Source organism: Streptomyces sp. NPDC040718 (assembly GCF_055593565.1).
In genome coordinates this window covers 1-57,671 of the sequence record NZ_JBVIXO010000011.1, presented here as the reverse complement: position 1 = coordinate 57,671, position 57,671 = coordinate 1, and the positions used below count along the sequence as shown (strand labels likewise).

Here is a 57,671-nt window from a genome sequence, read left to right as displayed (position 1 = left end):
GGCCGCCGGCGAGCCCGGCGCGGCCGGCTGGACCGCCGGGCCGGCCACCGCCCGCCCCGGCTCCGCGCGCCCGTACTTCTACCTCGCGGGCCCCGCCGGCACCGTCCTGGAGGACCGCCTCACCCTCGACAACCCCGGCGACCGCGAGCACACCGTCACCCTGCGCGGGGCCGACGCCTACAACACCCCGGACGGCGCCCTCGCCGTGCGCCCCGCCGCGCCGGGGGCCTCCGGCGCGGGCTCCTGGATCAGCTTCGGCGGCTCCGCCACCGTGAAGCTCCCGCCCCGCACCCGCGCGGTGGTCCCCTTCACCGTCACCGTGCCGCCCGCCGCCCCGCCCGGGGACCACCCGGCCGCCGTCGTCGCGAACGGGGACGGCCGCGAGGCGGGCGTACGGATCCACCTGCGCGTCGGGGGCCCGGCCGTGGCCGCCCTCACCGTCGAGGACGTCTCCGTACGCGGCCACGGCGCGGCCGCCGTCGTGGACTACACCCTCGTCAACCGGGGCAACGTGGCCCTCAGCCCCGAGCTCGCCCTCAGCGCCGAGGGCACCCTCCGCGAGGTCCCGGGCCGGCCCGCCCGCGCCCTGTCCGTCGAGCTGCTGCCCGGCCAGCGGGCCCGGCTGAGCGAACCCTGGCCCGGCGCGCCCGCCCTCGACCGGGTCGCCCTCACCCTCACGGCCACCGCCCCCGGCGCAGCCCCGGCCACCGCCGCCGCCCGGGCCTGGCTGGCCCCCGGCGGCACCGCCGGCCTGGCCGCCGGGGCCCTGCTCGCCCTCGCCGGGACCGCACTGGCCGCGCTGCTCCTCGTACGGGCCCGGCGCACCCGGCGCACCCGGCGCGAGGAGGCGCCGGGGGGCCCGGGGAGCCCGCCGGCCGGGGCACCGGCCCGCGAGGACGTCGAAGCGCACGAGCACGAGCTGACGGGAGCACCCAGGTGAGCCGCACGGCCGGCCCGAAGGCCGCATCCCCCCTCGGCGCGGCCCTGGCGGCACTCGCCCTGGCGCTGCTCCCGCTGCTCCCGGCGGCCGCCCCGGCCGCGGCGGCGGAGGGCAAGCCCACCGCGACGCTCTCCCTCCAGGAGGCGGCCAAGGGCACCGAGATCACGGTCACCGGCACCGGCTGGCCGACGAAGACCCTCGTCATGCTGCTGGTCTGCGGCCAGAACATGATCGGCGGTACCAACAGCTGCGCCAACGCCGACGGAACGGCCGTCTCCGTCACCGACGACGGCCGTTTCACCGCCAGGCTGCCCGTGGCGGAGCCGCCCAAGCCCTGCCCCTGCGTGGTCAACGTGACCTCCGTCAACGGCGACCAGTCCACCGTGGCCGCGCCGATCAGGATCACCGGCCATCCGGTGGCCGACCTGCCCCCCGAGTCCGGCACGGCCCGGCTCGCGATGCTGACGGGGGTCCGGCTCAAGGGCGAGGACGGGGTGCTGACCTGGTTCGGCGCCCCGCCCGGCCGCACGTTCACCGCCACCGTCGGCAACCTCGGCTCGGCCCCGGTCAAGGACCCCGTCTTCCAGCTCGGCACCGCGCAGGGGGTCTTCGCCCCGGTGTGGGAGGAGGCCCGCTGGAAGGGGACCATCCCGCCCGGCGGCAAGGCGGAGGTCGCGCTGGACGTGGCCCTGCCGGCGGGCGCCCACGGCGACTACACCGTCTCCCTCAAATACGGGGACACGGTCCTGGCCGCCCAGCCCTGGGGCGTGGACCGCCCGTACGGGGTGCTGCTCTTCTGGGGCCTGCTGCTGGTGGTGATCCCGACGGCGCTCTTCCGGGCGGGCATGGCCGTCGTCGACCGGGTCCGGCCCCGCGCGGGGTCCGCCGGCCGCCACCGGGGCCCGAAGGCCGCCCCGGACCCGGCCTGGGCGGTCACCGCCCGCCTGCCCGAGGTCACCGCCGCCGGGGCTCCCGGGGCCGCGCCGCCGGCCCTCCCGTGGTTCACCCCGCAGCCGCAGCCGCCGGAATCCGCACCGCGGCCGCGGGACGCGGGACCCCCACAGACATCCGCACCGTCCGATCACAGTCCGACGACGAAGGGACCATCGTGAAGACCCAACGGAGGGCGAGCGCGGCCTTGGCCGCGCTGCTGCTCAGCGGCGCGGGTATCGCCGTGGCGGCTTCCCCCGCCCAGGCCGCCGAAGCCACGTTCAAGGTCAAGTGCGTACCGCCGGCCGGCGGCGGCGATCCGGTGGAGGGCGAGACCACCGCGAAGATCACCGCACCGGCCACGGCCAAGGTCGGCGACGAGGTCGACGTGTCGTGGGAGACGGTGAAGCCGGCCTCGAACAACACCGACCTGATGGTGATCCCGAAGGACTCGGTCCAGCCCACCGGCTGGCTCACCGTCGGAGGCGGGGGAGGGGAGGTCAAGGTCGTCGGGGAGAAGAAGAACCCGGAGATACCGAAGAAGGCCCCCATGGTGATGTCCACCATGAAGGGCAAGCTGAAGCTGACCAAGGCCGGCAAGATCACCGTGACCCCGGGCAAGTACGAGGTCGCGGTGACCTTCTCCTTCGGCACCTTCGTCACCAAGTGCGCCCCGGTGGGGGAGGTGAAGGGCGGCGCGGTCATCGACGTGACGGACGGCGGCGGCAGCGGCGGTACGACCACCGGAGGCACGACCACCGGAGGCACGACGACGGGCGGTACGACGACCGGCGGCGCGACGACCGGCGGCTCCACCACCACGGGCGGTTCGACCACCTCCTCGGGCGGCTCCGGCGGCAGCGGTGGCCAGACCGACTTCCCGGGCAAGGCGGTCGAGGTGGCCTACGACTGCGGCGCGGTCGTCCCCGGCGGCATCAAGACCCCGGTCACCATCAACGCCAAGAAGAACGCCGGCGGCGCCTTCGACCTCACGGTCAAGACCGCCAAGGGGGCCATGGCCGCCCCCATGGCGCTGCCCGCGGGGGCCCTCAAGCCCTCGATGGACATCAAGCTCGGCGGCGCCGACAGCGGCACGGTCAAGGTCACCGGCCCGGCCAACGCCGAGCCGATCCCGGACAAGGCCCCGGTCAGCCTCAGCGACATGACGGGCACCTACAAGCCCGGCAAGTCGGGCAAGGTGACGCTGAGCCCCGACCAGCTGACGATCGACGTCACGATGGCCCCGGGCTCCACCCCGATCAACGTGCCCTGCAAGGCGGCCAGCAGCGGCGTCTCCCTGGAGCTGGACACCACCGCCCAGCCGGGCGGCTCGGGTTCCACCTCCTCGGGCTCCGCGGCCTCCGGCAGCTCCGGCACCTCGGGCGGCCTCGCCGAGACCGGCGCCGACGACGACGGCGGCATCAGGGCGCTCGCCCTGGTCGCCGGCACCGTCATCCTGCTCGGCGGCGCGGTCTTCACCTTCACCCCGTGGCGCCGCCTGCGCGGCACCCGCTAGGCCCTCCCGGTGATGGGGAGTGCGCACCCTTCGTCCCAGGGTGCGCACTCCGGCTTCTGCCGCCGCGAATCCCCGACGAAGCCGGACTTCAATTCACCCCTTCAATGCGTGACGGTTAAACATTTGTGGGTGATCCAACCGGTGGGTAACCTCCTCTCGTGATGAGGTCGCCGGGGGGTGTTCTCCATCCCGCATCGATTTCATTCGGTTCCGCTGTTGAACAGCAAGGCCTTCGAAGCACGGGGTATGAAGTGAAGTTCAAGTCTGTAATCATCGCGGTCACTGCTGCGTCGGCGATGGCTGTGCTCGGCGCGCCCGCGGCTTCCGCGGCGCCGGCGGGCGGCATCGACGGAGGCTGCAAGACCACCGCCGGCATGGACAAGCTGGGCCGCCCGAACGCCACGTCCCGCTGCAGCGGCCGGTTCCCCTCGGGGGCTGCCCACCGCGCCGTGATCACCTGTGACCTCGTCCAGGGCGCGCGTGAGCACGTTGTCCGGCGGACCTTCCGCAGCGACTGGGCCCCCACGAGCTCGCCGGCCACGGTCCGCTGCGGATTCAAGGCCTTCCTGGTCGGGTTTTCCTCCGAGGTGAAGGGCGCCTGATTCCCCGGGGCCCCTTCTCTGATTCAGATTATCTGCCCGGACATGAACGAAGTCCGGTCCGGAATTGACCATCCGGATATTTCCAGGATTAGGATTTCCGGGGAACCAAAAGGGGCGGCCCCGCACACCTTCCGGTGTGCGGGGCCGCCCCTATGGGGCCGGTGCGTCAGCGCACCTCGCCCATCTGCTCCTTGACGTTCTTGCGGTACATGAAGACCGCGACGCCGGCCAGGACGGCGAGGGTGGCCTCGATGGCGACCGCGACCGTGCCGTTCAGGTCGACGGCGAACACCGCCGGGTCGGACAGGAGGCCGGTGATGGAGTCACCGGCCGTGACCGCGAGGAACCACACGCCCATCATCTGCGACGCGTACTTGGCCGGGGCCATCTTCGTGGTGACCGACAGGCCGACGGGGGAGATGCACAGCTCGCCCACGGTCATGATCAGGTAGATGCCGACCAGCCACATCGGGGTGACGGCCTGGCCGTTGGCGGCCAGGGCGATCGGAACCAGGAAGAAGAAGAACGACACGCCGATGACGAACAGGCCCGCGGCGAACTTGCCGACCGTCGAGGGCTCCTTGCCCTTGCGGTTCAGCCACAGCCAGATCCAGGCGAAGACCGGGGCCAGGGCCATGACGAAGAGCGGGTTCAGCGACTGGTACCAGGACGAGGGGAACTCGAAGCCGAGCAGGGACCCGGCGGCCTTGGTCTCGCCGAAGGACTGGACGGTGGAGGCGCCCTGGTCGTAGATCATCCAGAAGACCGCGGCCGCGACGAAGAACCAGATGTAGCCGGTCATCTTCGACTGCTCGGACCGGTTGAGGTCCTTGTCGCGCTTGATGCGGATCAGCACGCCCGTCGGCACGATCAGGCCGATCACGGTCAGCGGGATGGTCGCCCAGGCCTTGGTGAACATGCCGGCCATGCCCACGGCGGTGTAGAACACGGCGACGACCGCGACCACGGCGACGATCTTGCGGATCCAGGCGGAGCGCTCGTCGGCCGACAGCGGCTTCGGGACGACGGAGCTGACCGGGTTCAGGTTCTTCGTGCCCAGCAGGAAGGCGACCAGGCCGATGCCCATGCCCACCGCGGCCATGGCGAAGCCGAGGTGCCAGTTGACCTTCTGTCCGACGGTGCCGATGACCAGCGGAGCGAAGAAGGCGCCGGCGTTGATGCCCATGTAGAAGATGGTGAAGCCGCCGTCACGGCGCGGGTCGTTCGCGTCCTTGTACAGCTGGCCGACCATCGTGGAGATGTTGGCCTTCAGCAGACCGGAACCGATGGCCACGAGGGCCAGGCCGACGAAGAAGGTCGCGCCGCCCGGCAGGGCGAGGACCACGTGACCCGACATGATCGTCACGGCCGCGATGGTCACGGTCTTGCGGGGACCCCAGACGCGGTCACCCAGCCACCCGCCCGGAAGGGCGAGGAGGTAGACCATGGAGGCGTAGATGGAGAACACGGTGATCGCCGTGCCCTCGTCCATCCCGATGCCGCCGGCCATGCTGCCCTTTTTGGCATCCGGGCCACCGGAGAGCAGGTAGACGAGGAGCAGGGCCTTCATGCCGTAGAAGCTGAAACGCTCCCACATCTCGGTCATGAACAGAGTGGCCAGGCCACGGGGGTGGCCGAAGAAGGTCTTTTCAGGCGCCGGAGTCGCCGAGTCCTTCGTCAGGCTGGAAGCCATGGTCGATCCTTGCTTGCTCGGGACGCTTGGCTTCGTGAGCTGTTCAGCGCCCGGTGGGGGGGCGGGCCGGCACCGGCGACGGTGTCCCACCCCACGCCCTGGGGTTTCGTCCCCCGTCGTGCGGGGGTGAAGGGGCAGCCGTTACCGGGATCCACGCCCTGCGCGCCTCCTCGCGCGCCGGGCCCGGCCCATAGGTCATTCACTGTCATCTGGGCCGGAACCAACCGACCAGAGCAGAATTTGAGGTCTTTGGCTCGGATTTCGGCACAAAGATCCCCTGAGTAGTGCATCAGGCGTCTCGCCACCATACGACAGGACACCGCCGCATATGGAAGCCCTTGAGATATGGATCACAGGATTCCGGGGAACCGATCCGTCATGTTCGAAGGCAGGTAGTAGTTAATAACCCCAGTTCCAGAGGGGTGTCCGGGCAAGCGCCTGCTTTCAGCCGCTGCGGACTACCATCACCCACATGACGCGTGTACTGCTCGCCGAGGACGACGCATCCATCTCGGAACCCCTCGCCCGCGCCCTGCGCCGGGAGGGGTATGAGGTCGAGGTCCGGGAGGACGGCCCCACCGCCCTGGACGCCGGACTGCAGGGCGGCGTCGACCTCGTCGTCCTGGACCTGGGCCTCCCCGGCATGGACGGCCTGGAGGTGGCCCGGAGACTGCGCGCCGAGGGCCACGGCTTCCCGATCCTGGTCCTCACCGCCCGGGCCGACGAGGTCGACACGGTCGTCGGCCTCGACGCCGGCGCCGACGACTACGTCACCAAGCCCTTCCGCCTCGCCGAGCTGCTGGCCCGGGTACGGGCCCTGCTGCGGCGCGGCTCCACCGAGGCCAGCCAGGCCCCCGCCACCCACGGCGTGCGCATCGACGTCGAATCGCACCGCGCCTGGATGGGGGAGGAGGAGCTCCAGCTCACCGCCAAGGAGTTCGACCTGCTGCGCGTCCTGGTCCGCGACGCCGGCCGGGTCGTCACCCGCGACCAGCTGATGCGCGAGGTCTGGGACACCACTTGGTGGTCCTCCACCAAGACCCTCGACATGCACATCTCCTGGCTGCGCAAGAAGCTGGGCGACGACGCCGCCAACCCCCGCTACATCGCCACCGTCCGGGGCGTCGGCTTCCGCTTCGAGAAGAGCTGACCGTCCACCAGGGCGGACCCACGCCCTCCGGGGCATCGGGCATCCTCTAAGGCATGCGCCGCCGCCTCATCAACTCCACGCTCGCCGTGGTGCTCGTCGTGATCGCCGTGTTCGGGGTCTCCCTCGTCATCGTGGAGACCCGGACCATCACCAGCAGCGCCCAGGACCGCATCGGTTCCGAGGCGCTGCGGCTGCTCGGCACCGTCGAGGCGGACGCCCTCGAACGCAAGCCCGTCGACGCGGGCGCCATCGCCGAGCAGCTCGACCTCGGCACGTACGCCCGCATCACCATCCCCGGGCGGCCGGTGATCGAGGTCGGCGACCGGATCGACGACAGCGTCATCCGGGGCACCGCGCGCGGCGAGCAGGGCATGCTCGTGGTCGTCGAGGAGTCCCGCGCCACGGTCACCAAGGAAGTCGGGCGCACCCTGGCGGTGGTCGGGGCGGTGGCGCTGCTGGCCGTCGTGGCGGCCGTACTGCTCGCCGTACGCCAGGCCAACCGGCTGGCCTCCCCGCTCACCGACCTCGCCGAGACCGCCGAACGGCTCGGGTCGGGCGACCCGCGGCCCCGGCACAAGCGCTACGGGGTCCCCGAGCTGGACCGGGTCGCCGACGTGCTGGACTCCAGCGCGGAGCGGATCGCCCGCATGCTGACCGCCGAGCGGCGCCTCGCCGCCGACGCCTCCCACCAGCTGCGCACCCCCCTCACCGCCCTGTCGATGCGGCTGGAGGAGATCACGGTCACCGACGACCTGGAGACCGTGCGGGAGGAGGCGACCATCGCCCTCACCCAGGTGGAACGGCTCACGGACGTGGTCCAGCGGCTGCTGACGAACTCCCGGGACCCGCGGACCGGCTCGGCGGTCCCCTTCGACCTGGACGAGGTCGTCAAGCAGCAGGTGGAGGAGTGGCGGCCCGCCTACCGCAGCGCGGGACGGGCCGTCGTCCGCTCCGGCAAGACCGGGATGCGGGCCGTCGGCACCCCGGGGGCGGTCTCCCAGGTACTGGCGACCCTCGTGGAGAACGCGCTGATGCACGGCGGCGGCACCGTGGCCCTGCGCACCCGCGTGACCGGCAACCAGGCCGTCATCGAGGTCACGGACGAGGGTCCCGGCGTCCCCGCCGACCTCGGCAACCGGATCTTCGAGCGGGCCATCAGCGGCCGGAACTCCACCGGCATCGGACTGGCCGTCGCCCGGGACCTCGCGGAAGCGGACGGCGGCCGTCTGGAACTCCTCCAGAGCAGGCCGCCGGTGTTCGCGCTCTTCCTCAGCCGCACCGCCCCGGAGCGCGCGGAGCCGGAACGCACGGTCAGGTAGCCGTCAGCCCTGGTTGGCCGCGGGCTCCGGGGTGCGGGGAGCGGACGACTCCTGGCCGTCGTGCCCGTCGCGCTGCTCGACGACCAGCGAGTGCGCGGCCGGCGTGGGCAGCGCCTTGAAGACCCAGGTCCGGTAGGACCAGAAGCGGAACACGGTCGCCACGCCCATGCCGAAGAACTTGAAGACGTTGTTGGCGAGCGAGCTGTCGAAACCGAAGCCGTACGTGCCCACGTAGAGCACACCGCTCTCGATGACCATGCCGATCAGGCTGAACACGATGAAGAGGACCATCTCGCGGCGCCGGCTGCCCAGGTCGCGGTCACGGTAGGTGAAGTAGCGGAACCCCACGTAGTTCGTGATGATCGCGACCACGATGGCTATGACGTTGGCGCGCACCGTCTGCAGGTCGGTCGTGCTGCGCAGCAGGTTGAAGACGCCGAAGTTGACCAGGACGCCCGCGCCGCCGACCGCCCCGAACTTGACGACCTCCCGGGCCAGACCGCGGAAGCGCTCGGACAGCGGTACGGCGTTCGGCGTGCTGCTCATGTGATGGTTCAGTCCCTGTCCGTCGTCGTCGCCCCGCGGCGGCGCGTCACCGATCTCGTCAACCACACCATGCTAAGTGTCCCCCGTGGCGGGAGTCTGCGCCCCGGCACCCCGTGCGACGCACGGCACACGGGGCCTCAGGGACCCGCCGGCGGGTCCGCGCCAGGGTCCCGTCCGAATGGCGGAATACCGGCGGATACCCTGGGGGTGTGACGTTCCCGGTAGTCGGCATGGTCGGCGGCGGTCAGCTCGCCCGCATGACCCACGAGGCGGGCATCCCCCTCGGCATCAGATTCAAGATCCTCAGTGACACCCCACAGGACTCGGCGGCCCAGGTCGTGAGCGACGTCGTCATCGGCGACTATCGCGATCTGGAGACGTTGCGCGCCTTCGCGCGCGGCTGCGACGTGATCACCTTCGATCACGAGCACGTACCCACCGAGCACCTCCGGGCCCTGGAGTCGGACGGCATCCCCGTCCGGCCGGGGCCCGACGCGTTGGTGCACGCCCAGGACAAGGGGGTGATGCGCGCCAAGCTCGACGAGATCGGCGCGCCCAGCCCCCGCCACCGGATCGTGAGCGATCCGGCGGACGTGGCGGCCTTCGCGGAAGAGGTCGGCGGGTTCCCCGTCATCCTCAAGACGGTGCGCGGCGGGTACGACGGCAAGGGCGTGTGGTTCGTCCGCACCCCCGAGGACGCGGAGGCCCCCTTCAAGGCGGGCGTCCCGGTCCTCGCCGAGGAGAAGGTGGACTACGTCCGCGAGCTCGCGGCCAACATCGTCCGCTCCCCGCACGGCCAGGCGGTGGCCTACCCCGTCGTCGAGTCCATCCAGGTGGACGGGGTCTGCGACACGGTGATCGCCCCCGCCCCCAACCTCTCCGAGTCCCTCGCCGGCGAGGCCCAGGCCCTGGCCCTGCGCATCGCGCGTGAGCTCGACGTGACCGGCCACCTGGCCGTGGAGCTGTTCGAGACCACCGACGGCCGCATCCTCGTCAACGAGCTGGCCATGCGCCCGCACAACAGCGGCCACTGGACCCAGGACGGTGCGGTCACCTCCCAGTTCGCCAACCACGTCCGCGCGGTCCTGGACCTCCCCCTGGGCGACCCGCGCCCCCGGGCCCGCTGGACCGTCATGGCGAACGTGCTCGGCGGGGACTACCCCGACATGTACGCGGCGTACCTGCACTGCATGGCCCACGACCCGCAGGTGAAGATCCACATGTACGGCAAGGACGTGAAACACGGCCGGAAGGTCGGCCACGTCAACACCTACGGCGACGACCTGGACGATGTGCTGGAGCGCGCACGTCACGCAGCCGGCTACCTCAGAGGAACGATCACCGAATGAGCACCTCCCCCGTCGTAGGCATCGTCATGGGCTCGGACTCCGACTGGCCGGTCATGGAGGCCGCCGCCCAGGCCCTGGACGAGTTCGAGATCCCCTACGAGGTCGACGTCGTCTCCGCCCACCGCATGCCGCGCGAGATGGTCGCGTACGGCGAGCAGGCCGCCGACCGGGGCCTGAAGGCGATCATCGCGGGCGCGGGCGGAGCCGCCCACCTGCCCGGGATGCTCGCCTCCGTCACCCCGCTGCCCGTCATCGGCGTGCCGGTCCCGCTGAAGTACCTCGACGGCATGGACTCGCTGCTGTCGATCGTCCAGATGCCCGCCGGGGTTCCCGTCGCCACCGTCTCCGTCGCCGGAGCGCGCAACGCGGGCCTGCTGGCCGTACGCATGCTGGCCGCGCACGACCCGGAGCTGCTCGGCCGGATGCGCGACTTCCAGCAGGAGCTGAACGACCAGGCGACCGAGAAGGGCAAGCGGCTGCGCACGAAGGTCGCGGGCGCGGAGTCCTTCGGGTTCGGCAAGTGAGCGCGGCGGACCTGCTGGCGCAGGCCCGGGAGCTGCTCACCGAGTACCCGGTCGTCGACGGGCACAACGACCTGCCCTGGGCGCTGCGCCAGCAGGTCCGCTACGACCTCGACCGGCGGGACATCGCCGGCGACCAGTCGGACCACCTGCACACCGACCTCCCCCGGCTGCGGGCCGGCGGGGTCGGCGCCCAGTTCTGGTCCGTGTACGTGCGCTCCGACTACAGCGGCGACGAGGCGGTCAGCGCCACCCTGGAACAGATCGACGCCGTCGACCAGCTGATCACCCGTTACCCCGGCTCGCTGGTGCGCGCGCTGACGGCGGACGACATGGAGGCGGCCCGCGCCGAGGGCCGGATCGCCTCGCTGATGGGCGCCGAGGGCGGCCACTCCATCAACAACTCGCTCGCCACCCTGCGCGCCCTGCACCAGCTGGGCGTGCGGTACATGACGCTCACCCACAACGACACCATCGACTGGGCGGACTCGGCGACCGACGAACCCCGCCACGGCGGCCTCACCGGCTTCGGCCGCGAGGTCGTGCGCGAGATGAACCGCATCGGCATGCTCGTGGACCTCTCGCACGTCGCCGCGACGACGATGCGCGACGCCCTCGACACCTCGCGGGCGCCGGTGATCTTCTCCCACTCCTCGGCGCGCGCGGTCTGCGACCACCCGCGCAACGTCCCCGACGACGTGCTGGAGCGGCTGCCCGGCAACGGCGGCGTCGCGATGGCCACGTTCGTGCCCAAGTTCATCCTTCCCGCCGCCGTCGAGTGGACCCTCGCGGCGGACCAGAACCTGCGCGCGCACGGCTTCCACCACCTCGACACCACCCCGGAGGCCATGGCCCTGCACCGGGAGTTCGAAGCGGGCCGCCCGCGCCCGGTGGCCACCGCCGCCACCGTCGCCGACCACCTGGACCACATGCGCGAGGTGGCCGGCGTCGACCACATCGGCATCGGCGGCGACTTCGACGGCACCGCGTTCACCCCGGCGGGGCTGGACGACGTGTCGGGCTACCCGAACCTGATCGCGGAACTCATCGGGCGCGGCTGGTCCCGGACCGACCTGGCGAAGCTGACCTGGTCCAACGCGGTACGGGTGCTGCGCGACGCGGAATCGGCGGCCCGGGAGCTCTCGTCGCTCCACGGCCCGTCCAACGCCCGCCCCTGACGGCCCCGCGCACGGGGTCCGGGCCCGTCCCGGACCCCTCGGAGCCCGCCCGCGGACCGGGGCACCACCCGAATGCCGCATCCGCCGGGCGGCCCCGGCTCCCCACGTGTCACGGTGGCACCATCTTCTCTCCCTGCTGCCGCCGAGACCGGAGCCACTGCCATGGCCGACCTGCAGGATGAACCCCACTCCGTGGGCGTCGGAGCCGAAGACGTCCCCGCCCCCGCCATCGCGGGCGGCGCCCTGGACCGCGCGGCATCGCTGCTCGCCGTCCACCCCGTCGCGGACGGGTGCAACACCCTCGTCTGGACCCTGCGCCAGAGCCCGTACCACGACATCGACACCCCGGACACCGGCGTCGACACCGACATCCCCCGGCTGCGCGCCGGAGGGGTGGGCGCCCAGTTCTGGACGCTGCTCGTGCCCTCGGGCCGTCCGCGCGCGGACGCCGCCGCCGACCAGGTGGTGTCCGACACCCTCGAACAGATCGACGTGGCGCGGTCCCTGCTGCGCCGCTATGCCGACAGCCTGTGCCTCGCGCTGAGCGCCGACGACATGGTCGACGCCCGCAACCGGGGCCGGATCGCCTCGTTCCTGGGCCCCGTTCCCGGCAGTACGCTCACCGACTCCCTCGGCGCGCTGCGGGCCTTCCACGCGCTGGGCGTCCGCATCCTCGCCCCCGCGGGCGCCCCCTGGGCCGAGGAGGGCCTGACGGCCTTCGGCCACGAGGTGGTCAAGGAGGTGAACCGGCTGGCGATGCTGCTGGACCTGACGGGCTGCCCGTCGGCCGCGGCCTGCCAGCTCGCGGCGGCGTCCAAGGCGCCGGTGATCATCTCGAACACGGGGGCCGCCGCCCTCACCCCGCATCCGGGCAACGTCACGGACGAGGTGCTGCTCGCGCTGCGGGCGGCGAACGGACTGGCGATGGTCACCTTCGACACCGCGCGGACCGGGGACTCCCTGCACGCGGTGGCCGACCACCTGGACCACGTACGGGCCATCGCGGGCCCGGAGGGCGTCGGACTCGGCGCGGCCTTCGGCGCCGAACGGGGCGGCCCCCGCCCGACCGGCCTGACGGACCCGTCGGGCTACCCGCACCTGATCGCGGAACTGCTGGAACGCGGCTGGCCGGAATCCGACGTGGCCCTGCTGACCTGGGGCAACGCCCAGCGGGTGCTGCGCGACGCGGAGTTCACGGCCCGCGCCGCCCAGCACCGCAGAGCGCCCTAGAGGGAGGCCGTGGCCAGTGCCCGCTTCGGCAGGACGGTGGCCTTCCACAGCCGGATGCCGGACCACACCGTGGCGTAGAGCAGGAGGCCGTTGCGCGCGCACAGCAGGATCGTGCCGAGCGTGCTGTTGGTGAGGATGTCCGAGCCGTACCAGACCGGGAAGATCAGCGTGGTCAGCGCGTTGGCGGCGATGAGCAGCCAGGCGATCGGACGCTGGGTGGTGTTCCTGGAGGTCAGGCATACGGCGGCGAGACCGAGCAGCCAGATCATGTACTGCGGGCTGATGACGCGGCTGGTGACCGTGAAGACCATGATCGCGCAGAGCGCGGCGTCGAAAGGCGTCGCGCTCGACCAGCGGTTGGCCCTGACGCGCCACAGCAGGAGCAGCAGGAAGCCGGCCACGGTCAGGCCGAGCGAGGCCCGCGCGATGCTCGACACGTACGGGCCGACGTACTCGAAGGCGCCGTACTGGAAGTTGATCTTCCCGGGCCACAGGTCCAGGAGGCGGGCCGCCATCAGCGCGGAGCCGCCGAGGGACTCGACCTGAACGCCGCGGTCGCCCTGGTTGCCGAGGAAGCCGAGCGTGTCGCGGAACAGCACCGCGAAGACGGCGAGCAGCGCGGCGCAGGACAGCGCGGCCGCGACGAAGGCGTCCCGCGTCGACTTGCCGCGCGGGGTGCCGAGCAGGGTGAGCAGCGGCCACACCTTGACCATCGCGCCGATGCCGGCGATGACCCCGCCGACCTTGGGGCGGTTGCGCAGGGCGAGCAGGGCGAAGACCGCGAGCAGGGTGACCTGGATGTCGTAGCGGGCGAACGGGGTCGCCATCATCATCGGCAGCGTCACCAGCCACACCAGGGCACCGGCCATGCTGCCGTCGCTCCTGCGCGCCGCCCGGACGAGGCCGAGCAGGACCACGCCGTCGCACAGCACCGTCAGGGCCACGAAGGCCTGGAAGTAGGTGAGGAAAGGCAGCAGGTCGGGCGAGAGGAAGATCGCCGCGGCGGCCGGGGGGTACTGCCACATGATGTCGTTCTGCGGCAGCGTCCACGTGACGAGGACGTTGTACCAGTTGTGGTAGGTCGCGGTGACCTCCACGCGTACGACGTTCGAGCTGAAGAAGTCGTTGACGAGCATCCAGAGCATCGCGGCCCGGCTGGCCAGCCAGAACCCGGCGATGCCGAGCAGGGCGCCGCGTCCTCGCATGGCGGCTTCGAAGGATGCCCGCCGGCCACGCGTGGCGGGTGCCGCCGTCGCGGATGCGGTCGGGTTGGCTGGGGGGCTGCTGGTCGTGGTCATCGGCGCAGAGTCTACCCAGTCATTTATTCCACTTTTTTGACTGAGATCCTTCAAAACTGGGTAAGGATGAACGCCCTGCCCAACCCGCAGGCCCCTCTCATCGCTTACGCCTGCGGCCGTCCCATGGCCCGGTACGTCCAGCCGGCCGCGCGCCAGCGCGCCGGGTCCAGGGCGTTCCGCCCGTCCCCTTCTTGACGCGGTCCTCGCACCGCTCGGCGCCGGGGCGCCTCGCGGGCTTCGGACCGCTGCACCGGACTCCGCCCGGTGAGGTGGGGCTCGGGGTTACGCCTGCGGCCGTCCCATGGCCCGGTACGTCCAGCCGGCCGCGCGCCAGCGCGCGGGGTCCAGGGCGTTCCGCCCGTCCAGGACGAGGCGGTCGGTGACGACCGAGCCGAGCTCGGCCGGGTCGAGGTCGCGGAACTCGCGCCACTCGGTGAGGTGCAGGACGACCTCGGCGCCGCGGGCCGCCGCGAGCGCGGAGTCCGCGTAGCCGAGGGTGGGGAAGACGCGCCGGGCGTTGTCCATGCCCTTGGGGTCGTAGACGGTGACCTGGCCGCCCTGGAGGTGGATCTGCCCGGCGACGTTGAGCGCGGGGGAGTCGCGGACGTCGTCGGAGTCGGGCTTGAAGGTGGCGCCGAGGACGGCGACCCGCTTGCCGAGGAAGGAGCCGCCGACGGCCTCGCGGGCCAGCTCGACCATGTGGCCGCGGCGGCGCATGTTGATGGAGTCGACCTCGCGCAGGAAGGTCAGCGCCTGGTCGGCGCCCAGCTCGCCGGCGCGGGCCATGAAGGCGCGGATGTCCTTCGGCAGGCAGCCGCCGCCGAAGCCGATCCCGGCCCGCAGGAACTTCGAGCCGATCCGCTCGTCGTGGCCGATGGCCTCGGCCAGCTTGACCACGTCGCCGCCCGCGGCCTCGCACACCTCCGCCATCGCGTTGATGAAGGAGATCTTGGTCGCCAGGAAGGAGTTGGCCGCCGTCTTGACCAGCTCGGAGGTCGGGAAGTCGGTGACCACCAGCGGGCTGCCCTCGGACATCGGGGTCTCGTACACCTCGCGCAGCACCTTCTCACCGCGCTCCCCCCGGACGCCGATGACGATCCGGTCGGGGTGCAGGGTGTCCTGCACGGCGAAGCCCTCGCGCAGGAACTCCGGGTTCCACGCCAGCTCCACGTCCGCGCCCGCCGGGGCCAGCTCCGTCAGCTTCGCGGCGAGCCGCGCCGCGGAGCCCACCGGCACCGTCGACTTGCCGACCACCAGCACGGGCCGGGTCAGGTGCGGGGCCAGCGACTCGAAGGCCGCGTCCACGTACGACATGTCGCAGGCGTACTCGCCGTGCTTCTGCGGGGTGTTCACGCACACGAAGTGGACGTCGCCGAACTCGCCGAGCTCCTCCCACGACTGCGTGAACCGCAGCCGCCCGGTGGATCCCGGCAGCCCCGCCACGTGCCGGGCGAGCAGTTCCTCCAGGCCCGGCTCGTACATCGGGGCCCGGCCGGCCTCCAGCATCGCGATCTTCTCCGGGACCACGTCCAGGCCCAGCACCTCGAAGCCGAGTTCCGCCATGGCCGCGGCGTGGGTGGCGCCCAGGTAGCCGGTACCGATCACGGTGATCTTGAGGGGGGCCATGGATGCTCCAGAGGTGCGGGGCCGTTTGCGGCCCCCGAGCATAGTCGGGCGGGTCCGGGGGGACGTTCCCAGGAGCATCCGGCTGTCACGCAGCTCACGTACGTGCCACATATCGCTGTACGGACGCCGGGAACTAGAATTTGGGTTACTTAACGGTAGTTAGCATCCCGCGCCGCGCGTGCGCCAGCCACACACGGCTGTCGGCGCCCCACGGCGCGTGACCTTGGGGAGTGAGAGATCTTGGCGGGTTCTGCCGACTTCGACCTGTACCGCCCGGCCGAGGAGCACGACATGCTCCGAGAGTCCGTCCGCGCGCTCTGCGAGGCGAAGATCCTCCCGTTCGCGGCCGCGGTCGACGAGGAGGCCCGATTCCCGCAGGAGGCCCTCGACGCCCTGGTCGCCAACGACCTGCACGCCGTCCACGTGCCCGAGACCTACGGCGGCGCCGGCGCCGACGCCCTCGCCACCGTGATCGTGATCGAGGAGGTGGCCCGCGTCTGCGCCTCCTCCTCCCTCATCCCGGCCGTGAACAAGCTCGGCTCGCTCCCGGTGATCCTCTCCGGTTCCGAGGAGCTCAAGGCCAAGTACCTCGGCCCGCTGGCCAAGGGCGACGGCATGTTCTCCTACTGCCTCTCCGAGCCCGACGCGGGCTCCGACGCGGCCGGGATGAAGACCCGCGCGGTCCGCGACGGCGACTTCTGGGTGCTCAACGGCGTCAAGCGCTGGATCACCAACGCGGGCGTCTCCGACTACTACACGGTCATGGCCGTCACCGACCCGGAGAAGCGCTCCAAGGGCATCTCGGCCTTCGTCGTCGAGAAGTCCGACGAGGGCGTCTCCTTCGGCGCCCCGGAGAAGAAGCTCGGCATCAAGGGCTCCCCGACGCGCGAGGTCTACCTCGACAACGTCCGCATCCCCGCCGACCGCATGATCGGCGCCGAGGGCACCGGCTTCGCCACCGCGATGAAGACCCTCGACCACACCCGCATCACCATCGCCGCCCAGGCGCTCGGCATCGCCCAGGGCGCCCTGGACTACGCCAAGGGCTACGTCCAGGAGCGCAAGCAGTTCGGCAAGCCGATCGGCGACTTCCAGGGCGTCCAGTTCATGCTCGCGGACATGGCCATGAAGATCGAGGCCGCCCGCCAGCTGACCTACGCGGCCGCCGCCAAGTCGGAGCGCGTCGACTCCGACCTGACGTTCTTCGGCGCCGCCGCCAAGTGCTTCGCCTCCGACGTGGCCATGGAGGTCACCACGGACGCCGTCCAGCTCCTCGGCGGCTACGGCTACACCCGTGACTACCCGGTCGAGCGCATGATGCGCGACGCCAAGATCACGCAGATTTACGAAGGCACGAACCAGGTCCAGCGGATCGTCATGGCCCGCAACCTGCCGTAGCGCAGCCCGGCCCGTACGCGTGTGAAAGGCCCCCGCATCCGCCGGGGGCCTTTCCGTGCGCCCTCCTTTGTAACGATTCCGATCCAGCGGGCGGCCGGCCCGCGAGCACGAGCCCCCGGCGGGCCGCCGTGCCCCCCTCGCGGGGGAGGCGCCCCGACGGGCCGTGCGGCCCGCGGCGCGCGGCCGGATGTCGCGGGCGGGGTTTCGCCGCTGAGCAGCGCCTCTTCGGCCACGCGGCCCGCGAGCCGTACATATAGAGGGGACGGACGGGCCCCCGCGCATGCGCAGAGTGAGGAAGCCGCCGTAACCGGAACGTTGCCGGACGCGGCCCGCCCGGCCCGCCTCCGGGCTTTGCACCGCCCGGGATGGGCTAACTTTGAAGCTTCGTACGCCCGAACCGGTTGGGGAGAGAACAAAATGACGGAAGCGATCCTGCTGGTCGGCGGGCAGGGGACGCGACTGCGCCCCGTGACGGTGAACACCCCCAAGCCGATGGTTCCGGCAGCGGGCGTCCCGTTCCTCGCCCACCAGATAGCCAGGGCCGCCGCCGCCGGTGTCACGCACATCGTGATGGCCACCTGCTACCTCGCCGAGGTCTTCGAGCCCTACTTCGGCGACGGTTCCGACTTCGGCATCACCCTCGAATACGTCGTCGAGGACGAGCCGCTGGGCACGGGCGGCGCCATCCGCAACGCCGCCGAGCGCCTGACGGGCGGCCCGGACTCCCCGGTCCTCGTGTTCAACGGCGACATCCTCACCGGTCTCGACATCGCCGGCCTGGTCGAGTCGCACCAGGCGGCCGACGCCGACGTCTCCCTGCACCTCGTGCGCGTCGAGGACCCGCGTGCCTTCGGCCTGGTCCCCACCGACTCCGAGGGGCGGGTGCTGGCCTTCACCGAGAAGCCGGAGACCCCCGAGGAGATCATCACCGACCAGATCAACGCCGGCTGCTACGTCTTCCGCCGCAGCGTGATCGACTCCATCCCGGCCGGCCGCGCGGTATCCGTCGAGCGCGAGACCTTCCCGGGCCTGCTCGCCTCCGGTGCCAAGCTCCACGGCGTCACCGAGGACACCTACTGGCTCGACCTCGGCAAGCCCGAGTCCTTCGTCCAGGCCTCCGCCGACCTGGTGCGCGGCGTCGTCGCCTCCCCGGCCGTGCCCGGCCCGCGCGGCGAGGCCCTCGTGCTCCCCGGCGCCGAGGTGGCGGAGGGCGCCAAGCTCTCGGGCGGTACCGTTGTGGGTGCCGGCGCCCGGATCGAATCGGGTGCTGTCGTCCAGGGCTCCATCGTGCTGGACGGCGCGATCCTCGGCGCGGACACGGTGGTGAGCGCCAGCCTCATCGGCGCAGGCGCCTCGGTGGGTACGCGCACGGTGGTGACGGGCGCGGTCATCGGCGACGGTGCCGTCGTGGGGGCTGACAACGAACTTCGCGCAGGGGTGCGGGTGTGGTGCGAGGCCGAACTGCCCGACGCCTCCGTCCGCTTCTCCTCCGACCGGTGACCAACTTCAGTGAGGCACAACCTGTGATAGGCGAGCAGCAGACTCCCCGCGCGACCGACGTCGCAACCACGAAGCTCCCCGACACCTGGGCGGACACGCCGCTCACCGTGGTCATGCCCACCTACAACGAGGCGGGCAACCTTCCGGGCATGGTGGAGCTGCTCATGGGTCTCGACCAGCCGGGCCTGCGCCTGCTGGTCGTCGACGACTCCTCGCCCGACGGCACCGGCAAGATCGCCGACGAGCTCGCCGAGGGCTTCCTCACCGAGGACGGCAAGCCCCGCATGTCCGTCCTGCACCGCACCGCCAAGGACGGCCTCGGCCGCGCCTACGCGGCCGGCATGGCCAAGGCCGTCGAGGACGGCGCCGAGTACGTGCTCCAGATGGACGCCGACGGATCCCACCCGGCCGGCAAGATCGCCGAGATGCTGGGCGTCGCCCGCTCCACCGGCGCCGGTCTCGTCGTCGGCTCCCGCTACGTGCCGGGCGGGACCCTCTCCGACGCCTGGGGCGCGCACCGCAAGCTGCTCTCCCGCTGGGCCAACGCGTACGCGAGCACCATCCTGGGCACCCGCGTCCGCGACATCACCGGCGGCTTCAACCTGTGGAGCGCCGACGCGCTCAAGGCGATCGACCTCGCGTCGATCGGCAGCGCCGGCTACAGCTTCCAGGTGGAGATGAAGTTCAAGGCCCTGCGCCGCGGCTTCCAGGTGATGGAGGTCCCGATCCACTTCGAGGACCGCACCGTCGGCGAGTCCAAGATGAACCTGGCCGTCCAGCTGGAGTCCATCGCCATGCCGTGGAAGCTCCGCGCGGCCGCCGGCAAGAAGAAGTAGCCGCACCCGGTCGTACGGAAGGGGCACCCCCTCGGGGGTGCCCCTTCCCGCGTACTCAGCCCCGCGCGGCCGGCCCGCGCTCCAGGAAGCGCTTGAGCCGGCCCGCCGCGGGCCGCTCCACGAACCGCTGGATCAGCCAGGACGCCAGCAGCATCACGGCCATCGACGACAGCAGCAGCGTCCACGGCTCGACGTCCCGGTGCCACTGCCTGAGCAGGGTCACCCCGATCTGCTGGTGCAGCAGGTACAGCGGGTACGACATGGCCCCCGCGACCGACAGCCAGCGCCAGTCGACCCGGTCGAGCCATCCCAGCGCCACGGCGGCCATCACCAGGTAGCACAGGGTCACGACGAGCAGGCACATCTCCCAGGACAGCCGGTCGCCCTTGACGGTGTTCCACTGGACGATGTCGTTCAGCCAGCGCTGCATCAGCAGCCAGGAGAACACCAGCAGCGCCCACGGCTCGCCGGCGCGCGCCCCCTCACGGCGGATCAGGTAGAAGCAGATGCCCGAGATGAACAGCGGCGAGTAGTTCGGGTTCGCCAGCACCTGGAGCACCGGCAGCCCGGAACCGGGCGCCAGCAGCGAGGCCACCGTCCAGATCCAGCAGAAGTTCAGCACCCTGCGGTACGTCAGGCCCGTCCACGCGACCACGGCGAAGATCAGGTAGAAGCGGACCTCGGACCACAGCGTCCAGTACGAGGCGTCCATCGGCGAGCTGCCCAGCGGGGTCTGCACCATCGTCAGGTTGGTGAGCACCTGGCTCAGCCCCGGCCCGGCCCCGCCGAAGGGCTTCTGGACGGCCAGCATCACCCCCATGGTGACCAGTACGCAGAACCAGTACGCGGGCCCCAGCCGGATGACCCGGCTGCGCAGGTAGCCGCCGAGCGGCCGACCCCAGGCCGACATGCAGATGACGAAGCCGCTGATCATGAAGAACAGCTCGACGCCCATCCAGCTGTACCGGCCGACCATCGTCAGCCAGCCGAAGGCGTCCCGCCCCCACACCTCCTGACGGGTGTAGTGGTGCACCAGCACCAGCACCGCCGCGAGGATCCGCAGCCCGTCCAGTACGCGAAGCCGGGGCGGCCGCGCGGCCGGCGGGGTCCCCTGCCCCGGCCGGAAGGACGGCACAAGGGGGCGGTCGCCGTCCTCCCGTCGGTCTTCGAGGACGCGCGGGGACGGATGCAGGGACATGGAGGCTCCACGGGCAGGCGGACGCGTGCCCGAATTTCTTACGGCCGCGCCGGTTCACGGGCCCAATCGCGCCTTCCCCCCGGGCGTCTGGGCCGCAACAGTCTTACGAGAAAACCGGCGGGCTGTCCACAGGCCGTGATCGAGCGAACACCGGCCCCTCACCCGTTCGGCGGCCGGACCACTGTCCGGCCACCGGCCGGTCACTGCCCCTTGACGGTCACCTTCTGGTCGTTCTGGATCTCCTTGACCAGCTGCTGCACCTTCGCCTTGTCCCAGACGAGGTTGCCGCCGCGCTGACCGGAGATCGGCATGTTCATCGACACGCCGTCACCGCCGCTGATGCCCTTCATCGCGAAGAACATCTGTCCCATGTCCCACAGCCCCATGTCCTTGTCCACGATCAGCGTGTCCAGGCCGGCGCCCATGACCGGGTAGAGGGAGAAGGGGTTGAGGACCGTGCCCGGGGTCGCCGCCTGGCTCGCGAGCGCGGAGAGGAACTTCTGCTGGTTCTTCGTCCGCTGGAGGTCCGACTCGGCGAAGGCGTACCGGGTGCGGACGAACGCCAGCGACTGCTCGCCGTTGAGGGTCTGCTTGCCCGCCTTGAAGTCGGCGCCCGACTTCTCGTCCTTGAAGGCCTGCTCGATGTCCAGTTCCACCCCGCCGAGCGCGTCCACGATGTTCGCGAAGCCGGCGAAGCCGATCTCGGCGTAGTGGTCGATGCGCAGGCCGGTGTTGAACTCCACCGTCCGCACCAGCAGCTCCGGCCCGTCCTCCGCGTACGCGGCGTTCAGCTTGACCCGGCGGCCCTGCGAGGGGAACTTCTTGCCCGACTGGGAGCCGACGAAGGAGGGGATCTCCACGTCCGAGTCGCGCGGCAGCGAGATCATCGTGTTCCCGCTGGAGCACTTCGCCAGGATCATCATCGAGTCGGTGCGCTTGCCCTCGGCGGAGCCCGTGTGGAGCTTCTTCTTCTCCTCGTCGGACATCCCCTCGCGGCTGTCGGAGCCCACGATGAGGTACGTGGTGCAGTCGCCCTCCTTCGGGCGCTCGATGACCTTCGACAGGTCGACCTCGCGGCGCACCTGGGAGTCCGCCCAGAAGTAGGTGCCGATGCCGGTCACGAGGAGCACGGAGACCACCGCGATCGAACCGATCTTGATCCGCTTGCGCCAGTCCGGGGCCGGCCCCTGCGGACGGCCGGGCCCGCCCGGCGGACGCTGCCCCGGGCCGCCGGGGCCCGCGGGGCGGCCGTAGACCTGACCGGTGTTGTAGCCGCTGTCGAACGCGGCGTCGGGCCCCTGTGTCTGCTGCGGCGGCACCCCGTACCCCGGGCGGCCGCCCGGCGGCGGGGACTGCGGCGGAACCGGCGGACGCGCCGGGCGCTGCGGCTGCCGCTGCTGGGGCTGCCGCTGGACGTGGCGCATCCGCTGCGCCCCGTCCGGCTGCGCCTGCCCGCTGCCGCGCCCGTACCCGTCATCGCGGCGGCCCCGCGCGTCGCGCTCGCCGTACCCGTCCCAGTCACTCATGCGGACAAGGATGCCCGCCCGGGAGCACCGCCCGACACCCCGGTCCATGCTTCGTACCGCGCCTGTTGCACACCTGATGCCTACGGGGGGCACTTAAGGTGGCTGTATGACACAGATACCGGACGCACCCGAGGGCAAGCCGATCTCGGCGTCCCGGACCACCCTCAGCCACATCATGACGGCCAACGACACCAACCTGCTCGGCACCGTGCACGGCGGCGTGATCATGAAGCTGGTGGACGACGCGGCCGGCGCCGTGGCCGGACGCCACTCCGGCGGGCCCGCCGTCACCGCCTCCATGGACGAGATGGCCTTCCTCGCCCCCGTCCGCGTCGGCGACCTGGTCCACGTCCGGGCGCAGGTCAACTGGACCGGCCGCTCCTCGATGGAGATCGGCGTACGCGTCCTCGCGGAGCGGTGGAACGAGTCCACCCCCGCCACCCAGGTCGGCAGCGCCTACCTCGTCTTCACGGCGGTGGACTCCGACGGCAAGCCCCGCCAGGTCCCGCCCGTGATCCCGGAGACCGAGCAGGACGAGCGCCGCTACCAGGAGGCCCAGATCCGCCGCACCCACCGGCTCGCCCGCCGGCAGGCGATCACCGAGCTGCGTCAGCGGCGGGCCGCCGAGGGCCTCGACGACTGAGTTCCGGGTGTGGAGTCGGCCACTGAACCGCCATTGGGCGGCGTCGGTGCCCGGGCTGCGTTTAGAGTGTCGGGCGACGGCCGGGGGGGCGTCGATTCCAAGCCGGACACTTCGTGGAGCTGTTCCCCTGATGACGCCTGCCACACAAGTACCCGTACTGCTCGACGCCATACCGCCCCAGCAGGAGCAGCGGGACAGCGGACGTGCGCGCCGCCCGCGCCTCTACGTCCTGGACGCGCTGCGCCTCATGGCCGCGCTGTCCGTGGTCGCCTTCCACTGGACCGGCGTCAACCTCCACCCGGAAGTGTGGGGCCAGAAGCCCAAGGCGATGATGCCCACCGTTAACGGCATCACCGCGTACGGCTGGATGGGGGTCCAGCTCTTCTTCCTGATCAGCGGCTTCGTCATCTGCATGTCGTGCTGGGGCCGTTCTCCCCGGGACTACTTCATATCCCGCGTGGTCCGGCTCTACCCCGGCTACTGGTTCGGCGTCATCGCCACCGCCCTCGTGGTGAACTTCGCCGCCACGGTCCGGGCGAGCCGCAAGCCCCTGGGCTTCAGCGACCTGCTGGCCAACCTCACGATGCTGCAGAAGCCCCTGTGGGTGCCCGACGCGGACGGCGTCTACTGGACCCTCTGGGTCGAGCTCCGGTTCTACCTGCTCTTCGCCGTCGTCGCCGTCATGGGGCTCACCTACCGGCGAGTCCTGGCGTTCTGCGGGATCTGGACGATCCTGGCCGTGATCACCCCGTACACGCAGATCGGCCTGTTGGACCTGCTGTTCCTGCCGAACGACGCCCCGTACTTCATCGCGGGCGTGGCCATGTACCTGATCTACCGCTTCGGTGTGAACCCGATGCTGATCGCGGTCGTCGCCTTCTCCTGGCTCATCGCGCAGAACCGGCTGCACGTCACCGTGGGGGCCTACCGGCACGAAGTGGGCTACGACCTGTCGTGGCCGATCGCCGCGGCCATCACCGCCGTTTTCTTCCTGGTGATGCTGGCCGCCGCCACGGGCGCCTTCAACAGGATCCAGTGGAAGTGGCTGACCGTCGCCGGCGCCCTCACCTACCCCGTCTACCTGCTGCACCAGGAGATCGGCTGGGCGCTGATCCGCTGGGGCCGCGACCACGGGCTCGCTCCGTACCCCCTGCTCGCGATGTGCCTGGCGGCGATCCTGCTGCTCTCCTGGCTGGTCCACCGCTTCATCGAGCGCCCCGGTTCGGCGTGGCTCAAGCGGATGCTGGAGAGCGCGAGCTTCTCGCTTCCGAAGAAGGACCCGGCGGTCGTCTCCCGCTAGGAGCGCCCGCCGGGTGTCCGGCGGAATTGGATGGGGCCCCGGGCCGCGACTTACCCTGTGACGTCGAGCGAGGTCCGGGACGCCCCGCGCCGAGGCCACCCCCACAGCCGATCCGACGGATCCGGAAGGTACGACCAGATGACCAGCAGCAGTACGGCGACCGCGGCCGAGGCAGGCCCCGGCCGGCACGTCCCGGACGGGGGAACGGGCTCCCGGGACGCCTCGCGGGCCACCCGGTCGGCCCGCTACGACTGGCTGTGGGCCGCCCTGCTGACCCTCGCCGTCGCCGCCGTCGGCATCGGCCGCGCGCAGCCCTGGCGGGACGAGCTCGCCAGCTGGAACGCCGCCTCGCGCAGCGCCGGCGAGCTGATCGACATGCTGGGCCACGTCGACGCCGTCTCCGGCCTCTACTACCTCCTGCTGCACTTCTGGATCTCCGTCTTCGGGGACTCCACCGCCATGCTCCGGCTCCCGTCGGCGCTCGCCATGGCCGGCGCCGCCGCCTTCGCCGTCCTGACGGCCCGTACGCTCTTCGACCGCCGGACGGCCGTCTTCACCGGGCTGCTCTTCGCCTTCGTGCCCGCCGTGTCCCGGTACGGCCAGGAGGCGCGGTCGTACGCCTTCGTCGTGCTCGCGGTCAGCGCCGCGACCTGGCTGCTGCTGCGGGCGCTGGAGCGGCCGGTCCTGCGGCGCTGGGCCCCGTACGCCCTCGCCGTGGCGGCCGCCGGGCTGTTCCACGTCGTGTCGCTGCTCTTCCTGCTGCCGCACGGCCTGATCGTGCTGCTGCGCTGGTGGCGCGACCGGCGCGGGCGCACCGTCGTCGCCTTCGCGGCGACCGTGGCCGTCGCCCTGCTCCCCGTCGTCCCGCTGGTGCTGCTGGGCCAGAGCCAGGTCGGCCGCCAGATCAGCTGGATCAAGACCCCGCACCTGCGGAGCGTCGCCGACCTGTGGAACAACCTCTTCGGCTCCCCGACCATCGGCCTCGCCCTCGCCGCGCTGGTGCTGCTCCCGCTCGCCTGGAGCCGGGGCCGGCGGCCCGCCGTCGAGCTGCTGCTGGCCGGCGCGGCCCCGATCGCCGCCGCCTGGGTGGTCTCGCAGGGCAGCACCTCGTACTTCATGGACCGCTACCTGCTCTTCACCCTGCCCGCCTGGGCGGTGCTCGCGGCCGCCGCCCTCGCGGCGCTGCGGCCGCTGCGGGCCGGGGCGTTCGTGCTGGCCGCGCTGATCCTCCTCGGCCTTCCCGACCAGCGGCAGATGCGTACCGAGTGGTCCAGGGTCGGCCTCGACGGCCAGGCCGCGGCGCAGCTCATCACCAAGGGCTACCGGCCCGGCGACGGGTTCGTGCCCGTACGCGGCGCCGACCGGGTGTTCATGATCGACTTCCAGGTGGAGTACTACCTGCCGGACCGCGTCCAGCTCAGGGACGTCTTCGCGGAGCGCTCGGCGCTGGACAGCGACGACCTGTTCCCGAAGGAGTGCGACCGGCCCGTGCAGTGCCTGCGCGCCACCCCGCGGCTGTGGGTGGTCACCTGGAGCGGCACGAAGGACCCGTTCCACAAGCTCCCGAAGGAACAGGCGGACGCGCTGCGCAGCCTCTACCGGGTGGTCGAGACCGAGACGGTGCGCGGCCTGAGCGTCACCCTGCTGGAGCGCGCCGCCTAGGGTCCGTCCGGCGTCGTCTACGGCCCGCACACCACCTGGTCGCCGGTGACGGCCTGGGCCTCCCCGCCCTGGTAGGGGTCCTCGGCCCGCACCGGCACCACCTTGCGGTACTCCGAGCCCGCCGTCACCAGCACCGTGCGGCCCTGCCCGGCGACCGCGCGCAGCTCGCTGCCCGGCAGCGCCGCCGCCACCGTGCGGGCCGAGCGGTCCCAGCGCGGGTCGTACGCGATCACCGTGCGCCGGACGTCGCGGCTGGCGCCGCCGACCGGGGCGCGGGTGGTGTCGAAGCCGGTGGCGCGCAGGGCCTCGTCCACCCGGCCGCCGAGCCCGTCGATCCGGGTCCCGTTCTCCACCTGGACCCGGACCTGCTGCGGCGGCACGTCCACCGGCACGGCGGCGGGCCGCTGCCGCCCGCCGGCGCCTCCGCCGGACCCGGGCGGGGCGAGCGGGCGGTCCTGGCGCAGCGCCTCGAAGAGCCGGGCGGCCTTCCGCTCGTCCCACTTCACCGTCGAGCCGATGCCCTTGACCGGGTACGAGGCGTCCCCGACCGGCACCGAGGCGAACTCGGACGAGGAGGGCGTGAAGTCGCGCATGGCCTGGCCCAGCGCCAGCATCTGCTCCGAGCCGAAGTCCCGGTCGGCCCGCACCGACCCCAGCAGGGTGGAGCTGACCTCCTTGAACTTCACCGGGTTGAGCAGCACCCCGCCCCCGGTGGCCTGTTTGACGAGGGCGGCGACGAACCGCTGCTGGCGCTGCATGCGGCCCAGGTCGGAGGCCCCGTCGACATGGCGGGAGCGCACGTACTGCAGGGCCTGGCCGCCGCTGAGCCGGTGCGTGCCGGGCGGCAGGTCCAGGCCGGTGTTCCGGTCGTGCAGGGCCTTGACGGTGCAGATCTCCACGCCGCCCATCGCGTCGACGGTCTTCATGAAGCTGCTGAAGTCCACCTCCAGGTAGTGGTCGATCTTGACCCGGGTCATGTTCTCCACGGTGCGCACGGTCAGGTTCGGCCCGCCCTCGGCGTAGGCGGCGTTGAGCTTCACGGGGTGGGGCCGGTGCGATTTGCCGGTCACCGGGTCGCGGTGCGCGGGCAGCTCGGCGTAGCTGTCCCGGGGCAGGCTGACCACGCTGGCCCGCTCCCGGTCGGCGGAGAGGTGCACCAGCATGATCGTGTCGGTGCAGTGGCAGGGGGCGCCGCCGAGGCGGTACTCGCGCTTCTCCTCCGGGCTGACCCTGTCGCGGCCGTCGGTGCCGACGAGCAGGAAGTTCATCCCGTGCCCGGCCTGCGGACGGTTCTTCATGTCCTTGAAGGGGTCGACCCGTTCGATCCCGGTGTCCAGTCCGGTCATCACCGCGTGCCCCACGGCCCCGGACCCCAGCACCACCAGCGACACCCCGGCCGCGATCCGCACGCCCCACCGGGGCCGGCCCTCCCGGCGCCGGCCCTGACGGCCGCCGCCGCGCGCACGCTGCGGCTGGGAGGGCCTGGCGGGTGGGGTGGGACGGTGCGGCTGGGGCACGGTGGACACCTCCGCGGGGAACAGCACGGGACGGAGCCGGCGGTTCGCTCACGGTGCTGACCGGCCGGCACATCGGGCAGATTCGTCAGAACAGTAGGCCCATACGATCAGCCGCTGTCCGTACCGCTCGTCCGCCGCGCACCCGTTTCCCCCGTACGCGGTAACGTGACACCGATACCCGACCGTGAAGGACGACATGCCCGCCCAGCAGCCCGCAGTCTCGGTGATCATGCCGGTGCTCAACGAGGAGCGCCACCTGCGTGACTCCGTCCGGCACATCCTCGGACAGGAGTACGCAGGCGAGATGGAGGTGGTGATCGCGCTCGGGCCGTCCACGGACCGCACCGACGAGATCGCCGCCGAACTCGTACGCGAAGACCCCCGCGTCCACACCGTCCCGAACCCCACCGGACGGACCCCCGCCGCCCTCAACGCCGCGATCAAGGCCTCCCGCCACCCGATCGTCGTCCGCGTCGACGGGCACGGCATGCTCTCCCCGAACTACATCGCCACCGCCGTCCGCCTCCTGGAGGAGACCGGCGCGCAGAACGTCGGCGGCATCATGCACGCCGAGGGCGAGAACGCCTGGGAGCAGGCCGTCGCCGCCGCGATGACCTCGAAGATCGGCGTCGGCAACGCGGCCTTCCACACCGGCGGCCAGGCCGGCCCGGCCGAGACCGTCTACCTCGGCGTCTTCCGCCGCGAGGCCCTCGAACAGCAGGGCGGGTACAACGAGGAGTTCATCCGCGCCCAGGACTGGGAGCTGAACTTCCGCATCCGCGAGGCGGGCGGGCTCATCTGGTTCTCGCCCGAGCTGAAGGTCCAGTACCGCCCGCGGCCTTCCGTACGGGCCCTGGCCAAGCAGTACAAGGACTACGGCCGCTGGCGCCACGTCGTGGCCCGCTACCACTCGGGCTCCATCAACCTGCGCTACCTGGCCCCGCCGACCGCCGTCTGCGCGATCGCGGCCGGTGTCGTGGCGGGCGCGGCCGTCACCCCGTGGGCCTTCGCCGTCCCGGTCGGCTACCTCGCGGCGATCACCGCCGGCTCCGTCCCGGCGGGCAAGGGGCTGCCGCCGAAGGCCCGGGCGCAGATCCCCGTCGCCCTCGCCACCATGCACATGTCCTGGGGCTTCGGCTTCCTCACCAGCCCGCGCTCGCTGGCCCGCAAGGTCATCGCGAGCCGGCGCCCCGCGGTCCCCGGCCGGGACCGTTCGCAGGTCTGACACCGCCCGCCCGGAGCCCCGGGAACGGCGGAAGGGGTGACCCGCGTCCTTTACGGACCGGGTCACCCCTTCGCGTTCATCCGGGCCCGCTCACCAGCGGTACGGCTTGTAGACCTCCATGCAGGCCCCGGTGTCCGAACCGTTGAGGGCGTCTGCCGTGTCCGGCACGGAACCGGCCTCCGGCGGCGCCTGCTGCGGGTAGACGGCGCCGTCGCGCCAGTCGGCACCCACGATCAGGGTGATCCGGGAGACGTCCGCGGACTGCTGCACCGCGGTGCCCGGGATGCCCATGGCCGCCGCCACGCTCTGCGCCTCGTCGGCCAGGTCGGGGGTCGGGTAGCGCACCACGGTGGTCTTCTCCGGGGTCAGCGCGCTGTCCGCGCGGGCCCCCGTGAAGCCCTTGGAGACCAGGGCCTCCGCCACCACGTTCGCCCGCCGGGGCGCCAGCGGCATCTTCTCCACGGCGGTGCCGTTGACCACGTTGACCTGGATCTTGTCCGGGGCGGTCGACGGCTCCCCGCTCGGCTGGCCCGGCTGCGCCGACTGGCCCGGCTGCGCGGGCTGCGAGGCGCCCGGGGCGGGCGCGGACGCGGACGGCGAGGCCTGCGCGGAGGGGCTCTGCGGGCCCGTCGGAGTGCCGTTCTTGTCGAAGGCCACGTCCTTGCGGAGCATCGCCCACAGCTTGTCGGCGTCCGTCGGGTTCACGATGAGCCGGTCCGGGTCCGAGGGGTCCTGGAAGGTCGGCATCGTCGTCATCGTGATGCGGTTGGTCGGCACGTCCTTGAGCTGCATGGCCAGGTTGTAGAGCTTCTTGACCGAGCCGATCTCCTCGGAGACCTCCAGCGCCTTGGTGCCGGCCTCGGCCAGCGCCGTGATCCGGCCGACGTCCGTGAAGGCGTTCTGGCTCTTGAGCTCGCGCATCATCGAGTTCATGTACATGTGCTGGGCCTGCGCCCGGCCCAGGTCGCTGCTGAACGCGTGCCGGGTGCGCAGCCACTGGAGGGCCTGCTCGCCCTTGACCCGGGTCGTGCCCTTCTGGAGCTTGAGGCCGGAGCCGCCGCCGGAGGTGGCTATCGGCCGGTCCCAGACGTTGTCCTTGACGCAGACCGGGACGCCGCCGACCGCGTCGGCCATCTGCACCACACCGGAGAAGTCGATCATCATCCAGTGGTCGATGTAGACGTTGGTCAGCTTCTCCCACGTGGCCAGCGTGCAGCCGGGGCCGCCGCGGCCGAGCGACTCGTTGATCATCGCCCGGGTCTTCTTGAACTTCTCGCCGGACTTCGGATCGGTGCACTCGGGTATCTCGACCCGGGTGTCGCGCGGGATGCTCACCACGGAGGCGTTCTCCCGGTCGGCCGAGACGTGCAGCAGCATCTGCACGTCGGCGAGCGGGGCGTTCCCCACGGTGTCGCGGCTGCCGCCGAGTTCGACGTTCTCCGGCTTGTTGCGGCTGTCCGAGCCGATCAGCAGGATGTTCAGCGGGCGCTGGCCCTTGGCGTTCGCGTGGGTCTTCTCCACGCCGCTCTCACCGCTCAGGCGCTGCCCGCTGCGGATGTTGCCGTTCAGATGGCGGTAGTAGAGGTAGCCGGCCGCCGAGGTCCCCAGGATCAGGAACGCCATGACGGACGCCACCCAGAACAGCACCCGGCGGCGCCGCCGCCGGACCGGAAGCCCGCTCTCCGGGGACTGGGCCGTACCCGAGCCCTTCCGGGGCGGGGGCACCGAGGCGGCGGCTTTCCCGTCGCCGTCGGATATGCCGTCGGCGGCCTGGTCGGGCGCCCCCTCCCCCCGCACGCTGCTGTGCTTCACGCGTCCCCCCTCAAGATCACTACTGGTCGGTATTGTGCCGGTCCTACCGGCTACCGCCCGTCATACGCCGGCCGGTCTAAAGGATCGGTGGTGCTGCTGGTGCGTGCCGTGCCGTAACAGCCGTCCGCCCAGGTGGCGCGGACCGTTCACTTCGCGCAGACCGCCTTGTCCGCCTCGACCCGCTGGAGCCCCTCGGGCGCCTGCTGCGGAGTCTCCGGAGCGCCGAGCGGCGTCCCGGGCTCCTTGAAGTCGGAGCCCAGTGTCAGCTTCATCGGCGTCCTCGGACCCGCGTCCACGGAACCCGCCTTCAGGGCCGCGCCGGACAGCCCCATCATGTCCGCCAGCGCCCGGGCCTGGTCGGCCTGGTTGGGGGCGAACTCCAGCTGGGTGGCGCCCAGCCGGGTGGAGGCGTTGCCGTGGTTGCTGGCCTTGTGGACACCCTTGGTGTTCTGCAGCCAGGTCAGGGTAGTGGAGGCCGATCCCGGGGGCCCGCCGCCGTTGTACACATCCACCCGGACGTCCCCCGCGGGCGCGCGGTCGCCCTGGAGGACCGCGTCCTGCCGGCTCTTGGCGTCGGCCTCGGCCGCCTCCTTCGCCGCCGCTTCCTTCCTCTCGACCTCGGTGAGCGAGACGTCCCCGCGGATCATCTGGAGCAGCGGCTCGGCCTGCGCCGAGTTGAGGACCACGGTCGACTTGCGGTTCGCCGGCTCGTTCGGATTGTCGAGCACCGGGAGCGTGGTGAAGGTGATGTTCTTGAGGTTCATGTCCTTCAACTCACCGGCGAGATCGGTGAGCTTGCCGATGGACCCCAGCCCCTGGTCCACCGTCAGCGACTTGGTGGCCGCCTCCGCAAGCGACACGAACTTCTTCGGACTGGTCAGCGTCTCCTTGGACTTCATCTCCCGCATCATCGAACCAAGGAACTGCTGCTGGGTCTTGATCCGGTCCAGGTCGCTCTCGTTGCCGAAGGCGTGCCGCGTCCGCACGAAGGCCAGCGCCTGCTCGCCCTGGAGCCGGTGCTCGCCCGCCTTCAGGTTCAGCTTGGAATCGCGGTCGTTGACGTCCTTCTCCACGCAGACGGGCACTCCGCCCACCGCGGTGCTCAGGTTCTTCACCGCGTTGAAGTCGACCATCATGAAGTTGTCGACCTCCAGGCCGGTCAGCTGCTTGACCGTGCGCATCGTGCAGCCCGGGTCGCGGCCTTCCTGGCCCAGGCTGTTGTTGAAGCGGGTGCCCTTGGTGCCGGGGATGTCCTTCACCGAACCGTTCGACTGCTTCGTCGGGCAGGCCGGGATGTCGGTGATCAGGTCGCGCGGGATGGACAGCGCCGTCGCGTTGGTGCGGTCCTTGGACACGTGGAAGAGGATCGTGGTGTCGGCGTGGCCGACGCTCTCCGCGTCCCCGTAGCCCTCGTTGCCCTTGCCGCTGCGCTTGTCGGTGCCGATCACCAGGATGTTGATCGGCTGGTCCTTCTTGAAGCCGCCGCCCACACCACCGGTGTCGATGACCTTGAGATTGCCGTTCAGGTGCTCGTAGTAGAGGTACGAGCCCAGCCCGCCGGCGACCAGCAGCAGCGCCAGCGTCCCGCCCGTCGCCACCAGGACCTTGCGGCGCCGCGGCGGGCCACCGCCCTGGCGGGGACGGCCGCTCCGCCGCCCGCCGGGCGGGCCTTCGCCGCGGCGGGGCTTGGGGACGGCCGGGGAGGGAGTGGTCGGCGCGGAGGGGGCGGCGGCGGATCTGCGGGATCTGCGGGGTGCGGCGACGGTGTGCTGCTGCGCAGCGGAATGCCCCAGTCGCAGTTCGTAGTTGCCGGTGCGGGGATTGAGCACCCACTGGTCTGCGGGGTCGATCTCGTCCGCCCGCCCACGGCTTTGCGCATCCACGGTTGCTCGAATCCTCCGTCGGTGCTTCGCGACGCGCCTCCCCCCAGGCGCGCGGTCAACGATCCGGCTGCTGGTGCACGGCCTCTTTCACGGCCGGTGCACCGGATCGCTCACCTTATCCGGCCAGGTCAGCGCCAAACCATGCTGGTGACAAAATCCACTCTCTCTATAACGGGCCAAACCGCCCATCGGGCTCGGCCGGACCCCGGGCTTTTGGATTGCTTTACCGGCAGTCGGCCGCGGCCGCCGTCGTTCCCGTGAAAGTCGGCACCGGAGCTGCCGGTACGGAGCTTCCGCTTCTCACCGGCGCCGGCTCCTGCGAGGCCGCCGCCGAACCGGTCGCCGTGGCCGGTCCCGCACCCTCGCGGACCGGCTCCGAAGGCTGCGGGCGGGGCTCCGGATCGGGCACCGGAACGGCCTCCGGCGGGGTGATCGTCAGCGGCCGGTCCATGCGCAGCTGCTGGAACAGCCGTGCCGCGTCCGGCTCCACGAGCTCGTCCCGGTTGGGGTCGGCCGCGTACGGGCGACGCGGCACGGTCAGGAACTTGACCTGGTCGGTCGGTATGTCCCGTACGCCCCGTACGAGTTCATACAGGCCGCGCAGCGACGCCAGCCCCGGATCGGTGGTCACCGAGGAGGTGGCCGCGTCCAGCAGCGGATACAGCCGCGTCGGGTTCAGCAGCACCCCGTTGCTCTGCACCTTCTCCACCAGCGAGCCCAGGAACTGCTGCTGGCGCTCCATCCGTTCGGTGTCGCTGCCGTCACCCAGGCCGTACCGGGCCCGCACGAACCCGAGCGCCTGCTCGCCCCGGAGCAGCTGGCGCCCCGCCGGGAGGCTGAGGTGGGCCTCCTCGTCCACCACCGGCCGGTTCAGGCACACCTCGACCCCGCCGACCGCGTCGACCATCTTCTTGAACCCGCCGAAGTCCACCACCATGTGGTGGTCGATGCGGATCCCGGTCAGCCGTTCCACCGTGCGGATCGTGCAGGCGGCCCCGCCCCACTGGAAGGCCCAGTTGAACTGCGCGAACCGCTCGCCGGTGCGGGTGCCGTCCGGCTTCAGACAGCTCGGGACCTCCGTCATCAGGTCCCGGGGGATCGAGACGGCCGTGGCGCTCCCGCGGTCCGCCGGCAGGTGCAGCAGGATCGTGGTGTCCGAGCGCTGGGTGCCCTCGTCCTGCCCGTAGCGCGAGTTGGCCGTGCCCGACCGGGAGTCCGAGCCGATCAGCAGGATGTTCTGGGCACCGGCCCCGAAGTGCGCCGGGCGCTCGCGCTCGTAGCGCCGCAGCTCGGCCTCGGCGGAGGTGTCCTCGGTGATGTTCCCGTCGAGCTTCGCGTACAGCCACCAGCCGGCCGCCGCCCCCGCCAGGACCAGCAGTACGAACCCCAGACCGATCCAGCGCAGCAGCCGGCGCCGGCGTCCGCGGACGTGGGCGCGGGCGCGCGGGGGCGTGCCGCCGTCTCCGGCCGCTCCGCCGCCGTCCGGTATGCCCGCGCTGTCCCTCACTGGCGCTCTCCGCCCGTCACCCTGCCGGAAACCGGCCGTACGGGTGAGCACGGCCTGGAGCCGATCCTGCCCCCGGGCGACGTCGACGGCCCGGGGGCAGGGGCCTGGCAAGGGCCATGCGGGTGACAAATCGCGGCGGAGCCGCCGCCCGGACGGGTACGGGCAGGCCCCGGGCGGGTGCGGCCAGGCCTGAGAGTGGTCCGGACAGGCCTTGAGGGGGGTCCGGTCAGGCCTTGAGGGTGACGCGCTCGCTCTCCACGCGCTGCTCCAGCGCCTCCGGCGACAGCGCGTCCAGGTTCCGGCACAGCACCACGGAGCCGCCCGTGGCCAGAGCCCCGTACAGCCCGGCCGACAGCCCCTCCCAGCTGTCGTAGCCGAGGCCCGACAGCACCCGGGCGCCCTCGCCGGCGCCCCGGCCGGCCGCGTCCGCGCGCGCCCGCTCGACCACGTCCGCGTACGAGAGCTCCTCGCCGCCCACCACCAGGCCCGGGCCGTCGGCGTCGACCGGCACGAACGGCGCGAACCGGTCCCCCTGACCCGGCACCTCCACCGCGTAGTCCGCGAAGCCGGCCGGCGGCTGCGGGAACCGCCCGCCCAGCGGGCGCAGCGCCAGCGCGACCCGCTCACCGGAGCAGGCACGGGCCTCCTCCAGCGTGTCGGGCCCGCTCACCACCAGGTCGGCACCGGCGGGATCCCCGCCCACCTCGGCCACCACCCCGACGGACGCACAGGCGAGCAGCCATACGGCGCTCTGCCAGTGCGCGGGGAGCAGCAGCGCGAGCCGGTCACCCGGCTCGGCGCCCAGGTCGCCCTGGAGCAGGTTGGCGGTCTTGGCCACCCAATTGGCGAAGGTGGCGACGGACAATTCGACGCGCTCGCCCGTGGCGTCGTCGTAGAAGGTCACGAGCGGGCGGCCCGGATCGGCGGCGAGCGCGGATCGCAGCAGGTCGGCAGGGGTGCGGTCAATGGCGTTCACCCGCCCCAGCGTACGCGGGCCCGTCCCCCGTACGGGGGGTGGCGGCTCGCCCGTACGGGGGTGGGCGGCCCCGCTGATCGTCGGACGGATCGTCAGTTCTCCGATGGCGCTTCGTGGTGGCTGTGCCCAGCATCGCTTCCATGCGCGGATTCCTTGCTTCCTCCATCGGCGTCGCGACGGCTGCCGCACTGGCCCTGCCGCTCGCGCTATCCACTCCTGCCCTCGCCGAGTCGATCCCGGCGGACCCCGCCGGCTCCACCCAGTCGCTGCCGCTCGTCCCGCTGGCGCCCTCGGGCGCCCGCATCCCCGGCGTGCCCGGCATGAGCGCCGCACCGGACCCGGCCGAGACCCGGGGCCTGGCGGCGCGCGAGGTCAAGACGTTCTCGCTGGTCGGCGTCGTCTGGGACGACGTGAGCACCCCGCTCGTCGGCCGCGTCCAGGTCCGTACCCGCGCGGTCGGCACGCGCCAGTGGTCGGACTGGCAGGACATCGAGACCCACAACGGCGAACACGCCGCCGACCCCGACGCGCTGGAACGCGGCACCGGCCGGGTCCGCGGCAGCACCGCCCCGCTGTGGGTCGGGGCCTCGGACGGCGTGGAGGTCCGTGTCCAGGCGGAGACCGCCGACACCCGGGCGGCATCCCGGCTGCCGTCGGGCATGCGGATCGAACTCGTCGACCCGGGGGCGGAGGCGCCCGTGGCGGTGATCGACGGCAAGAACGGCGCCGGCGGCACCACGACCCGCCCGGCGCAGCGCCCCCCGGACGACTCGGACGACGACAAGGGCGACACGGCGGTGCAGACCGGCATGACCATGGAGACGGCGGAGGCCTCCTCCGCCAACCTCCCGCACGCCCCGCTCGGCGCACTGGAGATCCCCGCGCTGAACAAGGCGGACTCCACGGCCGACGCCGTCTTCGCGAGCGACGGCGAGCTCACGGCGGCCGCCGCGCCGTACATCGGCCCCCGCCCGAAGATCGTGACGCGGCGCGGCTGGGGCGCGGACGAGTCCCTGCGCGAGACGGGCTTCGTCTACACCGGCACCGTCAAGGCCGCCTTCGTCCACCACACCGCCTCCGGCAACAACTACGCCTGCAAGGACGCCCCGGCGGTGATCCGGAGCCTGTACCGCTACCACGTGGTGAGCAGCGGCTGGCGGGACTTCGGCTACAACTTCGCCGTCGACAAGTGCGGGACGGTCTACGAGGGCCGGGCGGGCGGAGTCGCGAAACCGGTGCTCGGCGCGCACACCATGGGGTTCAACACGGACAGCATGGGCATCGCGGTGATCGGCAGCTACACCTCCACCGCCCCGCCGGCCCCGGCGGTGGACGCGGTCGCACGGCTCACGGCCTGGAAGCTGGGCCTCTTCGGGGCGGACCCGAGGGCGAAGACCACCCTGAAGTCGGGCGGCGGCAACCGCTACCCGAAGGGCAGCAACGTGAAGCTGAACGTCATCTCGGGCCACCGCGACGGCTTCGCCACGGAATGCCCGGGCCGCCTCCTGTACAAGGAGCTCCCGCCGACCCGGACCTCGTCGGCGAAGCTCCAGGGGCGGTAGGGGGGGTACGTAGGGGGTACGTCGCCTCGCGGTCCGGGACCGGCTGTCGCCCCCGCGAGGGGGCGGGGTGGGGGAGCGGGGTGCGGACTGGGCGGTGTCAGGGCTGGTTCGGGGGTTTCCCGTCAGTCCCATCGTCCTTCCGGGGCTGGACGGGAAGCCCCCCAAAGAACGGCACGGTCGATGGGTGGAGGGACGGGTCTCTCAGCGATGAGACGAGGGGCCGTGCGTCGGCCGGCCGGGCGTCCGGGCCCTGTGATCCCTGGTTCCGGGCCGGGGGCGCGGCCATGCGCACGAGAGGTCGACCGGACCCCCCTGCGGAGCACCCGGGCGCAGCAGATCGCTACGCGCTCCTCTCGTCTCGGCGACCGGCGACCGCCCGTGGCTGGTACCGCATCGAAGGTTGATCAGGGCAGCCGGCGAGCGTGTCTGCGCTCCAACCAGGCGGTGACTTCGCGTCGGAAGTCCCGGTCCTTGTAGATGTCCTCTCTGGTGAGCCACTCCAAGTCGCGCAGGACTCCCGGAGAAAGGGCGGGGTCGCGTACCGCGTACGCGCCTGCACCTGTTTCGTACGTGTCGGCCAGGAGCCACACGCTGTTGTCCAGGGCCAGCATGGCGAAGCCGGGGTGGCCTGCGCGAATGCCGAGGAACGTAGCCGCGCCGGCGCCCATGACGTCCCATTGGTCCAGTAGACGGACTCGGTGCCAGACAGGCATCGTGCGTCGCCGCCGGGCCTCCGCGGCAGTCCGGGTGCCCCTGGGCAACATGAGGAGGAATTCGCGATCCTCATTGAGCAGGCCGGCGGAGGTGGCGAGGTCGTACCAGCCCTTGTTGAGCCGTTCCACGAGTCGCGGGTCCTCGTAATCGACGAGGAAGCCGCCGAGGATCCGCTCCCGTTCGTATCCGAGGACATGCGGTACGGCCGAGGCCGGAACCGCGTCGGGTATCACCTCGAGCCCGGCTCGCAGCAGCGGTCTGAGTACCTTGCGGTACCTCTCCTGCCGGCCCAACCCGTTCCCCTCCCCATCACCACCCCCATGAACTGACCGTGCCGAGACTAGCGGCGCAGGGGCCAGGGGCCAGGGGGCGGGTGGGTCAGGGGGCCTGTGGGCAAACACGGTCCGGCCCCCTGCCGGGCTACGCTCGACGCATGGCCGGCCGGTTCGCACCCTCCACTCCCTCCACCCGGACCACCGTTCGCGGTGGTCATACCGCCGTGCCCGTGGGGCGGGGGCGGTCCGCAGGTCAGGGCGGGAAGGGGCGGAGCTGGGACCCCGGGGGGCCGGTGGATCTCGGGCTGGTGCTGGGGCCGCTCCGCCGGGGGCCCGGGGATCCGACGTTCCGGACCACCCCCGACGGTTCCGTCTGGCGGGGCACCCGTACCCCCGACGGCCCTGCCGCGCTGCGGGTCGCCGCCACGTCCGGCGGGGTGGACGCCGAGGCGTGGGGGCCCGGCCGGGACTGGCTGCTGGAGAACCTGCCCGCGCTGCTCGGGGCCGCCGACGATCCGGCTGCCTTCGTGCCCCGGCACCGGCTGGTGCACGCCAGTCACCGCCGCCGTCCGGGGTTGCGGCTGACCCGTACCGGGCTGGTGCTGGAGTCGCTGATCCCGACCGTGCTGGAGCAGAAGGTCACCGCCGACGAGGCGTACCGCGCCTGGCGCCGTCTGGTCCGCCAGTACGGGGAGCCCGCGCCGGGGCCGATGGGCGGGGAGCTGTACGTGATGCCCGCCGCCCGGGACTGGGCGCTGATCCCGTCCTGGGACTGGCACCGGGCCGGGGTGGACATCAAGCGCTCGGGCACCGTCGTGCGCGCCGCGCGGGTGGCCGCCCGCCTGGAGGAGGCGGCCGGGATGGAGCTCGGGCCGGCCGCGGCCCGGCTGGAGGCGGTGCCCGGCATCGGCCCGTGGACCTCCGCCGAGACCCTCCAGCGCAGCAACGGCGCGCCCGACGCGGTGACGACCGGCGATCTGCACCTGCCCGGCATCATCGGCTACGCCCTCGCGGACGAGCGGGACGCCGACGACGCCCGGATGCTGGAGCTGCTGGCCCCGTACGAGGGGCAGCGCCACCGCGCGGCCCGGCTCGTGCTGCTGGCGGGCCGTACCCCGCCCCGCCGCACGCCCCGGATGCCGCGCAGCGACATCGGCAGGCTGTAGGCGGCTACCGCACCTCGATGAAGGCCTCCGGCGTCCGCGCCGGCCGTTCGGCGGCGGGGGCCGCCGGGTGGCCGACGGCGACGGCTCCCATCGGGTCCCAGTCTTCGGGCAGCGCGAGCACCTTGCGCACCACGTCCCGGCAGAACATCGTCGAGGACACCCACGCGGAGCCGAGGCGTTCCCCGGCCAGGGCGATCAGGAAGTTCTGCACGCCCGCGCCCATGGCGACGACGAACATCTCCCGTTCGGCGGCGTCCCGCCGGGCGTGCGCGTAGTCGTGGGCGCCGTCCGTCACCATGCACGGCACGACCAGGTAGGGGGCGTTCCGCAGGACGTCGCCGCGGCGCACCCGCTTGGCGATGGACTCCTCGGACTTGCCGTCGCGCCGCAGGTCGGAGATCCAGGCGTCCCGCATCGCGTCGAGCAGTTCGAGGCGTGCGGCGGGCGACTCCAGCAGGACGAACCGCCAGGGTGTGGTGTGGTGCGGTGCGGGGGCGGTGACGGCCGCGGCGACGGCGCGGCGTACGGCGCCGGGGTCGACGGGGTCGCCGGTGAAGGCGCGTACGGTGCGGCGCTGGGTGACGGCTTCCCGTACGGCTTCGGAGGTGCCCAGGCGGAACATGTCGTCGGCGGGCGAGCGGACCAGGTCGGCCGCCGTGGAGCCTTCGCCGAGCAGGTGTCCCAGCCCGCGTACGACGGCCACGGGCAGCCCGGCGGCCTTGCCCTTGACGAGGTCGCCGGCGGCGGCGAGCTCGTCGGCGGTGGCCACTATGGTCGCGCTGAGCGGGTTGCCCTGGGCGTCGGTGCCGCCGCGCAGGTCGTCGAGTACGCGTACCCCGGCGGAGCCGATGGCGACGTCGGTCAGTCCGGAGCGCCAGGGCCGGCCGAAGGTGTCGGTGACGATGACGCCGACGTCGACGCCGAGCGCGGCCCGCAGTCCGGCGCGGATCGCGGCGGCGGAGGCGTCGGGGTCCTCGGGCAGCAGCAGTACGGTGCCGGGTTCGGTGTTGGAGGCGTCGACGCCGGCCGCCGCCATGACCAGTCCCCGCCGGTCCTCGACGATCCGCAGCGTGCCGCGGCGTGCGACGACGCGTACGGTCTCGGCGTCTATGGCGTCCTCGCGGGAGTCGGCGCGGACGATGCGCCCCTCGGCCTTGGAGACGATCTTCGAGGTGACCAGGAGGACGTCCCCGTCGCGGAGGTCCGGTCCCGCGTCGGTGATGAGGCGGGCCAGGTCGTCGCCGGGGCGGACCTCGGGGATGCCGGGGACGGCCCGCACCTCGTAGGAGGGGACGGTCACCGGGCGGCCTCCGCGAGTTCCAGTGCGGCGCGGGCCATGGCGGCGGTGGCGGCGGTGTCGGTCATCATCAGCGGGACGGCCCGGCAGGGGATGCCGGCGGCTTCGACCTCGGTGACGGCGTCGGCGTCGGAGGTGTCGACGAGCCAGCCGTCGAGGAGGCCGGAGCCGTAGTGCCGGGCGACGGCGGCGGCGGTGGATTCGACGCCGACGGCGGCGAGGACCTTGTCGGCCATGCCCCGTACGGGTGCTCCGCCGACGATGGGGGAGAGGCCGACGACGGGTGCCGGGGAGGCGGCGAGGGCCTCGCGGATGCCGGGGACGGCGAGGATGGTGCCGATGGAGACGACGGGGTTGGAGGGCGGGAAGAGGATGACGTCGGCGCCGGCGATGGCGTCGAGGACGCCGGGGGCGGGCTTGGCCTGTTCGGCGCCGACGGGGACGACGGCTTCGGCGTCGAGGGAGGCGCGGAGCTTGACCCAGTACTCCTGGAAGTGGATGACGCGGCGCTCGCCGGTCTCCGGGTCGGTGACGGCGACGTGGGTCTCGACGCGGTCGTCGGACATGGGGAGCAGCCGGACGCCGGGCTGCCAGCGGTCGCAGAGGGCTTCGGTGACGGCGCTGAGCGGGTAGCCGGCGCCGATCATCTGGGTGCGGACGATGTGGGTGGCGAAGTCGCGGTCGCCGAGGCCGAACCAGGAGGGTCCGACCCCGTACGCCGCGAGTTCTTCCTTGAGGGTGAAGGACTCGTCGGTGCGGCCCCAGCCCTGGTCCTCGTTGATGCCACCGCCGAGGGTGTACATCACGGTGTCCAGGTCGGGGCACACCTTCAGCCCGAACAGGTGAATGTCGTCACCGGTGTTGCCGATGACCGTGATGTCCGCGTCGGGGACGGCGGACTTGAGTCCGCGGAGGAAACGGGCGCCGCCGATGCCGCCGGCCAGAACAACAATGCGCATGCACCGCAGTTTGTCAGGCGGGTACGTGTGCCTCGTGGGCCGGGGAGCAGCTGTGCATCGGCATCTCGGTCAGGCCGGGGAAGTAGACGTGCAGGCTGACCGCTCCGTCGAGGGTGTCGTTGACGACCTCGTGGGCGTAGCCGGGGGCGAAGACGCGCTGGGTGCCGGCGCGGTGGCTGAGCCGGCCGCGGGCGGTGTGCTCGGTGAGCTCGCCGTCGAGGACGGTGAGGATGCCGGAGGAGCCGCCGTGGTCGTGGAGGCCGCTGCCCTGGCCGGGGACCCAGCTGAGCAGCCAGACCTCGTAGCCGGGGCCGGTGCGCAGGCGGTGGTACCAGCGGGTGGTGGCGTCGTACTGGACGAGGTGTTCCCAGCCGGCGCGGTCCTCGGCGATGGACCGGGCGAGGCCGGCGAACTCGGCGACGGTGACCGGGTGCTCGCGGGCGGGCTGGAGGAGGTGCTGGACGGCGAGGATGTCGCCGGCGATCTGGAGGTCGCTCTCGACGGCGGCGGCGGGTGCGGCGGTCGGGGCGGTCGCGGGTGCGGCGGAGACGGCGTGGGCGCTGTTCATCGTGGGGATGTCCTCGACGGGTGTCAGTCGTGCGCGGCGGTTGCTGTGGGGGAGTGGCCGGAGCTCGGCGGAGCCAGGGGCTCCGAGGGCATCAACAGCTGCAACAGCAACAGCGAACCTGGGCAGCGCACAGGAACCCACGAATGGGGGTCCGGGTGGCGGCTGCGGGCGCTGACATGAGGACAAGGAGACCGGGCGGAGGGCCGGACTGTCAACCCAATGTCCGGTTTGAGGGAAAAGTTTCACCTCATCCGGTTACTGTGCGCGGAGAAAGGTTTGTGCACTCACGGTCAGGGGATGTGCCGCTCCAAGCCTGCGGGAACCGACCTCAAACCCGTCGGCGTCACTCGTGATCGGAATGTGATCTCGGCTGCATCTTCGGCCGAATCGCAACCCCTCCTCAGGGTGACGCGTCGACCTCGAACGAGGGCGGCAGTCCTGAGCGGCCTGTGGCTTGTGTCACGATTTTTGGCGATATGAACACTTTCTGTATACGCTTGGTTCCGCAGAGTGAATAAGGGCCCCAATAGCAGATCTCGGCTTGACTGCACAGGAGCCACACACTTGTAATTTCACTCGTGTCGTTACTCGGCGATCAGTAACGGCAACATCACGGGGACGCACAGACAGAGCGAGGGGCGCACATGACCGAGCTGTTTCAGGAACTGCTGGTCGAAGAGGCGGACGAGGAGCTCGGTTGGCAGGAGCGCGCACTGTGCGCGCAGACCGACCCCGAATCCTTCTTTCCCGAGAAGGGCGGCTCCACCCGCGAAGCCAAGAAGGTCTGCCTCGCCTGCGAGGTCCGCTCCGAATGCCTTGAGTACGCCCTCGCCAACGACGAGCGATTCGGCATCTGGGGCGGTCTGTCCGAGCGCGAGCGGCGCCGGCTGAAAAAGGCCGCGGTCTGAGAGCGGCGGCGAACGGCGATCCGAAACGGTCCCGGAGCACCACCAAGAACAACGAAAACAACGACAGACTGAGCAAACGGTCCGCCTCCCGCACCTTCCCCGCAGGAGGCGGACCGTCGCGTTCCGGACCTTCTCGCGACGCGGCGAACCCTCCCCTTCCCAGCCGTTAGTGTGGGGCGCTGTCCAGCAGCCTCCGAGGGCACAACACCCCCGGATCCCCAGGCCGGAGGGCCCGTACCGCGATGTCCCCGCACAGCAGCTCGCAGGCCTCCCAGCAGGCGGCCGCCACCCCCGAGTTCCCCCGGCACGTCGTCACCGCGGTCCTCGTCGCCCACGACGGAGCCCGCTGGCTGCCCGAGACCCTCGCAGGACTCCTCGCCCAGGAACGCCCCGCGCAGAACCACGTCGCCGCCGACACCGGAAGCGCCGACGACTCCGCCCGCCTCCTCACCGAAGCCCTCGGCGACGACCGCGTCCTGCACCTCGCCCGCCGCACCGCCTTCGGCGCAGCCGTCGACGAAGCCGCCCGCGGCGCCGGCACCCTCACCCCCGAGGAACTCCCCTACCTCAAGCGCCCCAGCGGCTGGGACCCCGTCAGCCGCACCTGGCGCGACGACGCCTACGACCTCCCCGACCTCCCCCACGGCGAACCCGTCCAGTGGCTCTGGCTCCTCCACGACGACAGCGCGCCCGAACCCGACGCCCTCGCCGAACTCCTGCGCGTCGCCGACGGAAACCCCGACGCCGCCTTCATCGGCCCCAAACTCCGCGGCTGGTACGACCGCAAGCAACTCCTCGAAGCAGGCGTCACCATCGCCCGCAGCGGCCGCCGCTGGACCGGCCTCGACCGCCGCGAACAGGACCAGGGCCAGCACGACCAGGTCCGCCCCGTCCTCTCCGTCTCCACCGCCGGCATGCTCGTACGCCGCGACGTGTACGACGCCCTCGGCGGCTTCGACCGCCGCCTGCCCCTGATGCGCGACGACGTCGACCTCTGCTGGCGCGCCCACAGCGCCGGCCACACCGTCCTCGTCGCCCCCGACGCCGTACTGCGGCACGCCGAAGCCGCCGCCCGCGAACGCCGCACCGTCGACTGCGCCGGCCGCTCCGCCGTCAGCCCCCACCGCGTCGACAAGGCCGGCGCCGTCCACACCATGCTGGCCAACACCCCCGCCCGCGCCCTCCCCTACGTACTGCTGCGCCTCGTACTCGGCACCCTGCTGCGCACCCTCGGCTACCTCGTCGGCAAAGCCCCCGCCCAAGCCGTCGACGAACTCACCGGACTCCTCGCCACCCTGCTGCGCCCCGGCCGGATCCTCACCGCCCGCAAGGCCCGCCGCCGCCCCGCCGTCCCCGCCGCCGAACTCCGCCCCCTCTTCCCCCCGCCCGGCGCCACCCTTCGCGCGGGCGCCGAACAGCTCGCCGCCTACCTCGGGTCCGGACGTGACGGAGACCCCGCCCCCGCCGGCCGGCACGGCGGCGCCCTCGAATCCGGCCCCGGCGGCGACGACGCCGACTACCTCGACCCCGGCCGGCCCGGCCGGCTCAGGCGGATCGCCCGCAACCCCTCACCCGCCCTCTTCGCGGGCCTCCTCCTCGTCTCCCTCGTCGCCTGCCGCGCCCTCATCGGCGGCGGCAGCCTCATGGGCGGCGCCCTCCTCCCCGCCCCCTCCGGCGCCGGCGGCCTCTGGCACGCCCACACCGGCGACTGGCAGAGCGTCGGCACCGGCACCACCGCCGGCGCACCCCCCTACCTGGCGGTCCTGGCCGGCCTGTCCGCCCTCTTCCTCGGCTCCACCCAGGCCGCCCTCACCCTGCTCCTCGTCTGCTCGGTCCCGCTCGCCGGCCTCACCGCCTACTTCACCTCCCGCCCCCTCGTCACCTCCCGCCTGCTGCGCGCCTGGGCCGCCGTCGGCTACGCCTTCCTCCCCGCCGTCACCGGAGCCCTCGCCGGCGGCCGGCTCGGCACCGCCGTCCTCGCCGTGCTCCTGCCGCTCATCGCCCGCTCCGCCGCCACCGCCCACGGCTTCACCGGCGACGAGCCCGGCAGCGGCCGGCGCGCGGTGTGGACGTACACCCTCCTGCTCACCCTGGCCACCGCCTTCACCCCCGTCGTCTGGCCCCTCGCCGCCGCCCTCGGCACCGCCGCGGTCCTCGCGCGCCGCGCGCACTGGAAGACGTACGCCCCCCGCCTGCTCGCCACCCTCGCCGTACCCCTGACCGTCCTCGCGCCCTGGTCCCTCGGCCTGCTCACCCACCCCGGCCGCTTCCTGCACGAGGCCGGACTGCCCTACGGCACCGGCTCCGCCACCCCCCTCGGCCTGCTCACCGCCGACCCCGGCGGACCCGGCACCACCGGCCGGCTCCTCCTCGCCGGCATCCTCCTCGCCGCCCTCGCCGCGCTGCTCCGCGCCGACCGTCGGTTCGCCGTCCGCACCGCCTGGACCGCCGCCCTCGCCGGGCTGCTCCTCGCCGTCCTGCTCAACCGCACCGGCTGGGCCGGCCCCGGCACCCTCCTGTACGGGCTCGGGCTGCTCGCCGCCGCCGCGCTCGGCGCGGACGGCGCCAAGCACCGCGTCGCCGCCCGCAGCTTCGGCTGGCGCCAGCCGCTCGCCGCCCTGACCGCCCTCGCCGCCGCGGCCGGCCCGCTGCTCCTCGCCGCCGCCTGGGCGGCGGCCGGCGCCGACGGACCGCTGGGGCGGCGCGACCCCGTCCAGGTCCCGGCCGTCGTCGCGGAGCACTCCAACGACACCAACCGCACCCGCACCCTGGTCCTCGGCGGAGACTCGCCCGCCACCGTCTCCTACGCCCTGGTCCGCGGCTCCGGCGCCCGCCTCGGCGACGGCGAGCTACTCGCCGCGGCCGGCCCCGAACCCCGCCTCGCCAAAGCCGTCTCCAGCCTGGTCTCCGGCTCCGGGGCCAACCAGTCCGAGCAGCTCAGCGCCTTCGCCGTGCGCTACGTGATGATCCCGCCCGGCGGCTCCGCCCCCATGCGCCGCATCCTCGACGGCACCCCCGGCCTCAAACAGCGCCACCAGAACGACGGCACCGCCCTGTGGGAGGTCGAACGGCTGACCTCCCGCGTCGCGATCGTCCCCGCCCGACAGGGCCAGAGCGCCACGCTCACCGTCGAATCCGGTCCTGTGGAGGTCCACGCCGACCTCCCGGCCGGCCCCGAAGGCCGCACCCTGCGCATCGCCGACCGCGCCGACGCGGGCTGGCGGGCCACCCTCGACGGCGAGCCCCTCACCCCGAAGACGGTCGACGGCTGGGCGCAGGGCTTCGCACTGCCCACCGACGCCGGCCGCCTCGACCTCGTCCACCAGGACTCCTTCCCCCGCACCGCCTGGCACTGGGCGCAGGGCTCCCTCGCCCTGCTGCTGCTCGTGATGGCCCTGCCCGGCCGCCGCGCCCGCCTCGACGACGACCTGCCCGAGGACACCGCGCCCGGCGCCACCCCCGGCGACCGCCCCGGCGAACCCGGCCACGGCCGCCGCCGCCGGACCGGCGCGGCAGCCGCGCCCGACCCGGAGCCGGTGCCCGCCGAGGCCGTCGTCGACCCGTACGCGCAGATCCCCGCGCAGCAGGTCTACGGCGAGGAGTCGTACGCCTACCAGGAGCCCTACCCCTACGAGACGCGGCAGCCGCACCGGCCGGAGCCCCCGTACGACGCGTACGGGCAGTACCCCGGCCAGTACCCCCACCCCGGGGAACAGCCGCACTTCCCGCAGCAACAGCAGCCCCCCGCCTACGAGTACGAGCAGCAGTACGACGCCTACGGACAGCACCAGCCGCGTCCGGACGACGGGAGCCACCAGTGAAGCAGCGCGCCCCCCTGACGCTCGCGGCGGTGACGGCGGCGCTGGCCGCCGCCACCGGGCTGGCCTTCCTCACCGCCCCCGCCGCCACCCCGGCCGGCGGCGCCGCCGGCCGGGCGGCCGCCGCCCGGATGCCGGTGGAGAGGTCCGTGCTGGTGTGCCCCGCGCCCAGCTCCTCCGACATCGCCGAGACCACGTACACCTCCCTCACCCCCGGCAAGGGCGGCGGCGCGGGCACGGCCCGGCTGGCCGACAAGGACGGCAAGGCGGTCCTGGAGCCCAAGGAGCCCGGCAAGCCCGTCGCCGCCACCGCCTCCGGCGCGGAGGCGCCGGCGCTGACGGGCGCCGCCGAAGGCGCCCTGGCCCCCGGCTGGACCGCCCAGCAGACCACCAAGGTCTCCGTCGGCCACGCGCGCGGCCTGCTCGGGCTCGCCTGCACCGCGCCCGGCACCGACTTCTGGTTCCCCGGCGTCAGCACCGCCAAGGGCCGCCAGGACTACGTCCACCTCACCAACCCGGACGACACCGTCGCCGAGGTGGCCATCAAGCTCCACGGCCCCGACGGGCTGCTCAAGGACAAGCCGGGCACCCCCGACCCCGTCTTCGAGGTCGCCCCCCGGTCCACCGCCAAGGTGTCGCTGTCCCAGCTGGCCCCCGACAGCCAGCTCGCGGACGCCACCGCGCACGTGACGGCGCGCTCCGGCCGGGTCGGCGCCTCCACCCACGTCGCCGAGGACGGCACCGGCACCGACTGGCTGCCGGCCTCCGCGGGCCCGGCGGACACCCTGGTCCTGCCCGGCATCCCCGCCGACGCCACCTCCGTACGGCTGGTCGCCTTCGCCCCCGGCGAGGACGACGCGGACCTCACCGTGAAGCTGTCCGGCCCGACCGGCCCCATCAGCCCGGCCGGCAAGGAGCGCCTCCACCTCAAGGGCGGCATGACCGCGAGCCTGGACCTGGGCGACGTGACCCGGGGCGAGGCCGGCTCCCTGCTGCTGGCCCCCGCCGACCCGAAGAAGGCCGTCCCCGTCGTCGCCGCCCTGCGCGTGGTCCGCGGCACCGCCGCCAAGCAGGAACTGGGCTTCGTCCCCGCGAGCGCGCCCGTCGGCGAGCGGGCCACCGTCGCCGACAACCGGGCCGACGACAAAGCCACCGTCGTCACCCTCACCGCCTCCGGCGCCGACGCCAAGGTCCGCGTCACCGCCTCCCCGGGCACCGAGGGCGGGCAGCCCGCCGTCTCGGAGATCACCGTCAAGGCCGGCACCACCCGCGCGGTCACCCCGCCGCCGGCCCCCTCGGGCGGCAAGGGCCCCTACGCCCTGACGGTCGAGACGCTGTCCGGCGGCCCCGTCCACGCCGCCCGCACCCTGACCCTGCCGCACGACGGGATCCCGATGTTCACCGTCCAGGCCTTCGGCGACGACCGCTCGACGGTCTCGGTTCCCAAGGCCGTCGAGGACCCGTCGATCCTGCTGCGCTGAGCCCGCGGGCCCGGCACGACCGGTCAACCCCGGTACGACCAGTACGACCGGTACGGGCCCGTCAGTCCTGCCCGTACCGGGGGTCCACCGTCTCCGGCGACAGCCCGAGCAGCTCCGCGACCTGCTCCACCACGATCTCGTGCACCAGCAGCGCCCGCTCGTCCCGCGTCTTCGCCCGGATCTCCACCGGCCGCCGGAAGACCACGATCCGCGCCGGCTTCCCGTCCCGGGCCTCCACCAGCCCGCCCAGGGGCACCGCCTCGTCGTTCCAGCCCGCGTCGGGCCCGCCCGGCGGCCCCGGCACGTCCGCGATCACGAACTCCACCTCGGCCAGCTGCGTCCAGCGGCGCTCCAGCCGCTCCACGGAATCCCGTACGAGGTCGCCGAACAGCTCCGCCCGGCTCGCGGCCAGCGGTACCTGAGGCGGGGCCAGCGGCCCGCGCATCCCCCGGCCGTGCCGGTCGCGCCGCCGCTGCCGGGGCTCTGAAGGGGCCGAGGCGGGTGCCGCCGGGCGGGGAGGAAGCGAACTGTCCGTCACCCCCGCAGGGTAGCCCGCACGCCCCGGTCAGGACCCGATACGGTCACGACCTGGTGTCACGACGGTGTCACCCCCCGAACGATCCGGCCAAGATCGGGCCGCTTTGCGGACTCGCCGCCCCTCTTCGTCACCCGTGGCGGACCACGGGCGGAGTACGACACGGGGGAGCGGCCGGGGGGCGAGTCGTCGCGGCCCGGTCAAGAGTGCGGTACCGTCCAACGTCGTGAGCCTTGTACGTCGCTGTTCGCGCACCGCGTGCGGCCGCCCTGCCGTCGCCACACTGACGTACGTCTACGCCGACTCGACCGCAGTTCTCGGCCCGCTCGCCACCTACGCCGAACCCCACTGCTATGACCTGTGCGCCGAGCACTCCGAGCGCCTGACCGCCCCGCGCGGCTGGGAAGTCGTGCGCCTGTCGGACGGTTCCGGCCCGTCCCGCCCCAGCGGCGACGACCTCGAAGCCCTGGCCAACGCCGTCCGCGAGGCGGCCCGTCCGCCCGAGCGCGCGGCCGAGGCCGGCGGGGCCCGACAGGGTGGCCCGGTGGCCGGCGAGACGCGCCGCGGACACCTGCGCGTCCTCCGTTCGCCCGACTCCTGACACGCGGATCGTCTGAAAAGCCGCTCTCCGTACAAGGTAGGTTTGCTCCACCGCACAGAACCTTCAGGAGGGCAGGCAGTGGCCGCAGATCTTTCGAACATCGTCAAGGCGTACGACGTACGTGGCGTCGTACCCGACGAGTGGGACGAGCCCCTGGCAGAACTGTTCGGTGCTGCGTTCGTCGAGGTCACCGGCGCCACGGCGATCGTGATCGGTCACGACATGCGGCCCTCCTCGCCCGGCCTGTCCGCCGCCTTCGCCCGGGGCGCGGCCGCCCGCGGCGTCGACGTCACCCTGATCGGCCTGTGCTCCACCGACCAGCTGTACTACGCCTCGGGCAAGCTCGACCTGCCCGGCGCCATGTTCACCGCCTCGCACAACCCGGCCCAGTACAACGGCATCAAGCTGTGCCGCGCCGGCGCCGCGCCCGTGGGCCAGGACACCGGCCTCGCCACCATCCGCGAGCTCGCCGAGAAGTGGACCGACGAGGGCGCCCCGGAGATCCCCGCCGGCACCGTCCCGGGCACCATCACCGAGCAGGACACCCTCACCGGCTACGCCGAGCACCTCAAGGGCCTGGTCGACCTGACCGCGATCCGCCCGCTGAAGGTCGTCGTCGACGCGGGCAACGGCATGGGCGGCCACACCGTCCCCACCGTCTTCGAGGGCCTCCCGCTGGACGTCGTCCCCATGTACTTCGAGCTGGACGGGACCTTCCCGAACCACGAGGCCAACCCCCTCGACCCGAAGAACATCGTGGACCTCCAGGCCCGCGTGATCGCCGAGGGCGCCGACCTCGGCCTCGCCTTCGACGGCGACGCCGACCGCTGCTTCGTCGTCGACGAGCGCGGCGCGGGCGTCTCCCCGTCCGCCATCACCGCCCTGGTCGCGGCCCGCGAGCTGGCCCGCAACGGCGGCACCGGCACGATCATCCACAACCTGATCACCTCGTGGTCGGTCCCGGAAGTCGTCCGCGAGAACGGCGGCACCCCCGTCCGCACCCGCGTCGGCCACTCCTTCATCAAGGCCGAGATGGCCGCCTCCGGCGCGATCTTCGGCGGCGAGCACTCGGCGCACTACTACTTCAAGGACTTCTGGAACGCGGACACCGGCATGCTCGCCGCGCTCCACGTCCTCGCCGCCCTCGGCGGCCAGGAGGGCCCGCTCTCCGAGCTGGTCTCCTCCTACGACCGCTACGTCGGCTCCGGCGAGATCAACTCCACCGTCGCCGACCAGGCCGCCCGCACCGCCGAGGTCAAGGCCGCCTACGCCGGCCAGGACGGCATCACCTTCGACGAGCTGGACGGCCTCACGGTCTCCGCCGCCGACTGGTGGTTCAACCTCCGCCCCTCCAACACCGAGCCGCTGCTGCGCCTCAACGTGGAGGCCCGCGACGAGGCCACCCTGGCCAAGATCCGCGACGAGGTCCTCGCCCTCGTCCGCGCCTGACGCCCGGCCGGCGGGTCTGGGGGTTCCGGGCTCGCCCCGGGGCCCCGGCCCCGCTCCCGCCGCCTCCACCGGAGGCGGCGGGCCGCGTGTCCGAGCCCGGCAACCCGGCGCGGCCACCCAGCCGGTCCCGCGGAATCCGGCCCCGCCGGCGTTTGAGGCGCGGGGGCCCGGGGGCAGAGCCCCCGCAACGGACCCGCACCCGGACCGGGGCCAGCCCGCCCGGCAGGGCGACCCGGGCCGACGGGCGGCACCCGACCCGTCAGGCCGCACGCCCAGTGACTCGGCGGTACGCTGACCTCGCCCAAACCGCTGTAAGCGATCCGCCTCCCCGAAGGGAACCGCCCATGCCGCTCGAAGCCGGCCTGCTGGAGATCCTCGCCTGCCCCGCCTGCCACGCCCCCCTCCGGGACGAATCGGCGGACGAGACCACCCCCGAGCTGATCTGCACCGGCCAGGACTGCGGTCTCGCGTACCCGGTCCGCGACGGCATCCCGGTCCTGCTCGTGGACGAGGCCCGCCGCCCCGCCTGACCGGCCCCGCTCCCCACCGCTCGACCAGCCTGGATCCGTCAACACCGCCGGAGGCCCCCATGCTCGACGAGTCACTCCTCGACGCACCGGACGATCTCGCCCGTGCCGACCGCCGCGGCCTGCTCCGCGGCGCCGCCGAGGCCGGGGCCAGAGTCCGCACGGCGGCCCGGCACGCCACCGAGGCCGGCCTGGCGGACCTGCGCCCCGACGGGCGCCCCCGCGCCGTCCTGATCGCCGGGTCCGGCACCGCCGCCACCGGCGTCGCCGACCTGCTCGGCGCCCTCGCCGGAGCCTCCGCCCCGGTCACCCGCCTGCACCCCACCGGCGTCGCGCACGCCGCCGGGGCGCTGCGCTGGGCCCTGCCCGGCTGGGCGGGCCCCGTGGACCTGCTGCTCATCGCCACCACCGACGGCACCGAGCCCGGCCTCGCGGTCCTCGCCGAGCAGGCCTACCGGCGCGGCTGCGCCGTGGTCGCCGTCGCCCCCGAACGCTCGCCGCTGGGCGAGGCGGTGGACGGCGCGCACGGGGTCCTCGTACCGATGGCCAAGGCCCCGTACCAGGAGTACGACGAGTCCGCCGCGGCCGGTCCGGGCGCCCTCTGGGCCCTGCTGACCCCGCTGCTGGTCCTCCTCGACAAGGTCGGGCTGATCAGCGCCGCCCCCGACGCCCTCCAGCGCGTGGCCGACCGGCTCGACCGCACCGCCGAGCGCTGCGGCCCGGCCATCACCACGTACTCCAACCCGGCCAAGACCCTCGCCGCCGAGCTGGCCGACTCGCTCCCGTTGATCTGGAGCGAGGGCGACGGCGCCGGCCCCGTCGGCCGCCGGTTCGCCGCCACCCTCGCCGAGCTGGCCGGGCGCCCCGCGCTCGCGGCGACCCTTCCCGAGGCGCTGCCCGCGCACGGGGCGCTGCTCGCCGGGTCCTTCGCCGCCGGAGCCGACCCCGACGACTTCTTCCGGGACCGCGTCGAGGAGCCCCAGGCCCTGCGCGCCCGCATCGTCCTGCTCCGCGACCGGCCCACCGGCGGGCTCACCGCCGCCCCGGCCGCGCGCGAGCTCGCCCTCAGCCACGACACGGCCATCAGCGAGCTCGAACCGGAGGAGGGCGGGGAGCTGGAACAGCTCGCCGAACTCCTCGCCCTCACGGACTTCGCCACCGCCTACCTGGCGCTGGCGGCCCGGGGACACAGCTAGGCACACACCCGTGCCCGCACCACACCAGATCCAGGAAGACGACGACGATGGACCGCCTGACCAACACGATCCGCCCCTACGCGTGGGGATCCACCACCGCGATCCCGGCCCTCCTCGGGGTCGGGCCGACCGGTGAGCCCCAGGCCGAGATGTGGATGGGCGCCCACCCCGGCGCCCCCTCCCGCCTCGACCGCGGAGCCGGCGAGACCACCCTGGCAGCCGTCATCGACGCAGACCCGGAGGGCGAGCTCGGTGCCGCCGCCGTCGCCAAGTTCGGCCCCCGCCTGCCCTTCCTCCTGAAGATCCTCGCCGCCGGCGCCCCTCTCTCCCTCCAGGTGCACCCCGACCTCGCCCAGGCCCGGGCGGGCTTCGAGGACGAGGAGCGCCGCGGCGTCCCGATCGACGCGGGCCACCGCAACTACAAGGACGCCAACCACAAGCCCGAGCTGATCTGCGCGCTCACCCCCTTCGACGGCCTGTGCGGCTTCCGCCCGCCGCTGGAGGCCGCGGACCTCCTCGAAGGCCTCGGCGTCGACTCCCTCAAGCCCTACGTGGACCTGCTGCGCGCCCACCCCGAGGAGGCGGCCCTGCGCGAGGTCCTCACCGCCGTCCTCACCGCCGACCGCGAGGAGATGGCCCGTACCGTCGCCGAGGCGGCGGCCGCCGCCGAGCGCCTCGGGGGCCCGTACGAGGCCTACGCGGGGCTCGTCCACGACTACCCGGGCGACCCGGGCGTGATCGCGGCGATGCTCCTCAACCACGTACGGCTCCAGCCCGGCGAGGCGATGTTCCTCGGCGCCGGCATCCCGCACGCCTACCTCGACGGCCTCGGCGTCGAGCTCATGGCCAACTCGGACAACGTGCTGCGCTGCGGGCTGACGCCCAAGCACGTGGACGTCCCCGAGCTGCTCAAGGTCGTCGTCTTCGAGCCGAGCGCCCCGGGCGTCCTGCGGCCCGAGGGGGACGGCGAGGAGGTCTACGAGACCCCCATCGACGAATTCCGGCTCTCCCGCCACGTGCTGGCCGCCGGCGGAGCCCCCCGCACCCTCCCCGACGGCACTGCGCAGATCCTGCTCTGCACCGCCGGCGCCCCCCGGGCCGGCGAACTGACCCTCGCTCCGGGCGAGTCGGTCTTCGTCCCCGCGGGCGAAAAGACCGAACTGTCCGGAACCGGTACCGTCTTCCGAGCCACCGTGGTCATCTGACGTAGCGTCGGCCGCACCCGCAGCTGCAACAATGTGCGGCCGTAGTCAGTGGCCAGGAAGGACACCCAGCAACCATGAGCGCGTCGGGCGGTACCAAGGCGATCGTGGCGGCACTCGCCGCCAACCTCGCCATCGCTGTAGCCAAGTTCGTGGCATTCCTCTTCAGCGGCTCCTCGTCGATGCTCGCGGAAAGCGTCCACTCGGTCGCCGACTCCGGAAACCAGGGCCTGCTGCTCCTCGGCGGGAAGAAGGCGCAGCGCGAGGCGACCCCCCAGCACCCCTTCGGGTACGGGCGCGAGCGCTACATCTACGCCTTCCTCGTCTCCATCGTGCTCTTCACCGTCGGCGGCATGTTCGCCATCTACGAGGGCTACGAGAAGATCCACGACCCGCACGAGATCGAGGCCTGGTACTGGCCCGTCGGCGTGCTCGCCTTCGCGATCGTCGCGGAGGGCTTCTCCTTCCGCACCGCGATCAAGGAGTCCAACGAGAGCCGCGGCAGCCAGAGCTGGAAGCAGTTCATCAAGAGCGCGAAGGCCCCCGAGCTGCCCGTCGTCCTCCTGGAGGACCTCGGCGCGCTCGTCGGCCTCGTCCTCGCCCTCGGCGGCGTCGGCCTGGCCCTGCTCACCGGCAACGGCGTCTGGGACGGCATCGGCACCCTGTGCATCGGCGTCCTGCTGATCGTCATCGCCGTCGTCCTCGCCCTGGAGACCAAGTCCCTCCTGCTCGGCGAGTCCGCCGGCACCGCCGAGGTCGAGAAGATCAAGGCCGCGCTCGTCGACGGGGACACCGTCACCCGTGTCATCCACATGCGCACTCTGCACCTGGGCCCCGAGGAACTCCTCGTCGCCGCCAAGATTGCCGTCCAGCACGACGACACCGCGACCGAGGTGGCCAACGCCATCAACGCCGCCGAGGCCCGCATCCGCGCCTCCGTCCCGATCGCCCGCGTGATCTACCTGGAGCCGGACATCTACAACCCCGAAGCCGCCAAGGCCGACGGCCGCTGACCGGCCCCCCGGACGCACGCGAAGGCCCCCGCAGCTCACCGGCTGCGGGGGCCTTCGTGCGTACGGGGCGACCTCCGTACGGTGCCTGTTTTACGACGACACGTCCGCGCGCTCCCCCGGCGCGCCCGCGCCCGCCTCGGCCGGGACGGCCGGCCCGCGCACCTCGGGGGCCCGCGCCGGCGCGGGAACGGCCGCCCGGACACCCCGGGCGCGCGCCCGCCGGGACGCGAAGCCCAGCACCGCGCCGACGGCCAGCAGCAGCACACCGGCCAGCTGCCCCCAGACGGCCAGCTTCGCCATCGGGTACATCACGACCCTGGAGGCGACCTTGCTCACGGGCACCGGCCCGTTGTTCGCGTACTGGGAGCCGTCGGAGTTCATCCGGTTGTCGGCCATCAGGAACACGGATCCCTTGGGCACCTTCACGTCGAAGCCGACCGCCGACGGGTTCTTCCATTGCTCCAGGTACGGCTCGTCCAGCGGCACGCCGTTCAGGATCAGCCGGTACTGGCCGGTGATCTTGCTGCTCGGCTTGTAGCGGATGCGGTCCCCGCCCACGGCGACGACCCGGTTCATCTGCGTCTTCTGCAGGGACCACGGAACGGAGGCGAGGACGACGTCCCCCCGGCGCAGCTTGCCCTTGACGACCGGCTCCAGGTAGATGCTCTCCCCGTTGGTGTAGGTCGGCGCCATCTGCCAGCCGACCGCCTTGCCCTCCGTGTAGCGCGACGGCGGGTTCACGGCCTTCGTCACCGTCACCCCACCCAGAACGAGCGCTCCGAGCACCAGCAGGACGATCGCCGCGATCCCGCGTCCGCGTCCTGGCCTGTGTTCCATTTCGTCCCTTCCGATGTACCTGCCTTGCATCGTAGGTCGACGCGGAAGCCGCCAATGCCGTCGGGGCCCTGGTGTGCCAAGTCCGTACATACCGATTCGGACACTGCCCGCACGCCGCCGGGTCCCGCACCGGAGCGGTGCGGGACCCGACGGCGTGGGTGCGGTCCGGCGCTACCGGATCTCGCTCAGCACCTCCAGGACGGCCGGTGCGTCCGGCGCCGACCGGAGCCGGTCACGGAAGCCGGCGTCCATCAGCTTGCGCGACAGCAACGCCAGGATCCGCAGGTGCTCGTCGCCCGCGGCGGCCTCCGGCACCGAGATCATGAAGACCAGGCGGGCCTTCGTGCCGTCCGGGGCGCCCCACTCGATGCCCTCGGAGGACCGGGCGAAGCCGACCGTGGGGCGGGCCACCGCGTCCGTCTTGGCGTGCGGTATCGCGATCGACTCGCCGAGCCCCGTCGTGCCCTGCGCCTCCCGGGCGAGGGCCACCCGCACGAGCTCGTCCACGTCCCGGACGTTCCCGGTCGAGGCCAGCATCTCGGCCATCTCGCGGATCGCCGCCTCCTTGGTGTCCGAGGCCAGCTCCGTCCTGACCGTCCGCGCGGTCAGGTACCCGGACAGCACCTCCGGCTCGGCGTCCGCCGCTGCGGGGGTGGCGGGCGCCGCCTCCGCGTGCGTCCGCACGGCCGTCCCACCCGTACCGGCCCCGGCCGCCGCGCCCCCGCCCACGCCGGTGAGCACCGGCTCCGGCACCGCGGCCCCGGCCGGCGCGGCCTTCCCGCCCCGGCGCTCCTTGATCTCGATCAGCGCGTTCGTCGTCAGCGCGGTCACCACCGTGCCGATGGCGATCGCGATCAGGAACCACACCCAGCCGCTGATCGCACCCAGCGCGGCCACGACCGGCCCGCCGTGCGGCACGTGGTCGCCCACGCGCGCGACACCGGCGACCGCACCCGCCACCGCGCCGCCCAGCATGTTCGCCGGGATCACGATCGCCGGCCGGGCCGCCGCGAACGGGATGGCGCCCTCCGAGATGCCGAACATGCCCATGAACAGCGCGGCCATGCCCGTGTCGCGCTCCTGCTCCGAGTACAGCTTGCGGCGCAGCACCGTCGCCAGGCCCTGGCCGAGCGGCATCACCGGGATGGCCGCCGCGCACATGCCCATCACCGCGTAGTTCCCGGACGCGATGAGGCCCGTACCGAAGAGGAACGCCGTCTTGTTGACCGGCCCGCCCATGTCGAAGGCGATCATCAGGCCGAGCAGCGCGCCGAGCAGGATCGCGCTGGTGCCGGTCAGGCCCGACAGCCAGGAGGTCAGGCTCTCGAAGACCCAGGAGATCGGCTTGCCGATGACGTAGATGAAGAACAGGCCGAGGGCCGTCGTGGCCACGATCGGGATCACGATGATCGGCATGATCGGCTGGACGACCTTGGGGACCCTGACCTTCCTGATCCACAGGACCAGGTAGCCCGCCAGGAAGCCCGTCACGATCGCGCCGATGAAGCCCGCGCCCGACTTCGAGTCGTACAGCGCGCCCGTGTTCGCGATGAACCCGCCGATCATGCCGGGCACCAGCGCCGGCCGGTCGCCGATGGCGTACGCGATGTAGCCGGACAGGATCGGGATCATGAGGGTGAAGCCGAGGGCGCCGATCTGGAAGAGGTGGTCCCAGAAGGTGCCCGGGGTCGTCGCGTACCCCTCGGCCGTGGCGTGGCCGCCGAGCGCCAGCGCGATGGCGATCAGCAGACCGCCGACCACCACGAAGGGGATCATGTACGAGACGCCGTTCATCAGCGCCTTGTACGCGAGGCTCCGCTCCTTGCCGCCGCCCCCGCCGCCCGCACCCCCCGCCGGGGCCGTGCCCGTCTGCACCGGCGCGCTCTGCACGCGCTCGATCAGCTCCTTCGGCCTGTGGATGCCGTCGGCGACCCCGGTGGACAGCACCCGCTTGCCGGCGAAGCGCTCGCGGTCGACCTCCTTGTCGGCGGCGATGATGATCCCGTCCGCCTCTCTGACATCGTTGTCAGAGAGCACGTTCTCGGCCCCGATCGAACCCTGGGTCTCCACCTTCATGTCCACGCCGAGCTCGGCGGCGGCCTGCGTCAGCTTCTCGGCCGCCATGTAGGTGTGCGCGATCCCCGTGGGGCACGCCGTGACCGCGAGCAGCTTCAGGCGCTTCCGCCCGCTCGCACGGTCACCGGGAGGGCCGGCTGGACTGGTCACTTGAATCTCCTTCACGCCATTGGTCCGCGAGATCGCGCGCGCGAACCGATCCACCGGCATCCTGCAACAGACAAGGGGTGGATCAAAAGTCCGAAAGGCCCCGAACATCCCGCCGCATGGCCTGAAATCGAAGTGCGACTTGTTCCCGTCCCCACTGGGGTCCGCTGCGCCGATCGGTGTAGATTCGTCATCAGTGTCAGGCGTCGCTGCTGATGGCGGTCGGGCGGTCCTCGTGACCGGCCGAGGGGAGAGAGGGCCCCGCGGCGGACTGTGCTCAGTGCACCGGCCCGCCGTGTGCACGGCCCAGCCGTACCCACCTCTCGAACCATGAGGAGCAGCACCCATGGACTTCAAGGTCGCCGACCTTTCCCTTGCCGCGTTCGGCCGCAAGGAGATCACCCTGGCCGAGCACGAGATGCCGGGTCTGATGTCGATCCGCGAGGAGTACGCCGCGGC

General features: G+C 72.5%; 47 protein-coding genes (1 of these 47 running past the window's edge). 29 read left to right on the top strand and 18 right to left on the bottom strand.

Annotated elements, in window-relative coordinates:
* The 4 genes from ACZ597_RS25315 to ACZ597_RS25300 form a co-directional block, all read left to right on the top strand.
* Positions 1-940, top strand: the 3' portion of a protein-coding gene (locus ACZ597_RS25315) for a COG1470 family protein (RefSeq protein WP_471334246.1). 92 nt of this gene lie to the left of the window's left edge; 940 of the gene's 1,032 nt are visible here — the last part of the coding sequence; its start codon lies beyond the left edge, outside the window; the stop codon is at positions 938-940.
* Entirely contained in the window at positions 937-2,052 is a 1,116-nt protein-coding gene (locus ACZ597_RS25310) for a hypothetical protein (protein ID WP_471334244.1), read from the top strand. The genes ACZ597_RS25315 and ACZ597_RS25310 overlap by 4 nt, the downstream gene beginning before the upstream one ends.
* Positions 2,049-3,386: a hypothetical protein gene (locus ACZ597_RS25305; RefSeq protein ID WP_471334241.1), complete on the top strand. Its 1,338-nt coding sequence runs from the start codon at positions 2,049-2,051 to the stop codon at positions 3,384-3,386. The genes ACZ597_RS25310 and ACZ597_RS25305 overlap by 4 nt, the downstream gene beginning before the upstream one ends.
* Before the next feature lie 251 nt (positions 3,387-3,637).
* The gene (locus ACZ597_RS25300) at positions 3,638-3,988 is read left to right on the top strand and encodes a hypothetical protein (protein WP_471334238.1); all 351 of its coding nucleotides are present in this window, start codon (positions 3,638-3,640) and stop codon (positions 3,986-3,988) included.
* Between the two features lie 166 nt (positions 3,989-4,154).
* Here the strand turns inward: ACZ597_RS25300 and ACZ597_RS25295 are convergent, their stop codons facing one another.
* The gene (locus ACZ597_RS25295) at positions 4,155-5,681 is read right to left on the bottom strand and encodes a peptide MFS transporter (protein ID WP_471334235.1); all 1,527 of its coding nucleotides are present in this window, start codon (positions 5,679-5,681) and stop codon (positions 4,155-4,157) included.
* A gap of 472 nt (positions 5,682-6,153) precedes the next feature.
* On the opposite strand from ACZ597_RS25295, the gene ACZ597_RS25290 reads away from it, so the two are divergent.
* Both ACZ597_RS25290 and ACZ597_RS25285 read left to right on the top strand, forming a co-directional pair.
* Positions 6,154-6,831 (top strand): response regulator transcription factor, encoded by a 678-nt coding sequence (locus tag ACZ597_RS25290; protein ID WP_471334232.1) that lies wholly within the window; start codon positions 6,154-6,156, stop codon positions 6,829-6,831.
* Positions 6,832-6,884: 53 nt separating this feature from the next.
* Positions 6,885-8,150, top strand: coding sequence for an ATP-binding protein (locus tag ACZ597_RS25285; RefSeq protein WP_471334229.1), 1,266 nt, complete (start codon positions 6,885-6,887; stop codon positions 8,148-8,150).
* Positions 8,151-8,153: 3 nt separating this feature from the next.
* Here the strand turns inward: ACZ597_RS25285 and ACZ597_RS25280 are convergent, their stop codons facing one another.
* Complete coding sequence (locus tag ACZ597_RS25280; RefSeq protein ID WP_471334226.1) at positions 8,154-8,696, bottom strand: GtrA family protein; 543 nt, start codon at positions 8,694-8,696, stop codon at positions 8,154-8,156.
* A gap of 230 nt (positions 8,697-8,926) precedes the next feature.
* Here ACZ597_RS25280 and ACZ597_RS25275 point away from each other — a divergent pair, with 230 nt between their 5' ends.
* The 4 genes from ACZ597_RS25275 to ACZ597_RS25260 all read left to right on the top strand — a co-directional run bounded on the left by ACZ597_RS25275 (position 8,927) and on the right by ACZ597_RS25260 (position 12,974).
* Positions 8,927-10,045: a 5-(carboxyamino)imidazole ribonucleotide synthase gene (locus ACZ597_RS25275; protein ID WP_471334683.1), complete on the top strand. Its 1,119-nt coding sequence runs from the start codon at positions 8,927-8,929 to the stop codon at positions 10,043-10,045.
* Positions 10,042-10,569: a 5-(carboxyamino)imidazole ribonucleotide mutase gene (gene purE / locus ACZ597_RS25270; RefSeq protein ID WP_469115711.1), complete on the top strand. Its 528-nt coding sequence runs from the start codon at positions 10,042-10,044 to the stop codon at positions 10,567-10,569. Before ACZ597_RS25275 ends, purE begins: the two co-directional genes overlap by 4 nt.
* A complete protein-coding gene (locus ACZ597_RS25265) occupies positions 10,566-11,744 on the top strand; it encodes a dipeptidase (protein ID WP_471334224.1) in 1,179 nt (392 codons plus the stop codon). Before purE ends, ACZ597_RS25265 begins: the two co-directional genes overlap by 4 nt.
* 162 nt (positions 11,745-11,906) lie before the next feature.
* Positions 11,907-12,974 (top strand): membrane dipeptidase, encoded by a 1,068-nt coding sequence (locus ACZ597_RS25260; RefSeq protein WP_471334221.1) that lies wholly within the window; start codon positions 11,907-11,909, stop codon positions 12,972-12,974.
* On the opposite strand, the gene ACZ597_RS25255 is transcribed toward ACZ597_RS25260, so the two are convergent.
* Complete coding sequence (locus tag ACZ597_RS25255) at positions 12,971-14,179, bottom strand: glycosyltransferase 87 family protein (protein ID WP_471334218.1); 1,209 nt, start codon at positions 14,177-14,179, stop codon at positions 12,971-12,973. The genes ACZ597_RS25260 and ACZ597_RS25255 overlap by 4 nt on opposite strands.
* A gap of 375 nt (positions 14,180-14,554) precedes the next feature.
* Entirely contained in the window at positions 14,555-15,898 is a 1,344-nt protein-coding gene (locus ACZ597_RS25250; RefSeq protein ID WP_471334215.1) for a UDP-glucose dehydrogenase family protein, read from the bottom strand.
* Positions 15,899-16,138: 240 nt separating this feature from the next.
* On the opposite strand from ACZ597_RS25250, the gene ACZ597_RS25245 reads away from it, so the two are divergent.
* The 3 genes from ACZ597_RS25245 (at position 16,139) to ACZ597_RS25235 (ending at position 19,632) form a co-directional block, all read left to right on the top strand.
* On the top strand, positions 16,139-17,296 hold the full coding sequence (locus ACZ597_RS25245) for an acyl-CoA dehydrogenase family protein (RefSeq protein WP_365146144.1): 1,158 nt from the start codon (positions 16,139-16,141) through the stop codon (positions 17,294-17,296).
* Positions 17,297-17,713: 417 nt separating this feature from the next.
* Positions 17,714-18,796 (top strand): mannose-1-phosphate guanylyltransferase, encoded by a 1,083-nt coding sequence (gene manB, locus ACZ597_RS25240; protein ID WP_471334205.1) that lies wholly within the window; start codon positions 17,714-17,716, stop codon positions 18,794-18,796.
* A gap of 23 nt (positions 18,797-18,819) precedes the next feature.
* On the top strand, positions 18,820-19,632 hold the full coding sequence (locus tag ACZ597_RS25235) for a polyprenol monophosphomannose synthase (RefSeq protein WP_471334680.1): 813 nt from the start codon (positions 18,820-18,822) through the stop codon (positions 19,630-19,632).
* Between the two features lie 55 nt (positions 19,633-19,687).
* Here the strand turns inward: ACZ597_RS25235 and ACZ597_RS25230 are convergent, their stop codons facing one another.
* Both ACZ597_RS25230 and ACZ597_RS25225 read right to left on the bottom strand, forming a co-directional pair.
* The gene (locus ACZ597_RS25230; protein WP_471334201.1) at positions 19,688-20,830 is read right to left on the bottom strand and encodes an acyltransferase family protein; all 1,143 of its coding nucleotides are present in this window, start codon (positions 20,828-20,830) and stop codon (positions 19,688-19,690) included.
* 200 nt (positions 20,831-21,030) lie between these two features.
* Positions 21,031-22,356, bottom strand: coding sequence for an LCP family protein (locus ACZ597_RS25225; RefSeq protein WP_471334196.1), 1,326 nt, complete (start codon positions 22,354-22,356; stop codon positions 21,031-21,033).
* 106 nt (positions 22,357-22,462) lie between these two features.
* Between ACZ597_RS25225 and ACZ597_RS25220 the strand changes: the two genes are divergently transcribed.
* The 3 genes from ACZ597_RS25220 to ACZ597_RS25210 all read left to right on the top strand — a co-directional run bounded on the left by ACZ597_RS25220 (position 22,463) and on the right by ACZ597_RS25210 (position 25,961).
* Entirely contained in the window at positions 22,463-22,999 is a 537-nt protein-coding gene (locus ACZ597_RS25220) for an acyl-CoA thioesterase (protein WP_471334193.1), read from the top strand.
* A 130-nt stretch (positions 23,000-23,129) separates the two neighbouring features.
* Entirely contained in the window at positions 23,130-24,299 is a 1,170-nt protein-coding gene (locus ACZ597_RS25215; RefSeq protein WP_471334190.1) for an acyltransferase family protein, read from the top strand.
* A 138-nt stretch (positions 24,300-24,437) separates the two neighbouring features.
* A complete protein-coding gene (locus tag ACZ597_RS25210; protein ID WP_471334187.1) occupies positions 24,438-25,961 on the top strand; it encodes a glycosyltransferase family 39 protein in 1,524 nt (507 codons plus the stop codon).
* A 17-nt stretch (positions 25,962-25,978) separates the two neighbouring features.
* Here ACZ597_RS25210 and ACZ597_RS25205 read toward each other — a convergent pair whose 3' ends face one another.
* Positions 25,979-27,487 carry an LCP family protein gene (locus ACZ597_RS25205; protein WP_471334185.1) on the bottom strand — a complete coding sequence of 503 codons (1,509 nt, stop codon included), beginning with the start codon at positions 27,485-27,487 and terminating at the stop codon, positions 25,979-25,981.
* A gap of 187 nt (positions 27,488-27,674) precedes the next feature.
* Here ACZ597_RS25205 and ACZ597_RS25200 point away from each other — a divergent pair, with 187 nt between their 5' ends.
* The gene (locus ACZ597_RS25200; RefSeq protein ID WP_471334182.1) at positions 27,675-28,703 is read left to right on the top strand and encodes a glycosyltransferase family 2 protein; all 1,029 of its coding nucleotides are present in this window, start codon (positions 27,675-27,677) and stop codon (positions 28,701-28,703) included.
* A 90-nt stretch (positions 28,704-28,793) separates the two neighbouring features.
* On the opposite strand, the gene ACZ597_RS25195 is transcribed toward ACZ597_RS25200, so the two are convergent.
* From ACZ597_RS25195 to ACZ597_RS25180, 4 genes are all read right to left on the bottom strand, one after another.
* Positions 28,794-30,326, bottom strand: coding sequence for an LCP family protein (locus ACZ597_RS25195; protein ID WP_471334677.1), 1,533 nt, complete (start codon positions 30,324-30,326; stop codon positions 28,794-28,796).
* A gap of 335 nt (positions 30,327-30,661) precedes the next feature.
* Positions 30,662-32,398 carry an LCP family protein gene (locus ACZ597_RS25190; RefSeq protein ID WP_471334179.1) on the bottom strand — a complete coding sequence of 579 codons (1,737 nt, stop codon included), beginning with the start codon at positions 32,396-32,398 and terminating at the stop codon, positions 30,662-30,664.
* Positions 32,399-32,621: 223 nt separating this feature from the next.
* The gene (locus tag ACZ597_RS25185) at positions 32,622-33,905 is read right to left on the bottom strand and encodes an LCP family protein (protein WP_471334176.1); all 1,284 of its coding nucleotides are present in this window, start codon (positions 33,903-33,905) and stop codon (positions 32,622-32,624) included.
* Positions 33,906-34,131: 226 nt separating this feature from the next.
* The gene (locus tag ACZ597_RS25180) at positions 34,132-34,881 is read right to left on the bottom strand and encodes a TIGR03089 family protein (RefSeq protein ID WP_471334174.1); all 750 of its coding nucleotides are present in this window, start codon (positions 34,879-34,881) and stop codon (positions 34,132-34,134) included.
* A 140-nt stretch (positions 34,882-35,021) separates the two neighbouring features.
* Between ACZ597_RS25180 and ACZ597_RS25175 the strand changes: the two genes are divergently transcribed.
* On the top strand, positions 35,022-36,443 hold the full coding sequence (locus ACZ597_RS25175) for a peptidoglycan recognition protein family protein (protein ID WP_471334171.1): 1,422 nt from the start codon (positions 35,022-35,024) through the stop codon (positions 36,441-36,443).
* Positions 36,444-36,847: 404 nt separating this feature from the next.
* Here ACZ597_RS25175 and ACZ597_RS25170 read toward each other — a convergent pair whose 3' ends face one another.
* Positions 36,848-37,450 (bottom strand): hypothetical protein, encoded by a 603-nt coding sequence (locus ACZ597_RS25170; RefSeq protein WP_471334169.1) that lies wholly within the window; start codon positions 37,448-37,450, stop codon positions 36,848-36,850.
* Between the two features lie 140 nt (positions 37,451-37,590).
* Here ACZ597_RS25170 and ACZ597_RS25165 point away from each other — a divergent pair, with 140 nt between their 5' ends.
* Positions 37,591-38,598 carry a DNA-3-methyladenine glycosylase family protein gene (locus ACZ597_RS25165; protein ID WP_471334166.1) on the top strand — a complete coding sequence of 336 codons (1,008 nt, stop codon included), beginning with the start codon at positions 37,591-37,593 and terminating at the stop codon, positions 38,596-38,598.
* A 4-nt stretch (positions 38,599-38,602) separates the two neighbouring features.
* Here ACZ597_RS25165 and ACZ597_RS25160 read toward each other — a convergent pair whose 3' ends face one another.
* The 3 genes from ACZ597_RS25160 to ACZ597_RS25150 are packed head-to-tail and all read right to left on the bottom strand — an operon-like array spanning position 38,603 to position 41,422.
* Positions 38,603-39,898, bottom strand: coding sequence for a coenzyme F420-0:L-glutamate ligase (locus ACZ597_RS25160; protein WP_471334163.1), 1,296 nt, complete (start codon positions 39,896-39,898; stop codon positions 38,603-38,605).
* A complete protein-coding gene (cofD, locus tag ACZ597_RS25155) occupies positions 39,895-40,854 on the bottom strand; it encodes a 2-phospho-L-lactate transferase (protein WP_471334160.1) in 960 nt (319 codons plus the stop codon). The genes ACZ597_RS25160 and cofD overlap by 4 nt, the downstream gene beginning before the upstream one ends.
* A 13-nt stretch (positions 40,855-40,867) precedes the next feature.
* On the bottom strand, positions 40,868-41,422 hold the full coding sequence (locus ACZ597_RS25150) for a cysteine dioxygenase (RefSeq protein ID WP_471334157.1): 555 nt from the start codon (positions 41,420-41,422) through the stop codon (positions 40,868-40,870).
* A 644-nt stretch (positions 41,423-42,066) separates the two neighbouring features.
* On the opposite strand from ACZ597_RS25150, the gene ACZ597_RS25145 reads away from it, so the two are divergent.
* The 3 genes from ACZ597_RS25145 to ACZ597_RS25135 all read left to right on the top strand — a co-directional run bounded on the left by ACZ597_RS25145 (position 42,067) and on the right by ACZ597_RS25135 (position 47,629).
* The gene (locus tag ACZ597_RS25145) at positions 42,067-42,330 is read left to right on the top strand and encodes a WhiB family transcriptional regulator (RefSeq protein WP_003983763.1); all 264 of its coding nucleotides are present in this window, start codon (positions 42,067-42,069) and stop codon (positions 42,328-42,330) included.
* A 242-nt stretch (positions 42,331-42,572) separates the two neighbouring features.
* Positions 42,573-46,151, top strand: a complete 3,579-nt coding sequence (locus ACZ597_RS25140; protein ID WP_471334155.1) for a glycosyltransferase family 2 protein — start codon at positions 42,573-42,575, stop codon at positions 46,149-46,151.
* Positions 46,148-47,629: a DUF5719 family protein gene (locus tag ACZ597_RS25135; protein WP_471334153.1), complete on the top strand. Its 1,482-nt coding sequence runs from the start codon at positions 46,148-46,150 to the stop codon at positions 47,627-47,629. The genes ACZ597_RS25140 and ACZ597_RS25135 overlap by 4 nt, the downstream gene beginning before the upstream one ends.
* 61 nt (positions 47,630-47,690) lie before the next feature.
* On the opposite strand, the gene ACZ597_RS25130 is transcribed toward ACZ597_RS25135, so the two are convergent.
* Positions 47,691-48,167, bottom strand: coding sequence for a metallopeptidase family protein (locus ACZ597_RS25130; RefSeq protein ID WP_471334150.1), 477 nt, complete (start codon positions 48,165-48,167; stop codon positions 47,691-47,693).
* 133 nt (positions 48,168-48,300) lie between these two features.
* Between ACZ597_RS25130 and ACZ597_RS25125 the strand changes: the two genes are divergently transcribed.
* The 6 genes from ACZ597_RS25125 to ACZ597_RS25100 all read left to right on the top strand — a co-directional run bounded on the left by ACZ597_RS25125 (position 48,301) and on the right by ACZ597_RS25100 (position 54,152).
* Positions 48,301-48,765, top strand: a complete 465-nt coding sequence (locus ACZ597_RS25125) for a DUF3499 domain-containing protein (RefSeq protein ID WP_471334147.1) — start codon at positions 48,301-48,303, stop codon at positions 48,763-48,765.
* Positions 48,766-48,843: 78 nt separating this feature from the next.
* Complete coding sequence (locus ACZ597_RS25120; protein ID WP_471334145.1) at positions 48,844-50,214, top strand: phosphomannomutase/phosphoglucomutase; 1,371 nt, start codon at positions 48,844-48,846, stop codon at positions 50,212-50,214.
* 344 nt (positions 50,215-50,558) lie between these two features.
* Positions 50,559-50,744 (top strand): Trm112 family protein, encoded by a 186-nt coding sequence (locus ACZ597_RS25115; RefSeq protein ID WP_469115738.1) that lies wholly within the window; start codon positions 50,559-50,561, stop codon positions 50,742-50,744.
* 59 nt (positions 50,745-50,803) lie between these two features.
* Entirely contained in the window at positions 50,804-51,937 is a 1,134-nt protein-coding gene (locus tag ACZ597_RS25110; RefSeq protein WP_471334143.1) for an SIS domain-containing protein, read from the top strand.
* A gap of 47 nt (positions 51,938-51,984) precedes the next feature.
* Entirely contained in the window at positions 51,985-53,142 is a 1,158-nt protein-coding gene (manA, locus tag ACZ597_RS25105; protein ID WP_471334140.1) for a mannose-6-phosphate isomerase, class I, read from the top strand.
* A 74-nt stretch (positions 53,143-53,216) separates the two neighbouring features.
* On the top strand, positions 53,217-54,152 hold the full coding sequence (locus ACZ597_RS25100; RefSeq protein WP_471334138.1) for a cation diffusion facilitator family transporter: 936 nt from the start codon (positions 53,217-53,219) through the stop codon (positions 54,150-54,152).
* Positions 54,153-54,242: 90 nt separating this feature from the next.
* Here ACZ597_RS25100 and lepB read toward each other — a convergent pair whose 3' ends face one another.
* Together lepB and ACZ597_RS25090 are read right to left on the bottom strand one after the other, a co-directional pair.
* Positions 54,243-54,989, bottom strand: a complete 747-nt coding sequence (lepB, locus tag ACZ597_RS25095) for a signal peptidase I (protein ID WP_471334135.1) — start codon at positions 54,987-54,989, stop codon at positions 54,243-54,245.
* Positions 54,990-55,160: 171 nt separating this feature from the next.
* Positions 55,161-57,215 (bottom strand): fructose-specific PTS transporter subunit EIIC, encoded by a 2,055-nt coding sequence (locus ACZ597_RS25090; protein ID WP_471334133.1) that lies wholly within the window; start codon positions 57,213-57,215, stop codon positions 55,161-55,163.
* A gap of 343 nt (positions 57,216-57,558) precedes the next feature.
* Between ACZ597_RS25090 and ACZ597_RS25085 the strand changes: the two genes are divergently transcribed.
* On the top strand, positions 57,559-57,671 hold a 113-nt coding region (locus tag ACZ597_RS25085), incomplete at its 3' end, for an adenosylhomocysteinase (protein ID WP_471334674.1).

Bases quoted from the DNA above. Each gene is read 5' to 3' on its own strand.
- ACZ597_RS25295 (WP_471334235.1), bottom strand. From the start codon at position 5,681: ATGGCTTCCAGCCTGACGAAGGACTCGGCGACTCCGGCGCCTGAAAAG.
- ACZ597_RS25290 (WP_471334232.1), top strand. From the start codon at position 6,154: ATGACGCGTGTACTGCTCGCCGAGGACGACGCATCCATCTCGGAACCC.
- ACZ597_RS25285 (WP_471334229.1), top strand. From the start codon at position 6,885: ATGCGCCGCCGCCTCATCAACTCCACGCTCGCCGTGGTGCTCGTCGTG.
- ACZ597_RS25280 (WP_471334226.1), bottom strand. From the start codon at position 8,696: ATGAGCAGCACGCCGAACGCCGTACCGCTGTCCGAGCGCTTCCGCGGT.
- ACZ597_RS25275 (WP_471334683.1), top strand. From the start codon at position 8,927: ATGGTCGGCGGCGGTCAGCTCGCCCGCATGACCCACGAGGCGGGCATC.
- purE (WP_469115711.1), top strand. From the start codon at position 10,042: ATGAGCACCTCCCCCGTCGTAGGCATCGTCATGGGCTCGGACTCCGAC.
- ACZ597_RS25260 (WP_471334221.1), top strand. From the start codon at position 11,907: ATGGCCGACCTGCAGGATGAACCCCACTCCGTGGGCGTCGGAGCCGAA.
- ACZ597_RS25255 (WP_471334218.1), bottom strand. From the start codon at position 14,179: ATGCGAGGACGCGGCGCCCTGCTCGGCATCGCCGGGTTCTGGCTGGCC.
- ACZ597_RS25250 (WP_471334215.1), bottom strand. From the start codon at position 15,898: ATGGCCCCCCTCAAGATCACCGTGATCGGTACCGGCTACCTGGGCGCC.
- manB (WP_471334205.1), top strand. From the start codon at position 17,714: ATGACGGAAGCGATCCTGCTGGTCGGCGGGCAGGGGACGCGACTGCGC.
- ACZ597_RS25230 (WP_471334201.1), bottom strand. From the start codon at position 20,830: ATGTCCCTGCATCCGTCCCCGCGCGTCCTCGAAGACCGACGGGAGGAC.
- ACZ597_RS25225 (WP_471334196.1), bottom strand. From the start codon at position 22,356: ATGAGTGACTGGGACGGGTACGGCGAGCGCGACGCGCGGGGCCGCCGC.
- ACZ597_RS25220 (WP_471334193.1), top strand. From the start codon at position 22,463: ATGACACAGATACCGGACGCACCCGAGGGCAAGCCGATCTCGGCGTCC.
- ACZ597_RS25215 (WP_471334190.1), top strand. From the start codon at position 23,130: ATGACGCCTGCCACACAAGTACCCGTACTGCTCGACGCCATACCGCCC.
- ACZ597_RS25210 (WP_471334187.1), top strand. From the start codon at position 24,438: ATGACCAGCAGCAGTACGGCGACCGCGGCCGAGGCAGGCCCCGGCCGG.
- ACZ597_RS25200 (WP_471334182.1), top strand. From the start codon at position 27,675: ATGCCCGCCCAGCAGCCCGCAGTCTCGGTGATCATGCCGGTGCTCAAC.
- ACZ597_RS25195 (WP_471334677.1), bottom strand. From the start codon at position 30,326: ATGGCGTTCCTGATCCTGGGGACCTCGGCGGCCGGCTACCTCTACTAC.
- ACZ597_RS25175 (WP_471334171.1), top strand. From the start codon at position 35,022: ATGCGCGGATTCCTTGCTTCCTCCATCGGCGTCGCGACGGCTGCCGCA.
- ACZ597_RS25165 (WP_471334166.1), top strand. From the start codon at position 37,591: ATGGCCGGCCGGTTCGCACCCTCCACTCCCTCCACCCGGACCACCGTT.
- cofD (WP_471334160.1), bottom strand. From the start codon at position 40,854: ATGCGCATTGTTGTTCTGGCCGGCGGCATCGGCGGCGCCCGTTTCCTC.
- ACZ597_RS25150 (WP_471334157.1), bottom strand. From the start codon at position 41,422: ATGAACAGCGCCCACGCCGTCTCCGCCGCACCCGCGACCGCCCCGACC.
- ACZ597_RS25145 (WP_003983763.1), top strand. From the start codon at position 42,067: ATGACCGAGCTGTTTCAGGAACTGCTGGTCGAAGAGGCGGACGAGGAG.
- ACZ597_RS25140 (WP_471334155.1), top strand. From the start codon at position 42,573: ATGTCCCCGCACAGCAGCTCGCAGGCCTCCCAGCAGGCGGCCGCCACC.
- ACZ597_RS25115 (WP_469115738.1), top strand. From the start codon at position 50,559: ATGCCGCTCGAAGCCGGCCTGCTGGAGATCCTCGCCTGCCCCGCCTGC.
- ACZ597_RS25110 (WP_471334143.1), top strand. From the start codon at position 50,804: ATGCTCGACGAGTCACTCCTCGACGCACCGGACGATCTCGCCCGTGCC.
- manA (WP_471334140.1), top strand. From the start codon at position 51,985: ATGGACCGCCTGACCAACACGATCCGCCCCTACGCGTGGGGATCCACC.
- ACZ597_RS25100 (WP_471334138.1), top strand. From the start codon at position 53,217: ATGAGCGCGTCGGGCGGTACCAAGGCGATCGTGGCGGCACTCGCCGCC.
- lepB (WP_471334135.1), bottom strand. From the start codon at position 54,989: ATGGAACACAGGCCAGGACGCGGACGCGGGATCGCGGCGATCGTCCTG.